The organism is Vibrio tetraodonis, assembly GCF_003350295.1.
GTDB classification, from domain to species: Bacteria; Pseudomonadota; Gammaproteobacteria; order Enterobacterales; family Vibrionaceae; genus Vibrio; species Vibrio tetraodonis.
In genome coordinates, this window is sequence record NZ_QLYY01000013.1 from 115,344 (window position 1) to 173,014 (window position 57,671).

At 43.7% G+C, this 57,671-nt stretch carries 39 protein-coding genes (2 of these 39 cut by a window edge); 15 read left to right on the plus strand and 24 right to left on the minus strand.

Annotated elements, in window-relative coordinates:
- The 10 genes from DPF90_RS10255 to DPF90_RS10300 all read right to left on the minus strand — a co-directional run.
- Positions 1 to 111, minus strand: partial view of an ABC transporter ATP-binding protein gene (locus DPF90_RS10255; RefSeq protein WP_114786243.1) — the 5' end (the start) only. 657 nt of this gene lie to the left of the window's left edge; only the first 111 of its 768 coding nucleotides appear in the window; it begins with the start codon at positions 109 to 111; its stop codon lies off the left edge, out of view.
- Positions 112 to 241: 130 nt separating this feature from the next.
- A complete protein-coding gene (locus DPF90_RS10260; RefSeq protein WP_114786244.1) occupies positions 242 to 967 on the minus strand; it encodes a siderophore ferric iron reductase in 726 nt (241 codons plus the stop codon).
- A 129-nt stretch (positions 968 to 1,096) separates the two neighbouring features.
- Positions 1,097 to 2,395 carry a BatD family protein gene (locus tag DPF90_RS10265; protein ID WP_114786245.1) on the minus strand — a complete coding sequence of 433 codons (1,299 nt, stop codon included), beginning with the start codon at positions 2,393 to 2,395 and terminating at the stop codon, positions 1,097 to 1,099.
- A complete protein-coding gene (locus DPF90_RS10270; protein WP_114786246.1) occupies positions 2,395 to 4,110 on the minus strand; it encodes a VWA domain-containing protein in 1,716 nt (571 codons plus the stop codon). Before DPF90_RS10270 ends, DPF90_RS10265 begins: the two co-directional genes overlap by 1 nt.
- Positions 4,103 to 5,194: a vWA domain-containing protein gene (locus DPF90_RS10275; protein ID WP_114786247.1), complete on the minus strand. Its 1,092-nt coding sequence runs from the start codon at positions 5,192 to 5,194 to the stop codon at positions 4,103 to 4,105. Before DPF90_RS10275 ends, DPF90_RS10270 begins: the two co-directional genes overlap by 8 nt.
- Positions 5,187 to 5,729: a DUF4381 domain-containing protein gene (locus DPF90_RS10280; protein WP_114786248.1), complete on the minus strand. Its 543-nt coding sequence runs from the start codon at positions 5,727 to 5,729 to the stop codon at positions 5,187 to 5,189. The genes DPF90_RS10275 and DPF90_RS10280 overlap by 8 nt, the downstream gene beginning before the upstream one ends.
- Entirely contained in the window at positions 5,730 to 6,692 is a 963-nt protein-coding gene (locus DPF90_RS10285) for a DUF58 domain-containing protein (protein WP_114786249.1), read from the minus strand.
- Positions 6,693 to 6,704: 12 nt separating this feature from the next.
- Positions 6,705 to 7,688 (minus strand): AAA family ATPase, encoded by a 984-nt coding sequence (locus DPF90_RS10290; protein ID WP_114786250.1) that lies wholly within the window; start codon positions 7,686 to 7,688, stop codon positions 6,705 to 6,707.
- A 113-nt stretch (positions 7,689 to 7,801) separates the two neighbouring features.
- Positions 7,802 to 10,120: a multiheme c-type cytochrome gene (locus DPF90_RS10295; protein WP_114786251.1), complete on the minus strand. Its 2,319-nt coding sequence runs from the start codon at positions 10,118 to 10,120 to the stop codon at positions 7,802 to 7,804.
- A 153-nt stretch (positions 10,121 to 10,273) separates the two neighbouring features.
- Positions 10,274 to 11,821, minus strand: a complete 1,548-nt coding sequence (locus tag DPF90_RS10300) for an arylsulfatase (protein WP_114786252.1) — start codon at positions 11,819 to 11,821, stop codon at positions 10,274 to 10,276.
- Positions 11,822 to 12,164: 343 nt separating this feature from the next.
- Here DPF90_RS10300 and DPF90_RS10305 point away from each other — a divergent pair, with 343 nt between their 5' ends.
- The 3 genes from DPF90_RS10305 (at position 12,165) to DPF90_RS10315 (ending at position 15,898) form a co-directional block, all read left to right on the plus strand.
- On the plus strand, positions 12,165 to 13,715 hold the full coding sequence (locus DPF90_RS10305; protein WP_114786292.1) for an arylsulfatase: 1,551 nt from the start codon (positions 12,165 to 12,167) through the stop codon (positions 13,713 to 13,715).
- Positions 13,716 to 13,847: 132 nt separating this feature from the next.
- A complete protein-coding gene (locus DPF90_RS10310) occupies positions 13,848 to 14,960 on the plus strand; it encodes an OmpP1/FadL family transporter (RefSeq protein WP_114786293.1) in 1,113 nt (370 codons plus the stop codon).
- Positions 14,961 to 15,100: 140 nt separating this feature from the next.
- Positions 15,101 to 15,898: a substrate-binding periplasmic protein gene (locus tag DPF90_RS10315; RefSeq protein ID WP_114786253.1), complete on the plus strand. Its 798-nt coding sequence runs from the start codon at positions 15,101 to 15,103 to the stop codon at positions 15,896 to 15,898.
- A gap of 52 nt (positions 15,899 to 15,950) precedes the next feature.
- On the opposite strand, the gene DPF90_RS10320 is transcribed toward DPF90_RS10315, so the two are convergent.
- The 10 genes from DPF90_RS10320 to DPF90_RS10365 form a co-directional block, all read right to left on the minus strand.
- Positions 15,951 to 16,880: an HNH endonuclease gene (locus DPF90_RS10320; protein ID WP_114786254.1), complete on the minus strand. Its 930-nt coding sequence runs from the start codon at positions 16,878 to 16,880 to the stop codon at positions 15,951 to 15,953.
- A 379-nt stretch (positions 16,881 to 17,259) separates the two neighbouring features.
- The gene (locus DPF90_RS10325; RefSeq protein ID WP_114786255.1) at positions 17,260 to 17,931 is read right to left on the minus strand and encodes a hypothetical protein; all 672 of its coding nucleotides are present in this window, start codon (positions 17,929 to 17,931) and stop codon (positions 17,260 to 17,262) included.
- A 653-nt stretch (positions 17,932 to 18,584) separates the two neighbouring features.
- On the minus strand, positions 18,585 to 24,908 hold the full coding sequence (locus DPF90_RS10330) for a DEAD/DEAH box helicase (protein ID WP_114786256.1): 6,324 nt from the start codon (positions 24,906 to 24,908) through the stop codon (positions 18,585 to 18,587).
- Positions 24,909 to 28,211: an STY4851/ECs_5259 family protein gene (locus tag DPF90_RS10335; RefSeq protein WP_114786257.1), complete on the minus strand. Its 3,303-nt coding sequence runs from the start codon at positions 28,209 to 28,211 to the stop codon at positions 24,909 to 24,911.
- A gap of 315 nt (positions 28,212 to 28,526) precedes the next feature.
- Positions 28,527 to 28,712: a hypothetical protein gene (locus tag DPF90_RS10340; protein WP_205395185.1), complete on the minus strand. Its 186-nt coding sequence runs from the start codon at positions 28,710 to 28,712 to the stop codon at positions 28,527 to 28,529.
- A 301-nt stretch (positions 28,713 to 29,013) separates the two neighbouring features.
- Positions 29,014 to 29,964 carry a hypothetical protein gene (locus DPF90_RS10345; RefSeq protein WP_114786258.1) on the minus strand — a complete coding sequence of 317 codons (951 nt, stop codon included), beginning with the start codon at positions 29,962 to 29,964 and terminating at the stop codon, positions 29,014 to 29,016.
- Between the two features lie 166 nt (positions 29,965 to 30,130).
- The gene (locus DPF90_RS10350; RefSeq protein ID WP_114786259.1) at positions 30,131 to 31,087 is read right to left on the minus strand and encodes a hypothetical protein; all 957 of its coding nucleotides are present in this window, start codon (positions 31,085 to 31,087) and stop codon (positions 30,131 to 30,133) included.
- A gap of 11 nt (positions 31,088 to 31,098) precedes the next feature.
- Entirely contained in the window at positions 31,099 to 35,520 is a 4,422-nt protein-coding gene (locus tag DPF90_RS10355) for a PAAR-like domain-containing protein (RefSeq protein WP_114786260.1), read from the minus strand.
- 59 nt (positions 35,521 to 35,579) lie between these two features.
- The gene (locus DPF90_RS10360) at positions 35,580 to 36,050 is read right to left on the minus strand and encodes a hypothetical protein (protein WP_162814019.1); all 471 of its coding nucleotides are present in this window, start codon (positions 36,048 to 36,050) and stop codon (positions 35,580 to 35,582) included.
- Positions 36,051 to 36,859: 809 nt separating this feature from the next.
- The gene (locus DPF90_RS10365; RefSeq protein ID WP_114786262.1) at positions 36,860 to 37,771 is read right to left on the minus strand and encodes a BrxR family helix-turn-helix transcriptional regulator; all 912 of its coding nucleotides are present in this window, start codon (positions 37,769 to 37,771) and stop codon (positions 36,860 to 36,862) included.
- A 411-nt stretch (positions 37,772 to 38,182) separates the two neighbouring features.
- On the opposite strand from DPF90_RS10365, the gene DPF90_RS10370 reads away from it, so the two are divergent.
- From DPF90_RS10370 to cas6f, 8 genes are all read left to right on the plus strand, one after another.
- Positions 38,183 to 39,457, plus strand: a complete 1,275-nt coding sequence (locus tag DPF90_RS10370; RefSeq protein WP_162814020.1) for a hypothetical protein — start codon at positions 38,183 to 38,185, stop codon at positions 39,455 to 39,457.
- Positions 39,454 to 40,233: a chromosome partition protein MukE gene (locus DPF90_RS10375; protein ID WP_162814021.1), complete on the plus strand. Its 780-nt coding sequence runs from the start codon at positions 39,454 to 39,456 to the stop codon at positions 40,231 to 40,233. Before DPF90_RS10370 ends, DPF90_RS10375 begins: the two co-directional genes overlap by 4 nt.
- Entirely contained in the window at positions 40,226 to 44,791 is a 4,566-nt protein-coding gene (gene mukB / locus DPF90_RS10380) for a chromosome partition protein MukB (protein WP_114786265.1), read from the plus strand. Before DPF90_RS10375 ends, mukB begins: the two co-directional genes overlap by 8 nt.
- Before the next feature lies 1 nt (position 44,792).
- On the plus strand, positions 44,793 to 45,743 hold the full coding sequence (locus DPF90_RS10385) for a hypothetical protein (protein WP_114786266.1): 951 nt from the start codon (positions 44,793 to 44,795) through the stop codon (positions 45,741 to 45,743).
- 494 nt (positions 45,744 to 46,237) lie between these two features.
- Positions 46,238 to 47,422, plus strand: a complete 1,185-nt coding sequence (locus tag DPF90_RS10390) for a TniQ family protein (protein ID WP_114786267.1) — start codon at positions 46,238 to 46,240, stop codon at positions 47,420 to 47,422.
- Positions 47,423 to 49,345 carry a type I-F CRISPR-associated protein Csy2 gene (locus DPF90_RS10395; RefSeq protein ID WP_114786268.1) on the plus strand — a complete coding sequence of 641 codons (1,923 nt, stop codon included), beginning with the start codon at positions 47,423 to 47,425 and terminating at the stop codon, positions 49,343 to 49,345.
- Positions 49,317 to 50,375 carry a type I-F CRISPR-associated protein Csy3 gene (gene csy3 / locus DPF90_RS10400; RefSeq protein WP_114786269.1) on the plus strand — a complete coding sequence of 353 codons (1,059 nt, stop codon included), beginning with the start codon at positions 49,317 to 49,319 and terminating at the stop codon, positions 50,373 to 50,375. Before DPF90_RS10395 ends, csy3 begins: the two co-directional genes overlap by 29 nt.
- 2 nt (positions 50,376 to 50,377) lie before the next feature.
- Entirely contained in the window at positions 50,378 to 50,977 is a 600-nt protein-coding gene (cas6f, locus tag DPF90_RS10405) for a type I-F CRISPR-associated endoribonuclease Cas6/Csy4 (protein WP_114786270.1), read from the plus strand.
- Positions 50,978 to 51,354: 377 nt separating this feature from the next.
- Here cas6f and DPF90_RS10410 read toward each other — a convergent pair whose 3' ends face one another.
- Positions 51,355 to 51,561 carry a helix-turn-helix domain-containing protein gene (locus DPF90_RS10410; RefSeq protein ID WP_114786271.1) on the minus strand — a complete coding sequence of 69 codons (207 nt, stop codon included), beginning with the start codon at positions 51,559 to 51,561 and terminating at the stop codon, positions 51,355 to 51,357.
- Between the two features lie 94 nt (positions 51,562 to 51,655).
- Between DPF90_RS10410 and DPF90_RS10415 the strand changes: the two genes are divergently transcribed.
- The 3 genes from DPF90_RS10415 to DPF90_RS10430 all read left to right on the plus strand — a co-directional run bounded on the left by DPF90_RS10415 (position 51,656) and on the right by DPF90_RS10430 (position 54,878).
- Positions 51,656 to 52,213 (plus strand): hypothetical protein, encoded by a 558-nt coding sequence (locus DPF90_RS10415; protein ID WP_114786272.1) that lies wholly within the window; start codon positions 51,656 to 51,658, stop codon positions 52,211 to 52,213.
- Positions 52,207 to 53,589, plus strand: coding sequence for a DEAD/DEAH box helicase (locus tag DPF90_RS10420; protein WP_114786273.1), 1,383 nt, complete (start codon positions 52,207 to 52,209; stop codon positions 53,587 to 53,589). The genes DPF90_RS10415 and DPF90_RS10420 overlap by 7 nt, the downstream gene beginning before the upstream one ends.
- 899 nt (positions 53,590 to 54,488) lie before the next feature.
- Positions 54,489 to 54,878 (plus strand): AbrB/MazE/SpoVT family DNA-binding domain-containing protein, encoded by a 390-nt coding sequence (locus DPF90_RS10430; protein WP_114786274.1) that lies wholly within the window; start codon positions 54,489 to 54,491, stop codon positions 54,876 to 54,878.
- A gap of 199 nt (positions 54,879 to 55,077) precedes the next feature.
- Here DPF90_RS10430 and DPF90_RS20515 read toward each other — a convergent pair whose 3' ends face one another.
- Entirely contained in the window at positions 55,078 to 55,209 is a 132-nt protein-coding gene (locus DPF90_RS20515) for a hypothetical protein (RefSeq protein ID WP_275895328.1), read from the minus strand.
- A gap of 92 nt (positions 55,210 to 55,301) precedes the next feature.
- On the opposite strand from DPF90_RS20515, the gene DPF90_RS10435 reads away from it, so the two are divergent.
- Complete coding sequence (locus DPF90_RS10435) at positions 55,302 to 55,676, plus strand: MbcA/ParS/Xre antitoxin family protein (RefSeq protein ID WP_114786275.1); 375 nt, start codon at positions 55,302 to 55,304, stop codon at positions 55,674 to 55,676.
- Between the two features lie 234 nt (positions 55,677 to 55,910).
- On the opposite strand, the gene parS is transcribed toward DPF90_RS10435, so the two are convergent.
- Both parS and DPF90_RS10445 read right to left on the minus strand, forming a co-directional pair.
- Complete coding sequence (gene parS, locus DPF90_RS10440) at positions 55,911 to 56,336, minus strand: type II RES/Xre toxin-antitoxin system antitoxin (protein WP_114786276.1); 426 nt, start codon at positions 56,334 to 56,336, stop codon at positions 55,911 to 55,913.
- 621 nt (positions 56,337 to 56,957) lie between these two features.
- Positions 56,958 to 57,671, minus strand: partial view of a TniB family NTP-binding protein gene (locus tag DPF90_RS10445; protein WP_114786277.1) — the 3' portion only. It continues 267 nt past the right edge of the window; 714 of the gene's 981 nt are visible here — the last part of the coding sequence; the start codon falls outside the window, past its right edge; the stop codon is at positions 56,958 to 56,960.

Here is a 57,671-nt window from a genome sequence, read left to right on the forward strand (position 1 = left end):
ACCATTATGACCAAGCAAGGTTGTTATCATCCCCTTTTTAAAACCTAGTTTAGTGGGGTGTAAAATGATTTTATCTTCGACTGCAAACGAAGCATCCTGCAATTGAAACATTACAATCAAGAATCTAGTTATTAAACTTCATCTGTAAACTTTACCATAACAAGAATTTCAATGATAACAATTTTAATAATCATTATCATACAAAATGCTCGTCAGAACACATTCATAAACCAAATCTACTTCATTTTCCTGTTTGACGCGGACAATTGGCGCAAAGATCTCGACCATAACATTTGTAAACTAAGCAGCAACTTGTACGTACTAGTACCAGTTGATCACTTTGTTCATCAATAGATAATCTGTTAGCGAGTTTCACCGGTAAACTGCATGCCTCCAACCAATGTTCCGCCTGTTGAAGTAAGTCATCATCGGAAAAGCTAGATGTCCATTGACTTACTTTTACTAAACACCCAAGTAAGCTATCAGCTAATAAATGGTTTGTGAAGCCTGGCCGAATTCGAGTCCAATGACTCATTTCTTGACGAAAAAATGTCGACAACGTTTGCAACTGGAGACCGGCTATTCTGATCAACTCAGTTTCAGTACCGCGTACATATTGTTCTGACTCGAATTGAAAACCTGATACGAATTTGGGCTGAACATATTGCGCTATACGAGTCAAATTTGGCAGTCCTCCTAATTGATAGATCGAGATAAAAGCCAAATAAACAGGCTGCCAACATACTAGGTCCCAAGTTCGTGTCAACCAATATGCAGACCCTGCTTCTGGATGAGCCACTTGTAAGCGGCTGTAAAGATCATGAATATTATCACTGCAAGGATGATCAATATGCAAAATACACTGGTGCGATGCATTCGTCGGAACAGCGGATATCTTACCTTCGAGATAAGGAGTGACCTTTCGAGAACATTCAAAAAGCCGGTCAAAAAAAACATCTGAACCCATGGTTTAAATATCCATAGAAATAAAGCTCAGCTCAAAGGGTAATGATAAAACACTCCAAATGCAATTGATTCTTATTAACTAAAAATACAAATAGGATGATAGTAGTCCGAAGGCTCACTTTCTTTGCGTTTACTTCCTATTAATCAATTTAGGAAGCGCTTTGAAGCTTGCTAACCTAAATCGACTCGTTCTCATTCCTCTTATCACTCTCCATAATGACACAAACACATGTTTGTCTTTGTCTCCACCTTGAAGTCGGCCACTCTTTTCAAGCCAAGTGTCTGAAGTCAACACTTTGCTCATTTCTAATCCATTGGTATTCTTGCGTAGATGTCGATACAAGAAAGTTCGTGCATCACTCCATCGCTCATCTCTTAGCAAGCGATTGAGCACCCACCACGCGGGCATAGGATGATTGCTATAGTATCGTCGAGCAGTCAGTAACATAAGACCAGTGGCTAAAATGATTACAGCAGCGATATAAAACCATAGCGAGTAGGCTCGAAGGAATGACTGAAATGTGTGTTTTGCGATAAAGGTTTTCCCTGCCACTGTGTGTGTTTCAAGTTGTTTGGTTTTGCTGTTCCACCACTGAAATTGGTATTCAGGTAAGCTTAATTCACCACCTTGCTGGATCACGTATACCATTTCTTCCACACGACTTGACTGATAATCACCACGCATGGCCGTATCCGCCAATTTATTGGGCTTGGGATATGCTTGATATTTTGGCGTTGCACGATCAGATAAGATATCCGGCAGTAGGACTGACAGGCTGTCTTTTGCATTAATTACTACAGTTCGCGTAATCGCATCACCCACGTTAAGTTGATCATTAGACGTTGACCAAGTCTGTTTGACATCTACATCGGTCGCAGTAAACCACTGCTCCTCACCGCTTACTAAACCAGAAGGCAATTTAGCTTCAAAACGTATTGGCCTAGTATACAAAGTGCCCGATACGGACTTGCCATTAGGTGCTGACACTTGAACACTCACTGGAATAGGTGGAACCACAAACTTACCCGAAGATTGGGGATAGAGGGTCACTTCCCAACGCTGCCGAGACCAAGTTTTACCTTGTTTTTTCTCAGTGTAATTGGTCGCAAGCTGGTTGCGCTGCTTGGCAATAGCATTGGGTATCTCTATGCGGCCAATGCGAGTACCGCCAGTAAACCAGCGTGGTGTGGCAACCTCAATATTTAGTATGATTTGTTCATTAACGCTGAATGACTGGGGTTTTCGATCGGCTCTCACATCATCTTGCTTGCCAACCCAAGCTCGAAGTTCAACCTTGTTACTGCGCTCAAGGTCTTGAATATTTTGGGCCATTGCTTGATTAGGCGTTGAGATAGCCACCAGCACGATTAACGACAAAACCACTGATGAAAAGTAACGAAATCGGCTTGTTTGAAATACAGTATTCATTATTCTTGCTCCTCTTTTTCAGAGCGACTAACAAGAGCAGATCTCTCACGCAGCTGGATATGAAATTTGGCCTGCAGAAAATATTTTGGATCGGCCTCTACTCGTTTTAACCACTTATCGGCCAATTCTTGGTCGGCAAGAAGTTCGCTGGCACTTAAGGTCTCTTTGATCATCAATTCTGACGACGTTTTCTCATCAGCTCCCTCGGCGGTTTGCGGGTTGTCACCCAGCTCTTTTGAGGCATCATTTTCTGTGCCTGCTTGACTCTCACTCGTTCGATTGATTTCTTTAACAATACCTTGGATAACCTTGAGGTTATGAGCCACATCTGACTTTAGTGGTTCACTTAACGTATCGCTATCAGCCAAAGATTGTAGAATATCACGCGCAGCTAGGTATTCTCGCTGACGAGCAAGCGCACTTGCCGCATTATATAGCCCTAGGTCTTTTGTTGTTTGTGATGAGCTACTCTGCGTTTCAAGAAAAGCACTGTGGGCAAGCTTATACTCGCCAGCATAGTAATACGCCGTCCCTTTCTTCAACGGTTCGGTAAAGTGCTTGGCAGCCTCTAGATAATCTTTGCGATTAAACCAACGCTGACCCTGCTGATTGGGTGTCAGCCACAAGTCCCACCACCATTGATACATTCGGTCTATTGTCGTTCGCTCCTCGAGCACCTCGGTTGTCTCGGCTTTCAATGATACGGGTTGCGCCAAAACCTTGTGAGGCAGAAATGCGGTAATAGAAATAGTTGCCAATAAACACCATTGCACCAACCAGCCTTTACGAAACCACAGCAACATAATCAAAGCGATGGGGATCAGCAATGGATAACCCATATCTTGCCATGGCATAGCCGAATCACCATTAAGCTGCATATTGCGCACTACATAGCGATTTAATGCCTCAATATCGGCATTATCCACCGTCACTTCCACGAGATACCCAGACGTCTCGCTAGCAAGCTGCTTGAGCGAATTTATATCCAGCGGACGATCCGAGATCAGATCCGAATTACCAGTGGCTAAAATTAACAACTGATAGGGCTTGTTGGAAAAATAGGTTTTATAAGCTTTTATCGTGGCTGGATTAACACCATCGGTCACCAGAAGCACAGTTGCGCCGAGTTGACCTTGCAATTGTTGATCGATAAGAGGCAATGCTTCTTCTGCCATTTTCCCTTTTTGGGGCATAATGTCAGGTGAAATAGCCGCTAAAAATGGCGCAAATACTTCGCTGTCTTGGGTGATGGGCATAGCTACATGGGCAGAGCCAGCATACACAATTAATCCCGTTTGCCCTCCCTTTCTTGCTAACAACAAATCACGTATTTTGTGTTTTGCACGCTCTAAACGGCTGGGGGGCAGATCTTTCTGTAGCATCGAATCGCTGGTATCCATGACAACTAGCATAGACGCCTTATCTTCACCAAAAGGTGAGGCTTGGCGCTGCCAAGTGGGCCCAGCACAAGCGATTATCGCAAGCCCAATGATCACGACTAAAAGCTTTAAAGGTAATTGCTTGCGCCAGCCCTGTTCACCCAAAGTGAGAGCTTGGCGTAAATGCTCGGGCAATACATCCTTCCAGCTCGGCTTACTCTCTTCTCGCCATCGCAACCACAAAAGCAACAACATAGGGATGAAGGCCAATAGCCAAAGTGGACGGATAAAGTGAAACTGAGTCACAAACTGTTCGATGTCTAAGCTGTTAACCATGTTTATCTCCAGACATCTCAGCCCCAATCGAAGATGATAGACTGCGGCTCAACAGCCGTTTGCGTTTAATAGTCGCAAGCAAGAATGCGGTTAAATACATCAGCACAACCCAAACTATCAAATAATGGTGAAGACTTTGTTTTGGTCGATAGGTCGTGCTGTTATATAACTTTGGTTCTAATTCACTGATTCGCGCATAGGCCCTTTCAAGCTCATCACGATTGAGCGCTTCAAAGGCTTCACCACCTGAATCCTTTGCAATTCGCATTATGGTGTCTTTATCCAGTGCATTTTCTCCCACTGTTTTCGGGTTGCCCATAGCAATAACATGAATACGTACCCCTTTTGCCTTCGCCACTTTCGCCGCGTCTATCGGCTCTACAAAGCTGCCCGTATCATTACCATCGGTCAAAGCGATAGCGACTTTTTCTCTCTTTCTGTCAGGTACTTGTTCGTTTTTAGCGCTTTGCTCAAACACTTTTATCGCAAGACCAATAGCGTCACCCAGATGCGTGCTTTGCCCCGCCATTGCCACATCAGTTTGCTGGAGCAGCTCGAGCCATACTTGTTGGTCGGCGGTAAAAGGGGTTTGAACAAAAGCAGCGTCACCAAAAAGAATTAATCCGAGCCGATCACCTTGTCTGGTTTTGACAAAATCTGCCAGAACTTCTTTTACAGCGTCTAAACGTGTCACTGACTTACCTTGCTTAGATACAAAGTCTTGTTCTGCCATCGAGCCCGATAAGTCAACAAGCACCATTACGTCACGGCCCAAACTTTCACGCACTTGCGGCGCGCCAAGAATGCTAGGTTTAGCGAGCGCTGTCACTACCAACACCCAAGACAAAGCGAGTGTTGCACGTTGCCACCAGGTTGGCGTTAATTGGCTCGCACCTTCTGAAGGTGTTTCTCCGATGGCTTTAACTAACAAGTTGAAAAAAGGCACTTTTATCGCCACTTGCTTAGTGCGATAAGCAGGAACCAAATAATAGATAACTATTGGCAGTGGCAGCATTAAAAACCAAATGGGATGATCAAATTCAACACGGGATAGTTGGCTGATCAGGGAAAGAAAATCATTCATACTTTCCCCCTACCAATCGATGCAAGCATGTTTTAAATAGAGGTTTGGTCTTTCGATGATTATGACTTTTCATCCAAGCCAGTGCGCGTTGTTTCAATAAAGCGCATTCTGAAGCATCAAGCGAGATATTTGGGTCAAAGACACTTTTAACCCAGCGCTTGCTAAGATCATCGGTAAATTGGACACCCTTAGGATTTAATTCATCAAGCTTATGCAGAAACTTTTCGTCAAATAAAGGCGCGTCACTATTGTCGAGGTAGATAAGAACAATTTTCATAATTGAAAATAACTCTTTTGCATCGCTATCCTGATTGGATTGCAGTTGTGATATTGCCTGAGCGGCTTCACTCCGATAGCGGTTATGCCACCAGTGAAAGGCGATACGATATAACCAGTAGAGAAATAAGACAAAACAGACAGCCGCTAAAATTGTCCAACCTAGGGTCTGAGGCAGCCAGCTAACGCTCTCTGGTACTGCGACATCATGGAGATCACGCAGAATATAGGTACTTGGAGGTGTATGAATTTGAGCCATTTATCGTCTCCCCACCTGCTTTTTAAATTGAGCGATATGGTTACCTGAAGTATCCAGCTCGATATGAGGCAATCTTTTCATCGCCATCAATTCTGCTACAGACTGCCTCTGCTTAGTGGTTTGTTCTGCCAACCCAGCGCTTGCAGCTGCTACTTTTGTTTGGTTGTCGAGGTTTAGCTGATAACGGCCATCTCCAATCACCCATTTCATTTTCACTAAGTCTTTGGGTAATGCTTGCTCAAAGGGATCGCTAATGGTGACGGCCAATACATCGTTGTGCTGCTGAAGCTGCTTTAAATGATCGAGATGATGATCTTCACAATCTCGCCAGTCACTGATAATGATGAAAGTCGATTGTTTAAGCTTCATTCGTTTCAAGAGCGAAACCCAATGCCCAAAATCGACTTTATCTGAATTGAGTGACTGTACGTTTAAGCGTTGATTTGCCTTAGATAGTTGTTTTAGTTGGGCCAATAAGTCATGCTGAGAACGCTTTGCTTTGCTGTGATACAATTCGTTATCTGCTGCAATCACAAACCCAACCCGGTCACCATCTTTTAATACTCGCCATCCACACATCGCACCTAATTCGGCAGCCACGACCGATTTCATTACTTGGGTTGAAGAGAAAAACATCCCGCTTCGCTGATCAACACAAATCATCACGTTACGATCTTTTTCTTCTGTGTAGCTGCGCACATGTGGTTTTCCGGTACGCATGGTCACCTTCCAGTCGAGATTACGAATATCGTCGCCTGTTTGGTAATGGCGCAATTCCTCAAAGTTCAAACCACGGCCACGAAAAAGGGAGTGATGTCTGCCCGACAACACGCTACCTGAGTTTAGATGAGGCAGTAAGCTGAATGATTCGACTTGAGCTTGCAGACGAACCAAACCTGCGTACTCACAATACAAACGAGGATCAAGCCCCTGATTTTTTGGAGCAATTTTCGGCCGAGCCATAATGGTTCCCGCCTATCCGATTTCTACGTGATCAAGCAGCTCTATCACTACCCGTTTGTGATCGACACCGTCTGCAAGGGCATCATGGGACAGGGAAAAACGATGGCCAAGTACTGAGAGAGCCATAGCACGCACATCGTCTGGCGTTACGTGGTCACGCCCCTGTAACCATGCATAAGCCCTTGAGCATTTATCCAAAGCAATTGAAGCGCGCGGGCTGGCTCCTATTTCCAGCCATTTTGTTAACTGAGAATCGGGGTAGCGCTCTGGCTTGCGCGTTGCCATTACCAACGCAACAATGTAGTTTTCAACCAAGTCAGAAACTGTCATTTCAGGCAACTGACGACGCGCCTCCATCACCAAATCTGAGTCTATATGCCATGAGTTTTCCGGCTTCACTGAGATTTTAGCACCCTGCTCTTCACTTCGTACCAGACGAATGATGTCACGCTCTGCCTCATCTTCAGGGTATTCAACGGTGACCTTCATAATGAACCTATCCATTTGCGCTTCAGGCAATGGATAGGTTCCTTCTTGTTCAACAGGGTTTTGAGTAGCGAGCACCATAAAAAGCTCAGGGAGCACGTGAGTTTTATCACCGACTGTGATGGTGCTTTCTGCCATCGCTTCAAGCAGCGCCGCTTGAACCTTGGCTGGCGCACGGTTTACTTCATCGGCTAATACGATACTGTTAAAAATTGGCCCTGCTTGAAACATGAGCTGAGGTTTCCCTTCTAGCTCCTGATAAACTTCTGTCCCTGTCACATCAGAGGGCAACAAATCTGGGGTGAACTGAATACGGCCAAAACTTGTGTTTAGCCTTTGCGCGAGTGACTTTACAGAGCGAGTCTTTGCTGTACCTGGAAGACCTTCAAGTAACACATGTCCATTGGTGAGCAAACTGATAACCAAGGCTTGAACCACATGACTCTGTCCAATAACACTTTCTTCGGTGCGTTTTATCAACTCGTTTATGGCTTGCTGTACGTGATTCATCCTATTCCCTCAATATGCATTGTGTCTGCTGTGTATATCCTACTCATAAGCGCTATAATTATTGGTTATAAACTTAATAGCTACCCAATCGTAAAATCTTACTTCATCGAATTTTATCCACCCGCTCCGACGACCTTAGCCCTCAGTTGCTCAACCACTTGGGGAGGCACCTGCTTACTCAATCGATTTACGCACTGCTCAAAAGCGAAGGCGATACCACCAGCTTTATAATTACGAGCCAAAACATCACACTCAGCGTAGAGGTGTTGAGGATCGCCACCCACCTCATAAGCCCTATTGAGCGCTTGACTAGCCGCCAGAACATTGGTTTTTTCTAGTGCTAATCCATAAACATACCAATAATGTGGGTTACGCTTGGCAGTTTCGGCAGCCTGCTTTAGAAGCTCAATCGCTTTGTTATCGTCACCGAACCTTAACCATGCTAGGCCAGCACTGTAGGGCAATGCGCTCGATTTAGGCTGAGCTTTCATTCCAGCGCTGAGCACCTCTATCGCTTTGGTTTCCTTATTTTGCGCGCGATACAAATCAGCTAAATTCGCGTAGCTATTTTCAAAATAGGGCTCTATCTCTATTGCTTTGTTGTAAGCGTCAATCGCCTTATCGGTTTCTCCGAGATCGCGATAGAGATTACCAAGATTGGTTCTGCCAAAGCCCCTATCCGAGTTAAATATCTGAATGCGCTTATAATCATCAAGCGCAGGTTGGAGCTTCTCTTTTTGAAGTGGGTTCATTTCAGAATAAGAGCGAACCAAAGCACCTGCGGCCTCCGCTCGCACAGACAAAACAGGATCACTCAATAAAGGTTCAAGTATTTGCCACCTGTCGCTGAAGGCGTAACCCGAAGACCCAGCAATGGCGCCAAGGCGGATCATTTCATCATCATGTTTTACCGAACGAGCCAGTGAAACTAGGGTATTTTGCCCAGTATTGCCCCCCATTCGTTCAAGTGCCGACGCACGGATAATATTACTTAGCGAAGAGTCCTGAGCCGAGAATGCCAGAGCATCGGGAGCACCACGGTGGTCAATGGCATCAGCGTAGAAAGCAAGCGAGAAATGGCGTTGGTTACGATAGGTCGAGTTCGGATACAACTTACCGATTTGTGCATCGGCCCATTGCGCCGTTTTGTCCTCGTGACAAGATGTGCAGACATTCGGCGTGTTGATATGCTGACTAAGATCTGGACGTGGCACATGCCAACTATGGTCGCGACGAGGATCAACTTGCATATACGTCGTTTCAGGCATGTGGCAAGTGGTGCATTTTGATGCTTTTGTGCCCGCCGTATGAAACGTATGCTTTTCTGGGCTGTACTCAGATGCCGAATGGCACTGCAAGCATACCGCTTCTTCCGCTATTTTGAGCTGTGCATTATGCGGGTCATGACAGTTAGTGCAGGTCACGCCTTTCTTCGCCATCTCAGATTGTAAAAATGAGCCATAAACATAGACTTCATCGTATATTTGCCCGTCGTGAAGATAGAGCTCTGGCGTAATTAAACTCAGACGATATTTGTCAAAAAATGAGTCATTAACATGATCGCCCGTTTCATTGAGCTGTGTCCGTCGACTATGACACTGCGCACAGGTTTGTACTTGCTGCGTCATGACGATCTCTTTGGGCTGTAACGTGCTGTGACCCTCTTTTTGCACCCAATCTTTCACTGCTTTGGATAAATCGCGGTCAAAACCTAGGTGTCCTATCGCTTGCTGTGAAAGCTTGTCAGATTGCGCCAATTCCATATGCTTACTGGCAGGTCCATGGCATGCCTCACAGCCAACGTTAATCTCAGACCAAGTAGTCGAGTAAGTATTTAATTGGGCATCATAGTTTTTCTGTACATTGGTAGAGTGGCAATCGGCACACATGAAATTCCAGTTTTGTCCGGAATTAGTCCAATAAAACTCATCGGTCGGCATTGTTTCTGGGTAAAGGTGAAACCAGCGCTGTCCGCCTTGTTCTTTGCGTCTTGAGTCCCAAGCAAAAGGCAATAGTTGGACTCTTCCGTCACCAAACTCAACCATGTATTGCTGAAGCGGTTGCCAGCCAAAGGTGTAACTGACTTTATAATCGTGCCAGTTGCCATCCGCGCCTTGAACATTCACCCAGTATTGGTCATTTCTACGATAGAAACGATTCGCTTTGCCGTTAAAAGTGAAAACATAATTATTGAAATCACCCAAAACAGAGTGCGGATCAGCGTGTTTCATGGCCATATCGTGATGGGAGCCTTTCCATGCAGTAAACTGTTTTTGGTGACAATCAACACAGGCTTGAGTACCGACAAAATCAGCCGTTAAAGACTTGGTTGATTGAGAAGTTTCTGAAAACGCGCTTTGTATCCACACCAGAAAAATGACGAGCACAAATAGACGTTGTTTCGCCTGATTACGACTTGCCCACTGAGTCATGACTGCCCTTATAAGAGTTGTTTTTATTTTTTCTCAGCAAAGATAGAAGATATTTCCTTTCAAATACAACAAATTGCACATCATTAAAGGGAGAACTCATACCAAGATCAAAAAAGGGCCACTGAAGGGCCCTTATAGATTCTATTTACCAATTTACTTGTTATGGCTTTCCTGCAGTTTCTCCATAACTTGATCGAGCGAGAAACTGGCCGCTTTTTGTCTTGGTGGGAATTCTACAAACGTTTCTAAGAATTTACCCACATACGCTTGCGCCGGTACCAGCATATACGCACGATCTAACATCCAATCGTAATAAGTATTAGACGTAATATCTGCAACTTCATAAGGATCCATTCTCAGGTTGAAGATCTTAGGTAAGCGAAGCGCCACGAAGGGTTCAGCCCAGATACGCAAAGTACCTTCTACTCTTTGCTCCATAAAAACGATCTTCCAGTTGTTATAGCGAAGTGCGGTAAGATCGCCGTCGTCAGAGAAATAGAACACTTCTTCACGCGGCCCTTTTCTCTCCTCACCGGTCAGATAAGGCAAGAAGTTATAGCCATCAAGGTGAACTTTATAATTAGTTCCACCAACGGACTCGCCTTTGACCAACTTTTCTTTGACATCACTTTGTCCAGCGGCGGCTAAGAAAGTTGGCATCCAATCCATATGATGCATAATTTCATTAGACACACTGCCCGCCTTGATTTTGCCTGGCCAGCGAACCATGGCCGGAACACGGAAGGCTCCTTCCCAGTTGGTATTTTTTTCGCCGCGGAACGGTGTAATACCGGCATCAGGCCAAGTATTCATGTGAGGGCCATTGTCTGTTGAATAAAAGACGATGGTATTGTCTTTGATGCCAAGCTCGTCGACTTTTTTCAGCAACTGACCAACATGATTATCGTGTTCTACCATGGCATCTGCATAATAGCTGATCCCTGTTTTACCCAAATGCTCTTCTTTAACATGAGTGCGGAAATGCATTCGAGTCGCATTCCACCACACAAAGAAAGGTTTGTTGGCTTTTACCGAACGATCCATAAAATCGAGCGCTGCATCCAGAGTCTCTTCATCGACCGTTTCCATGCGCTTACGAGTTAATGGACCTGTATCTTCTATCTTTCCGTCCGCATAAGACTTAATCACCCCACGTGGACCAAATTTCTTACGAAACTCAGGATCTTTCGGATAATCTACGTTTTCAGGTTCTTCCTCTGCATTGAGGTGGTAAAGATTACCAAAAAACTCATCAAATCCATGATTGGTGGGAAGATGCTCGTCTTTATCCCCCAAGTGATTTTTACCAAATTGCCCTGTCATGTAGCCCAGAGGTTTCAAAAGTTCAGCAATGGTGACGTCTTCGGCTTGTAAACCTAGATCAGCGCCTGGCAGACCGACTTTACTTAAGCCTGTTCTCAATACTGTTTGACCAGTGATAAAGGTTGCACGCCCAGCAGTACAAGATTGTTCACCATAATAATCGGTGAACATCATGCCCTCTTTAGCAATGCTATCTATATTGGGTGTTTTGTAGCCCACCAAGCCAAATGTGTAGGCACTGACGTTGGTTTGTCCGATATCGTCACCCCAAACAACCAGAATGTTGGGTTTGTCTGCGGCGATACTGCTTGTCGTCACGCCAAGTAAAGCCGCGGCAAGAATCGCTAGCCGGCGTTTAACGCCATATTTCACTGTCATATAAACCTCTGTTTGTAATAGAAAATGCTTTGCGCACACAAACTTATAGTCGACAAAACAGATCAATGCGAACCTAGTAGCATAAAAATATCTGAACTCAAACCCAGATCTTATAATCATGATGTCTAAGTGAAGTAACGTGATATAAGTCTAGAACCACACACTCTGTCTTTTAGTAAAAATTCATTTAATACCATTTATAAACAAGTGCTTATGAATGTCTATAACCTATGGTTATATGCAGTATAAAGCGACGCCTAGCAAGTACCGCATTATGTTAGTCAGCGACGAAGTGTTAGCACTCAACACTCGTTTTCAACTTACTAACCAATTTGGAGTTTTTATGGCTAACCAAATGAGCAAGCTTGCTATTGGTATCGGCATACTCGCGACCTCAAGCGCAGCAGTGGCCGCAGATAAACCCAATATTCTCGCGATCTTTGGCGATGATGTGGGTTATTGGAATATCAGTGCGTACAATCAAGGCATGATGGGATATGAAACCCCGAATATCGATCGTATTGCCAATGAAGGCGCACTCTTTACTGATCACTACGGACAACAGTCTTGTACCGCCGGGCGCGCTGCCTTTATCACGGGGGAAGAGCCGTTTCGTACCGGATTGCTCACTATTGGTATGCCAGGGTCCTCACATGGAATACCGGATTGGGCACCGACTATCGCCGATCTCCTAAAAGAACAAGGTTATATGACGGCCCAATTTGGTAAAAACCACTTAGGCGATCAAGACCAACACTTGCCTACCAATCATGGGTTTGATGAGTTCTTCGGTAATCTCTACCACCTCAATGCAGAAGAAGAGCCAGAGACTTACTACTATCCTAAAGATCCAGAATTTCGCAAAAACTATGGGCCACGCGGGGTGATTAAATCCTTTGCTGACGGCAAAATTGAAGACACCGGCCCTATGACGCGAAAGCGTATGGAACATGCTGACGAAGAGTTCCTTGAAACCTCACTCGCCTTTATGGAGAAAGCGGTCAAAGCAGACAAACCTTTCTTTATCTGGCATAACACCACACGAATGCATGTGTGGACGCGTTTACAAGAGAAGTATCGCGGCAAATCTGGAGTCAGTATCTATGCTGATGGCATGTTAGAGCATGATGACCAAGTTGGCATCTTACTCGATAAGCTCGATGAACTCGGCGTAGCTGACAATACCATTGTCATCTATTCAACCGATAACGGGGCAGAAACCGTGACTTGGCCAGACGGTGGCGCGACTCCATTCCATGGAGAGAAAGGCACCACATGGGAAGGTGGAATGCGAGTCCCTCAGCTGGTTCGTTGGCCAGGCGTGATCAAACCAGGGTCCAAATATAACGATATGATGGCTCATCAAGACTGGTTGCCTACCCTGCTTGCCGCCGCTGGCGTCCCAGATGTCAAAGAGAAATTGGCTAAGGGTTATAAAGCAAATGGCAAGGATTGGCGCGTTCATATTGATGGTTACAACTTCATGCCTTATTTCCAAGGCAAGCAAGAAAAAGGTCCACGCGAATCTCTGATGTATTTCTCATCTAATGGTGAGCTTAATGCCGTGCGATGGAATGATTGGAAACTCAACTTTGCCACTATGGAAGGGAATATTTCTGACGCAACCCGAGCCACGCCGAACTGGCCTCAGATCATTCACTTGCGCGCCGACCCGTTTGAGAAAGCGCCGAAGGAATCAGGGATGTATCTGAGATGGATGGCAGACAATATGTGGCTATTTGTTCCAATCCAAGATGTGGTTGGCAAATTCACCAGCACGCTTCAAGACTATCCGCTGCAACAAGGTGAAACCATGAATCCGGCTGATATGAGCTATCGCTCGCTCTCTTTGCAGCAAAAGCTTAAGCAGCTTGATGAGTTAAAAAAGCAGTAATCCAAGAATAGGTCCTAAGCGCAGGGACGCGCTACCTTAAGGCTTAACTTAAGGCCAACAATGACGCCGCTTAATCAGCAGGCGTCATCCAACACAGTCTCCATTGATGGTATAGAAATTTGCAGGTTTACCATGAAAACAATCCATAAATTCATTGCTGTAGCGCCAATAATGCTTATCAGCAGCGCCCATGCTGGCGGGCTCTATCTTTACGAAACCTCAACCACGGATATCGGGTTAGCCTCTGCTGGTATGGCAGCTAGGGCCCAAGATTCATCGGTTATCGCGGCCAACCCCGCAGGCCTTGCCAATGTAGAAGGACGGTCTTTTTCCGGTAACTTTATCAATCTCTACGGCGATGCCACTCTTGATACGATAGACGGTGGTGATGCAGGCAATACGATTCGATATGTGCCTTTAGGCTCAGCTTTCTACAGCCAGCAAATCAACGACAAATGGACAATCGGCGCAGGATTTTACGGTAACTACGGCTTAGGTCTGCAATATGAGCATTTATTTTCTAGAGTCGAGGTACCCAGTGCAACCACTCAAGCACTGACATTCCAGCCGTCGGCATCATACCGAATCAATGATCAATTATCAGTTGGGGCCTCTTTAGGCATTCACTATGGTATTTATGACCTAGAGATGCATTCAACGAATTACGAGGCTCTGAACGCAGACCAACACGACTCCGACGTCCAAATTAATGGCAAACTGGGTTTACTATACGAGTTTAGTTCTGACACTCGAATTGGTTTAGCTTACACCAATGAAGCTGAATTTAAGTTTGATACCAGTGACGCACTAGCACCTCAACAGGTCATCTTCAGCGCCTTCCACAATATCAACGATAAACTTGCTGTAATGGGTAACCTAAACTGGCAAGACTGGAGTGATTACCAAACAATAATGGGCGCAGACACCCAAGATACCTATCAAGTCGCCCTTGGCACTCAATACAAAATTAATCAGCGTTTAACATGGAACGCAGGCTTTGCTTATGATTCCAGCATGTACGCCGACCAATCCCATGGCGATATCACCATTCCTGCTGGTAAAGCTTATCGCATAGGCTCAGGCATAGACTACCGTTTAGATAATACCGATACCCTTTCTATTGCACTCGAAGCGACCTTGATTGATTCTTCAGAATTTCAAGGGCCAAATGGTAATACCATCGCGCAATTTAATGACCCAGCGCTGTACTTTCTCAGCTTAGGTTACAGTTGGAACAGTCACTAGTTGTTGGCCCCTTACTAACCGCTTTATTCACCAGTAATTAACCCTAGCTGGTGAATAAGGCCGCCATTTCGCGCTATTACCAACGACATCAATTGCTTTGTCTATACTTCACTCTAGTTACGAATTAATTTGGTGCTGTCATGACAAGGATATACTTGGTTCTAATCTGCGCACTCATTACTCTTTCTTTTAAATCCTATGCAAGCAATCACCTTCAGCAGGTGAAGATATGTATGGGAGACGGCAGCCCTTGGGTGCCTTATACAATATGGGACGAAAGTCTTACCAAAGTTAAAGCAACCGATATCACGGGAATTTTGCCCGACCTAGTCAAAGAGATTTTCAGTAAAACCCGCTACGAATACGTCATCTCTCCCATGCCTTGGTCGAGGGTGATGCGCAACATGCAGTCCAAAGAGTCAGAATGTGATGTCGCGTTATCAGCAAGCTTTAAGCCCGAGCGAGTCGAGCTCATGTACTACTCCTTCCCTTTGTACAAGTTCAGAATTGGCTATTTCTATACGGGCAGTGACAGTGTCTGGGTGGACTTATCGAATATCAACAAGAATAAGGCATGTGGCATAGTGGGTTACAACTACGATAACTTTAACTATAAAAATGATATAAAACTTGTCGATAATGCATCTAAAGCATTGAGTCTATTAAGCAAAAATCGTTGCCAGATATTCTTAAGTGAAATTGACCCTATTTTGTATGGAATGGAAAAAGGTCTGTATCAAATCGATCAAGAGATATATGACTCACAGGATAACCTGCTGTACAAGGTCATTAATGAAAAGGTGTATCACTTGGTCGTGAACAAACAAAGTAAAAATGCCGAAGCCTTATTAGCCGAACTTAATCAAAGACTGGTCGAAATGCATTACGATGGCACGTCCGATGCAATTAAATCCAAGTATTTGAAGAAGTTTGAATAAGCGATAAGTCCATGGCGCAACGTTTACAATCAGAGCACAACTACTTAAACATCTAGCCAGTGAAACAATACAACCTATGATAAGAAAGATATCTTTCCTGCTCCTCGGTAAAGCTTCCAACATTGAGTGGGTATTTAACGCCCCATACATGCAGCACTGACACCACCTTTTCGCTCGCAACTAACAAATCCCCATTTTGGGCAAACGAAATCCATCCTTTATCAAATAGCTTATCTATATGGGGAGATAGCAAAAGACCATTATTACCATCTAAACGTTCTTGATTATTACAATCTCTCCATGGTTTACAATGGCTTGCAATTAGAAACGACTTTTGTTCTAAACCGGTCACTCGGCAACAAGATTCAATACGCTCGAGGTTTTTCCTATATCTACCTTGGCCCTTTCTTGCAGTGATTAGCTGTTCCTTTTCAGTTCCGGTAATACTAGGATCCAAGCGAATGGCATCTGCAACATTCGCTTCGCGGACTTCACATTCAGGATCACTATCTAAGCAATATGATGTGTTGTCATATTCGAAACTAGCGAGTTCGAAAAGAGTATGTGCTAAGTCTTCACTAATACTTGCTAAATAACAGCCCTGATTTCCATTTCCTGATTTCTGAATGGGAGAGTATTTTTCTGGAAGGTATGGTCTAATTTGTTCAATATGATCTTTCGGCCGAAAGGGTTTATCAAAAACCATCCAATCTACTTTGACTAACCAACCCTCATTATCCCAATAACTTCCTTTATCACCAAAATCATCTGGTTTAGTCGCAGAAATGAATGACTCTATAACTTCGCCGGCCGCTCTTATTTCAGCAAATGCAAAAGAAAATACAATATCCCCGACTCGAGTCTGGGGCATGTTTTCGTAACTTTGGTTTCTGGCGCCATTAGCGTTTGTCTTTGGCGACCAAATGTAACCACCTGTAATTTCTTCTTTGTAAGTCTGCTTATGATTTACCCACCAGTACATACTTCACTCTAGTTGCATATCAAACTTAATGCCGAGTGTTGCACATCACTTTTATAAATCCTACATATTATCTCTTAAATCATTGGAATTATTTAAAAATAAGATATTCATCCACTGTTAGATTGAACTATAGATAGTTGATACCAGGCTCTAATGTCAGGAAAGATATTTCGTTTTCATCCGCACTCTGACATCAACTAATTCATTGCGTTTATGAACATTAAGCATTATTACTAAGCTAAAAAGGCTGCTTGAAAATCTCAAGCATGGCTAAAAGTGCCTACATCGCTTTTCATAATATTTTACGAAATAGTATGCCCCTACTTGGAAATTTAGGCGCTGCAATTATTTTCAAAATAATATTAACACCAATGCAATATTAATTATGACACTTACCACACCCTTTACTGCTACCTCCCCCACTATTAAAAGGTCGAGGCACAAAATTGGAACCCGAGTTTAGACCTGAAGTAGTACTCATAATCGTCAAAGGAGGCCGCGGCTTGCCTTGATTACTAATAATGTTTTGTGTCAATGCACCAGCGACTAGCGGACCCACAACGGGTGCTAGAGGACCTGTTGCAGCACCTACACCAGTACCAATCACAGTACCTACAATTGTCGGAGCAACCTGCACATTAGACCCTCCAGCCAAAGAGGTTCCAGCAGAACTACTTAAATTAGATATAACTGCTGTTGCTATATTAGCCGCAGACCGTTTTTTACGGACTTTTGGGGCAGCATATATATGTATGTAACCGTCCATAACCACAAGATGGGTATCGTCAAAAGTAGTAACCCTAAATTGGTCTGGAACTTTCGCACTTTCCCCTGGATACACTAAACCAAATACATTTCTATCAATATCAGATAGCTCAACAATTTCTGTGCCAAATTCTGAATTATGAATATATACAAATTGATACTCTGACTCTAAACAATAGCTGATACCTGCCGATAATTTATACGTAGTATTTTTGGTTAGCTGATGACAAATAGAAGCATTTGAGGAGAGTGAGAAAAATAATAACAAAAATAACAACCTTGACATTCCATACACCTTTAAATGAGAATAAAAACAAGATTCGATATCATATGGAATTATGCAACAGTGTCAATATACAAAATATGCAAATGCTTTATTATTGTCCTGTTTTCTTTGACCTTGAGCGTTTTAACAAATACATTACTACAAGACATGAAATACTTAGGTTTTATAGAATACAGTGCGGGCATAAATGCCGGTTTTATAAGCTTTTTTTCTTTCACTTCAATAGCACTTGTAAACTATGTTGAAAAAAAGAAAGGTTGGGGTTAAATCATTCGCAGAATTTGAGCTGCTATCTCAGTAAAGTAGATCTATAGTCACAACAAGTTAGATATTTTCAGACAAAAAAGCCGCAAAAATGCGGCTATCATGAATTCGTATTTGTTGAAACAACCATAAGGTGATATTTTTGTCCTTTTATTTTCATATACTTACCTAAAAACAACCATATGTTGATATCGCCAAAAACAACCATACATTGATATTTTTGTGATAAACCGAGCTAATGCTGAGTATTAGTGTAAGAAAGTTTCTTACACTAATACGGTCGTTGTACCAAGCTTGGTTAATACTAAGCGAGCACACATTGAACTGAACTTCAATGTGTGATTAATAACCCAACAGTAATATGTATAGACAATACTGATTGGAAATACCTACAACACGTTAACAGCAATCCAAGTGGACCAATTAGCACTGTTAGACACTTTAGCTAATTTATATACTTCAATTAACCTTTTTATCTGGTCGTGTGTGTTTCTCATAAAATCAAACCGATGCATACCACCTGAGAGATCTAATCGCCAATAGCCAAACCCTTGATCTAGAGTGACTTCAACTATATCACCAGTAGAAAAATGCAACTTTATCGCTCTTCGGTGCGGCACTTCTCTTTTATTGTCAATTATATTTATATCTACTGTTTTAGCGGCCATATGAGTCAACCATGCACCAAATATTGCTTTATAGTCATCCCGATCATCCCAATCATGGTTTACCGTATAAGGATTTCTATTTTGTTCATCAAAGCAACTATTTACTTCTATTTGGCAATCTGATGTTCCTACTAGTGCTTTGAGAACTTCCGCTAACAATAATAAAGAAACTGGGCTTTGGAGATACCGATCCGAATACGAAACACTCTTCAGTTCACCTTCTTTAAGTAGCTTTGTTAGTCGCTCATCTTTACTTTTTAATAACGTCAAAAAACCTCGACCGAAGTTTGAGAGCTGCCCATTTAATTCAGTCGCAATATCAACATGAACAGCTCCTAACAAGTGAGTTGGTTCTTTGGAGTCTAACTCAAAAGGAATTGTCGAGATTTCTGGTTCACTATAAGAAATAATGGAGATGTCTTCTGCTGTAAGCCAATGCTCTCCTGGGGTGGTGGCTCTAACGTCAAGGTTGGCTAATGTTGACCAACCACTACTTGTCAAGCCTTGGAAAACGATCGCCCCACACTCTTCCCCATATCTTAGATGAACTCCAATTTGTTGTATGTCCCTTAAGAAACTCACAATTTCTTCAGTAAATTCAATTTTAGGTACAACGACGGAAACCGCTATATTCCTTGCTAATAGTTCATGCAATTTAGTTTTCATCAAGACGAGAGATGTATCCCACCCTTCTACTTCAGAAGAAAGAACAAACAAACATTCCAATACCTTTTCATTGAGTACATCGTTCAACTGCGCTTCGATAGTTTGGGGGCAGTACCTCCCATCCTTGATAAGATTTTGGTGCTTAGGCGATAGTGATACGTAATGCTTAAAATCCTTTCCTAACCATTCTATTGCTAACATGCGATCGAGTTTATCGGTATCGTGTTTCGAATCCGCTTCTAAGAGGCACTCAGGGCAAAACGCATCACACTGCTTCCTACAATCAAGCTTTACAAGCAACCCATTCAATATTTCAGATATATGACATGGTGCTTTTGTCGCAAATCCAGCGCCTCCCCCAACACTGTCGAATAATTGAAGCACCAACGCATGTTGATTGTCACCAATGACTGTTGGTCGAACGCTATACTGGACCTCATTTGTCGAGACACCGAGTTGCTCTACTAAGCACTTCCGTAACGCTACAGCCAAAGTGGTAGCTATTTTTCGACCCTGCTCATTATCAGGTATGTATTCACCCGTTTTGGGATTCTTAATCACCAGTTCAAATACGTCTGTTCGAGAGTTAATACCCAAATGAATCGAAGACATTATCTTGGCAGCCCCGTCACAGTCCGCATGTCGACCTACTTCATCTTTATCGAACTTACTAGGGCGCGGTGGTTTATGTGTCTTTTCAAAGTTAAGTGCGTTTGGCAACTCACCTTTCGCTGTCATTGACTCTGCACGACCACAAGCCATACATAACGCATATCCTTTACCCGACAAACCAGAACTATGATGGAAGACCTTACCGTTATTATCAGAGACCATATATCCAAGTGCAGGCATTGGTAATGGAGTCGCTGTACCTGATGCAATAACCCAGGAAGGTTGAACGGGAACATAAACATTATTAGAAATATTATTCATTGGCTCTCGATAATAATCAGTGACAAACCCTGTAGGCTGAATTACTTTTTTGCGGCATTCCGTGTTATCAGGAATTGCTTGCCCACAAGCGATATTAGTACACACGAGATTACTCGAATCAGATTGTACTTCTAAATCAGTTTCGTAACCTGTCTGACCACACCTTGGACAACGCCAGGCTAGGTCAAACTTCTGAGAATCTTTCGCGCCATCAACGTGAATTTTTTGCCAATTCAGAGAAATACCTGCCGCTCGATGTACTCGACCATCAAGCACTATTTCAGAACCAGGAGCATACTCGCGAATTGCAACAGCTAAATTTCGACTTGGCAATCCTCGATTTATAGAAACATTATCTTCTCGATCGAGTTTACTTAGATTCCTAAATTGAAGCTGCCTTCTAAAATCGACGATATTATCAGTATCCAAGTTTACGATATCCGTAGGGAACCCATATCCCGGGAGGAACGCCCTTGTTGCTAAATCCCGCAGCAAATATTCTCGACATAAACGGGACTTCTCACTATTTAGCTTAAAAGCATATGGACCATCAGGATCAACACCGACCAATTCATTTTCTATGTATTGATATTCATTTACCCACCGAGTGGTTATTTCCTCTATTTTCTTTGCTGAGATCTTACAAATTCGTGCCAAAGGAGCATTTCTCAACGCTGTACCTTTAACTAAAGTATACAAGGCTGATTGAAACTTCTTATCACACGTTTTCACCCAATTGATATAACGTTCTGCGATAGATTTTTCGTCATTTACCTTTGCATTAAACCACTCGAGATCTAAGTTAAATTTTTCTTTACTTGTTAAGCCAACTTCTTCGATTAAAAAACGCCCCATCAAAAATGAATTTACATGTCTCTGCACCAATTTCTCAGATGAAAATTCAACGTGTGGAGCAGGTATAACGGTGGTGAATGGCCATTTCGGGTTGTTAAAAACCAACGAGTCATGAGGATTGCTTTTGCATAGCGTATAACTTATCGCTCTAGACTCTTTAGATCGGCCTGCCCGACCTGCGCGTTGAAGGTAGTTAGCAGGGTGTGGCGGTACATTATTCATCACTACCACAGTAATCCCCCCTATATCAACGCCCATTTCCATTGTTGTAGAGCAATTGAGGACATTTTTCCTACCAACTTTAAACTCATCCTCATATATTTTAAGTCGCTCAGCGGATTGTTGCGCAGAGTGTTCTGCAGAAGAGTAGTAAAAACCACCCTCTACTGTTCTGTCATTAATATCCGTCCACAAGTTTTGCTCTCTTAGTGCTTTCACTTCCGATGAGTTCGCAATAGCTTTGCGCGTTAAAATCAGTGAAAGCAAGAAGTCATCACTTCCTTCAAAAGCCCATACAGCCGGAAGTTTCACTTCTTCACATAGATTATCATCTAACTGACCTTTAAAGGGAATATACGGAGTGATTCCTTTGAACGTAGTATCCAACAGCTTGTTCGTAACTGGGCATATGTAAGCCGAATTCATCAATGAAAAGCTGACATTAGTCAAGTTCAAACTATATTGTTTGTCTGCTGTTGAATCTTGCAAGATTTTCGAACCAGTTAACGCATTCCAAGCAGAAATCAACCAGCCATTAATAGTGTCTTCTCCTGACGTACTCGTTATATCAATACCTGTGGCAATAGTGAGCAAATTGATTATACGCTGTTGACGTTTACTGCCTTTTCTTACTAGCGGCCAACTCTTTGCTCTGTTTTCATCGACATCACTCGCGTCAGGCCCTAATAAGGTTTTGGGAGAAAAGTGCATGCCGATCCAACGAATCCATTCACGATCAATGGTTATATAGGAGTTTTCGCGTACAAAGAAATCCAGACATACTTTAAGGTAATCGCGCCAATCTGTTACTATTAAGCCGTAATTTTCCCAAAGCTCCGGTACAACATCAATTTTATCCAATCCTGGGTAGACTATCTTAACCAAGCCCTGAGTTTCTAGACTGTTTCTATTTTTGGGTCGTCTAGCAAATTCTCTTGTCAGTAGCATTTGAGTCAGTCGTATAGGCCCAGTCGAATCATCAAATATTTCCGGCGACAACCTCTTGTTCTCTTTTAACATCGACTCTTTTAAATCATTATCTTGCTTAATAACATCAACAAGATCAGACCAAGGGACCGTTTGAGGCACCGGTATAGCAACCGAACTACTAGCAATATTAATATATTCTTTTAGTGCTTTTGCGTCTTCAGGCATGGATTGTTCGATGGATGGCAACATAACTCGTAGTTTTTCGATCGGCATACTCAAGTAGTCTTTCACCTGGTTAAGTAACGCCCCATCTATAACAACTTTGTCTTCAACATGCCTACGAAGCTCCTTAAATACTAGACCTCGCAACCGAGACCGCTCAGCTTCTTGTTGCATCCGAATTGACATTTTTGCGGTTCCTTGTCGGCTATCGGTAAAGGTAATTAACCGACGTCCTCTCCCTGGAACGGAATTAGGACCTATCCTGGATTCTTTATCCACCTCAATATCTGAGCAGTACTCGAGTACTGTTGGTACCGCATTCGCCGTATAGAATGGCGCGCCTAATAGACCTCTTCGCAACGCTTTATTGTACTGACCTCTTCCTGAGTAACCACATTCACAACACTGTTGCGATTCACTCATCGACTTAGTCAACCTGATTGGACTCTTATCTAGAAAGCGTTCATGTCCAGCAATATCAAAACCCGTTAATAGGTAATCATCGCTCTGTTTTGAGCCAATAACGACTTGAGTATCACTTGCCGTTGCATTTTTAGAAAACTGATCTGAGCGCTCTTCATCCATCTCTTTTTCAGCTTCATCAAGTAGCGAAAACTCATCATTAATTTTTCCCGTCCACTGTTGCAAATGTCCATTGTGATCGGCTGCCAATAAATGAGGTTCGTTACAATCATTGCAAAACGCAAGTTCAAGCACTACCGCACCACAATGACATTTCTGACGATGTTCACTATACACATACCCAAATGGCCATGCGCCATTCAGTTTAGATTGTTTTTTATTCGGGCAGTTGGGGTCAATACAGCACCACAAGCCATGCAATGTTCGCTGAAAATAATGAGCTCTGAGTTTTAAAAATGCCTCACTATTATGGGAACTTTTAGTTCCTGTGCAAATATCTAACCATCGAGTTAACTCTGCTTCATCTAACTCATAAGGTTTTAATTTATCTATTAATTCAGCGTAATGTACTGGACCTATATTGTCTCCAGATAACAATTCTCGTATTTTCACAGCTAATGCTGAACTCGCTAAAGCAGAGTATCGACGTTCTGATACTTCCGAGTTTTGACTCCGCTTCTTCTCTTTGGGTTGTTCACCTTCTGGATCTATCGCTTCTATTTCACTGAGGGTTAAATTTGCTGGCGTTACTTTGGGCAACTTAGGAACAACACGTTTCCCCCCAATGACAACTACCTGCTGTAGATCAACATTAGCTAACCTAGCAAGATATTGTTTTAGTTGCGTTTCAGCTTCTGCGCCCGCAATCGTTGCGGAAGTCGCAATAAAGCGAATATCTTCAGGCTTAACATCAAAAGCTTGCATGACACGTCTTAATTGCAGAGCAAGCTCAGCGGCCTGGGAACCAACATACGTATGCGCTTCATCTAGTACGATCCAACGCAACTTACCCTGCGACTTTTGGATAATGGGAGCATCAGCTTGCCTCACCAACATATACTCCAGCATGGTTCCGTTAGTTACCAAAATGGGTGCTGGATCGTCTCGCATCAACTTTCTAGAAAGAACTTCCTGAGGCTGCTTTCTTTGCCTTTGCCTATCTTGGGCTTTAAGGTCATTTGGGGTATTCCCGTTATACAAACAAAAACGAATATCTCCGTTAAAGTGCCTCGTCCAAGCATTTAGTCGTTCTTTCTGAGAATTTATTAACGCATTCAAAGGATAAAGAAATAACGCTCTCACTCCAGTTAGCGAATTGTTTATCTGTTGCGTTTCTCTATACAAATCTTCGAGTACTGGCACCATGAAGCACTCAGTTTTACCAGAGCCGGTACCACTGGTGATAATTTGAGATTGGGGTTGAAGATCAAGTAAGCCCCTCCATGCTTCTAATTGGTGTTTATATGGTCTTATCTCACGATTCAACACATACTTACACTTGCAACTGCTGTCTTTTTTACACCCTTCTTTATGCGGTGCGACATCTAGCGCGTCTAGTAGTTCTGGGCTGAGTAGGTTGTTATGTTTAGGGTTAGAGAGGTCTTCTATCGTTATTTCGTCTGCTTCCCAAGCAAACATTTGCTCAAACACAGGACCATGAACAAACTTTTCATCCGTCTCCATCAACTCACTTAAATGGTTTCTAAGAGCGGGATTATTAATACCCAAAATACTCAAAGTTGACTCTTTTGCTCGGCTATTAGCTTGTTGTTTTAGGGTGGAAAAATATTGCTTCATTTAAGCTTCCTCTTGAGCAAATACATATAATGCACTTTGAAATACGGGGTTAAACCAATGACGATCAAACTCGACAATCTGTCGCAAATGGAAATAATGAATGGGATAAAGTGTCGACGATAGTTCTTCCAATTGAACTTTTCCACACGCCACTGCCGCTGCAAAGATAGGAAAATAAAGGACGCTCTTGTGGAACCCACGAATGACTTCGAAATGAATAAGCGATTCACAGTGTTTTTTGCACCATGTTTCTAACTCAAAACTAAATGCTGTCGGCCACTCACGGTCAGACAAATGAACTCGCACCAAGTCTTGACTCCATTCAGGCAGACAATGTTGAAAAACAGCTGACAAATTCGGTTCTGATTGGATAAATTGATCGGAGAACAATGCTCGACACTGTTCTTCAAACAATGGGGTAAATTCTGAAAGTGTTTCTAGTCTACTGTTTACTTTGTTATCCACCACTTTGTCAGGCAGTCCTATGCTTAACAACATCTGACGATATTTATCAATATTCGACTGCCAAATATGCAGCGGTATAAGCTCCCAAATAACATTAAATTCCACTTTCAAACGTTCCATTAACTGAACGGGGTTATCAGCTTTAAACGCAAGTGCTGATAGGCAAGCGGTGTGTTTCACTATTGCTTTCCATACTTCAAACGTAGCCATTGGGAGGTGAGAATAATTGGCAAACAAGTCATTAATAAATCGCCAACTACTGTGATTAAAATCATTAGCTAACATTGGAAATACATCGGCTATCGCATTTGGATTAGTTATTGGGTGGAATAAGGCAACAGCCTTGTTTAAGGTATGGATATCACTAATACAATCAATAGCCTCACTACCAGGAATAAATTTTGCGCGAAATGCCAGCTCAGTCTTGCTTGAAGGAACGATTAACGCTGGCTGATATAACCTTTTATTCAGTTCGAATACACCTGTCGCTGCGCCATTGGAATATCTTTGTTGAAGAGCATGCGGTTTTTCTGCTGGGTCTGCCAAATTAATCACTTCTGGCTGAATGATGAAATCTTTCCCCAGCTTCACGTCAAAACTTACCGTCTCATTAACCAACTGGGCTTCGGTTGCATATCGACCAATAATTATTTGTTGCTCTCTACAACCCGCCCCCCCAATTACCATTCGAACTTCATCATCAAGTTCACCAGATGCCGCCAGTAGCTCCTGAATTCTATGACGGAACTCATATAGACTTACTTCAAGGACCTTATTTGTAACCTTGTACTCCCAATAATAATAAGCATCACGAGACTTCATAGGTCCTTTCAATTCAATATGATAACTCGCCGCAACATCCACGCGCGGGAAAAACTGAATACGCGCGCCTAATAAATCATCGATGGTGATACGTTTAGCTAGACCCTTACCATCTTTGTCAAAGATTAATGCACTAGACGCTGGAAAAGGTACCCGTACTTTTATCGGGTCAGCCATCAAGTTAGCACTTATGGAAAGAATAATATCTGCTGGCGGTGCCCCTTCGGCTGTCACCTTGATCCTTTTACCGCTTTCTATATTTATTTTCTTATAAGAGATTTGCTCTCCTTCTATCGATACAAATAAGTTGCGTTCACAATGAAGATCAACGTAGCCACTATTAGCTTGTTTAGACGGCTTAAGCTCAAGCTGGAATGACTGCGGAAGAATAGCAAGCCGTTTACGAAGTATTGTGCGATTACCACTCCCCTTTAAACGTACTGATTGGATACCAAACAAACCAGATTGATGAGCTTCTCCTAATGGCTTACTACCTAACCACAATTCTGTATTCGATTCTTGACTGGTAATGGTTGGCAAACCCAAATAGATTGGTTGTCCCGTACTAGAGTAATACTGTAATTTAGCTCCTCGCACACTCACTTGCTCAGCCAACACTGCTGACTGACGAGTCGATATTACATAGGTGTCGCCTTCTTCAGTACGGTAATCAATCTTAATTTCCCCACTAAACTCTACTAATTGGTAGCGTTCAGTCGTTACTGACTTGCACAAGTCTGGAAACTCGGCTGTGTACGTTGAACCTTTTAGCAAAAGAGCTTTAAGTTGGTCTGCTTTGACATTTACGCTTCCTTGCCCAATGACCCAATCATGTTCACCGTCTGACTTAAGTACAATCGGCATCTCATTGATAGAGATGTCACAGTTCGGAATTTCTTCTCGATGGAGCTCAATACCAGCTTGTAACACGACTAGGTACAAGTCTTGCTCTATGGATTGGCGACGAAACTCACAAGCAGGGGTTCGCAAAATAACCTGAGTCATTTCACCTTCAAAGGTTGTATGCCCAACACCCAACTCGGCAATTACTCGATTACCTTCTTGTATAAATAACTCAACTCGACTATTTATCAATGCTTCGCGTTTAAAAGGCATTGATATCGCCTTCATCAATTTAATTTGAGTAACAAAGCCCAAGTCTTCATTGTTCGAAACCCTTTGCCAGCAAATAATTCGTTTTGGTTGTTGTGATTTGCTTTGTCGCTGAACTGAAGCTGACGTCAGTAAACTGGAGAGAAATTCACTGCCAGTGTCTGTATCAAGTGGGATTGGAAATAGATCTCGCCAATTTGGCAATTGAGCGTCTAAATGGTTGGCTGGTTGTTCTTGTTGTTGCAAATTGTATTCATCGGTTAAACGCAACAATAGCTCCGCCATATTAGTAATAAGATCAACGGTCGTTTCTTGTCTAAATGCCTCAGGTAAGTGTTCAAGCCCCTCTAACACCAACTCAAAAGGCGACTGACCGAGTGCTTGAGCATCATCAAAAACCCTAAGAATACGCTTAAAAATTAGTAAGAACCTGCCACCTTCACTAGCTAGCAGACCATAAGGTAGACCCCCCTCTCGAAACACTGAACCAAGAAAACTATGCCTATCATCGTTATATTGACTAACGGTTCGCTGCCAATATTTAAAACCTGTTTTTATTACCTTACTACGTTGATTTGCATCTAACTCAAACCCTAAACTGCTTGATATACCACTCCAACTCCATCCTCCTTGATATTTACGTCGGTACCATTCAGCACTAAAAAGACAAAAAGCCGCACACCAGCTACTATCCCGATGCAACTTTGTTGGCAATTTTTGGCTTTTTAAACTGATTTGCAAATGACGATATTCGGGCTCTGATAGTTGATAGGTAAATAGCGGCTGACCCGTGGGCTGAGATAGTTCTCGTTTCGTCAAAATGGCCCTTAGACAGCTATTAACAGAAGTAGAGTCGAATATCATACTTGCAGATCCAAGTTTGCTACGGGGCGTAGTATCCATTGATAACCCCTCCTTAGTGCCTAGCCTCAAATTTTATTTTGCTAAATACTCCGTACTTAGCAGCCCTCAAATACAATCACACACATTGCAACAAATATCATAACAGGTAACAAGTTGATTTTATATGGGATAAGTAGGCAGTCACACTTTGATTTAGTAAATAAAATTACCGAGGTGTGACTAGTTTTACATAATTTGCGAGCATTGCTCTTAGACGTGAGACCTTGGAGCCCCTAGGTATATAAATCTAAAACCTGACTATTCAGTAATTATCCTCGTAACTAAAAAGATACTCTAGTCTATCACCTTCCCTTGCTACTCTACGACTGTGAACGCTATACCACATGCACCGACTATTTTTAGTTTTGTATGTTTGTTGACAAAGCCCCATACAATGGCGATTACTCCGAATAAAACACCAATTAATGGAATAAATGGCATCCCACCAATAACATAGCCTAGACAGCCAGCTTCTATATTATTTTCTTGTTTATTTTCCATACTACTTCGATACTTCTTGTGGTTTATAACGCTGAATTAAGGTGTGATCAACGCTACCACGAAATTTAACCATACTAACGTAAACACAAAACCCAACGATAGAATAAAAAACCATGACTGTTTTTTCTTTTCACCGTTATATATCACTTATGACTATATTGCATACCACTTGGCTTTAAGCGCGCTAACGAGTTGCTCAAGGTTGTCTAAATTTCGAACCACGCGCCAGAGTTTGATAGAAAGATATGACAGAGACTGGGCATTTTATCAGACATTCATCCAACCTCTGTCTGCGCAGATATCAATTGGGCACTTTTATTCGGCCGTACATAAGAGGAAGTTCATGCTCTAGCTCAAGAATGGTTTTTAATCTCTCTTCAAATGATTCTGGGCGCTTGTCTATGCGAAAATAGGTCCTTGGGCGCTCTCTAAAAAAGTGCTCTCCTGTGATTAACGCGCTTTTGCCTTTATCCATATAATTGAATAGTTGAGCAAAGAAATAGTCGTTATCTTTCTCTCCATTGAGTGTCACCTTACCCGTAGGCTGGATAAGGATGGGCTGAGTACAGTAGCCAATTTTACCTTTTTTGTTTTCGCAATATAGGTACAGTTGCAGGCCTGTTCTGTGTTCCAAAAAACCTAAATTTTCAAACCGACAAGCAGCGACACGGCCAAAAAACCAAGTATAAACAATCCCTCTTTTGCGATCGAAATAGATATCAGCAGGTCTTGGAGTATTAATAAAGAAAATGCTAAAGAAAATTGCCAAGCATAGGGAAACACCAGAAACAACAAAGTCTTTTATCAGAAATTTTTGCTGGGTTTCTGTTCCGTAAGAAAACACAGCTTGGCTGTAACTCCAAAGAGTATAATTACCATCCGTATCAAGCATGGTTTTATAATAGGAATAACGGTTACTGTGAAATTCATTAAATTCATACCCCATTGATTCTTTGACTTGATAGCTACTCAGAACTTCCCTAGCATGAGCCAGCGAACTGGGACCTAAATCACTTGAAAAAGTGTATACTAAAAACCAAAGCGCGATAACTAGCGGTACTAGAAACGGTAATCGCAAATTATCTCTTGCGCTGCGCACGGCAAGCACATCATCTGTGACCTCCATAAAAGGCTCAAGTGGATCATCTTCAGGTTTGATTGAAGTGATCTTGGCAAACTCTTGTCGCCATTTCACTAGCTTTTGTGGGTAATGATACCTAAATAAAAAACCGTGGCTGTTTTTTCTTTTCACCGTTATATATCACTTATGACTATATTGCATACCACTTGGCTTTAAGCGCGCTAACGAGTAGCTCAAGGTTGCTAGCTTTCAAAGCACATGCCAGAGTTTGATAGAAAGATATGACAGAGACTGGGCATTTTATCAGACATTCATCCAACCTCTGTCTGCGCAGATATCAATTAGGTACTTTTATTCGGCCGTACATAAGCGGAAGTTCATGCTCTAGCTCAAGAATGGTTTTTAATCGCTCTTCAAATGATTCTGGACGCTTGTCTATGCGAAAATAGGTCTTTGGGCGCTCTCTCAAAAAGTGCTCTCCTGTGATTAACGCGCTTTTGCCTTTATCCATATAATTGAATAGTTGAGCAAAGAAATAGTCGTTATCTTTCTCTCCATTGAGTGTCACCTTACCCGTAGGCTGAATAAGGATAGGCTGGGTACAGTAGCCAATTTTACCTTTTTTATTTTCGCAATAAAGGTACAGTTGCAGCCCTGTTCTATGCTCCAAAAAACCTAAATTCTCAAACCGACAAGCAGCGACACGGCCAAAAAACCAAGTGTAAACAATCCCTCTTTTGCGATCGAAATAGATATCAGCGGGCCTTGGAGTATTAATAAAGAAAATACTAAAGAAAATTGCCAAGCTTAGGGAAACACCAGAAAGAACGAGGAATACTACAAAAGACTCTTGCTCATATTCTGTTCCGTAGGTAAATACAGCTTGACTGTAACCCCAAAGGGAGTATTCACCATTTTTATCAAACATCGTTTTATAATATGCGTAGTTTTCCTTATCGTAATCGTCAAAGTAGCCACCTCTGGCTTCTTTGATTTGGTATTCAACAATTCTCTCTTTCCCTGTATTAATAGATGCAGTATTCAGCCCCAACTCTCCGACAAAGGTATAAACCATAAACCATAGTCCTATAACTAAAGGAACTAGAAATGGTAATCGCAAATTATCTCTTGCGCTGCGCACGGCAAGCACATCATCTGTGACCTCCATAAAAGGCTCAAGTGGATCATCTTCAGGTTTGATTGAAGTGATCTTGGCAAACTCTTGTCGCCATTTCACTAGCTTTTGTGGGTATTGATACCTAAATAAAAAGCCATGACTGTTTTTTCTTTTCATTCTAATCTCTGCTAAATATTGCTTGGTTTATCATCAATCATTCCATAATACGTTTTTTCAAGAACGCCGTCTGACGTTAGCATACGTTTGGGCACAATAATATCTGGGCTTTGTTGGTAGTACCAATGCAAGTGCAGCTCTTCATCTGGCTTATTGTCCATCTCAACCGAAAAATTCAAATATAAGGTTCCATTAATCATTTCAGATTGGAGGAAATCTTCACTGTTGGCCGCCGCGCTAAGCGCCTGTTTAAATGCTTTTGTTGCCACTTCATCTTCAACCCATTTACGATTGACTGGCTGAATATAATCCACAATTTTTTTGCTGCATACCATACCAATAAGATTGGATTGCCCCTTTATATAACTGGGCAATGCAATGCGATAACCATAGACTTTTTTGGTCCGTGATAAATCCTCCTCAACCCAGACTTTTAGCTCAGGGCGCAATAATAAGTTCATAAACTCTTGCTGTTCTATCTCAAATGCCAAACTAAATTTTGATTCATGGTGTCTTTTAGCTGCGACATCCAACCTTTGCTGCATATTAAACTTACCACCCTGTTCAAAATACCAGAAAGAGTAATTTTTACTGTTACCCCAAAAGCATCGAACCAGCAAATTTTCCAGTTCAGTCTTGCCATACTTTAGTTTCATTGACTCAGCTACAATCAAAAGGGAGAAACCTATCAAAGCAAAATACCCAGAGCTAATGGTCGCTGAGGAGATATTTCTCAACGCCAAAAGGGGCCCTGTAGCAAACATGGAATAAGCTATCATAGAGTTGATGTTGGCATACATCAGTCCTGTATTTCCCGTCTCATACGCATCTACAGCATCTACCGCTGAGGAGGCAACAAGTGCTAAATTCGACGCACCAATCAAGCCTGACATAATCTTAGATTGCACTAGCAATGAAAGCTGCTCTAACCGACGGTCAATTACCCGAGTGGCCGCGTGTGCGCCTCCTTTTGTTATCGCGCCAAGCAGCCCAGGCAAGCCAGCGTATACGGCTTGATAGAATTTCTCGGAGTTCAGGGCTTTTTTGGCTAATAGCAGTTGCGCTCTTTGGGCCGCACTATGGTCAACAATCGCGGCCGATAACGCGGCAACTGCCAACGCATAATCTTGACTGGCAGACAACCAATCGTGACTTTTTGTCGGGTCGGCCTGTTCAAATTGATTGGATTGAGTCAACTGCACTAGCATATCGATATTGGCTCTTAAAGACAGCATAGAGATGGCTCCATCGGCTGTTTTACCCAGCAAATTAGCCGTAGTGTCTGCGTCAAAATTAGCAAAACGGTGTCCGTATTTAGGCAGCTTTAAATACGAGACCGCTTTATTATCTGCTTCTGTCTCTAGCCGAGGGAGCGTGGTTGTTTTTTCCACACTAGCCCATTTGATTAATTTGGTGGCGGCTGGCATTACCGATTGCGTTCTGGTCATTTTGAAATGACGTTTCCCTACCGAATCTATGTGCTCGGCGAGTATTTTTCCGAGTTCCTCCAGAGTAATTCTAACGTTCCCGCCTTGCTCAACAATACCAAAGCCTTTTTCAAAGAAATCGGGGATAAAGTTGAGTAGCCCAGAATAGGCCGCTGGTTTTAAATTTAAGGCGGTCTTAGCCACCGTATCTGAGCCATAGGTGGCGAGCGCTGACACCCAGCTCCAGAAGAATTTTAGGAGATTAGGCGTTGTATCGGCGAGTGTCGCAGCCAGTTCAGCCCAATCAACTGTGCTTTGGCATTGAAGAAGGATCAGCTTGAGCTTTTCTTCGTAAGTCAGGTAAATATTGTTTGCACCTTGCTCATAAGCCAAGTTCATCATATTAATGGCCGTATCATGACCTTCCTGAGTGCCCTCAAGACCATCCATAACACTCGACATAATGTGGTTGAGCTTCTGAACTTCTTTAAACGGCTCGATAGACTCCTCGGAGAAATACATATCGAAATAAGCATCAAGGGCACCCAATGAACCGTCTGCTAAATCTTCAAACGCGAACATTGAAAACAGCTTGAGTATTTCAACTCTTCGCGTCTTAAAGTCTGAAAACAGTGCTTCTCTCTCATCATAGAAACTGGTCATTGCCTCAACATTGATGTTTTCTTGCACTGCTTTTCGGATCTCAGGATCTTTGTCGGGTTTCATTAGCTCACGAATTATGTCACCGATAACTCTAGGGTAAGTATCCGTGTTATCAGCCGCTTTTTCTGTCGTAACCAACAGTGATAGCACAAAGGACATTTCCGCTTGCCGCCCGACAGGATCAAACAAGGCGATAAGAGTACCGTCTTTTTGTTCACTGTGACTTTTTTGCATGGTTTCAACCAGCTCATCGGCGGCAAGGTAGTAGTTTTTCGCCGTGGTGAACACATCCAAGCCGTATTTGCTGGGCTTGTCTTTGCTTTTATCCGCTAGCCATTTCACATCATGGCTGCGGTAATCTTCCACCAAACTACTTAAGGTATCTTGGGTGGCGGTGTCGCTAAAGTCATCGCTGGCGGCCATGTCAACTTGCTGCATGGCTTTGGTGCGCCATTCTTGGTCGCTGTTCATCTTATCTATGATGTCGGCGGCCCATTCGTGCTCTGAGTAAGCAATCGAGATTTTTTGTGTGCCATTGGTGACAAAGGCAAACGGGTAGAAAGTCGCGCCGGATGATATATCGAGCGTTAAGCCATCTTGGGCGTTTTCTTCGTTGGTGAAATAGTACTTCTCAAACTTTTCAATCACGCCGGTGGCGGTTTCGGTTTGCGCGTAGCGGAAGATATGGATCTGCTGATTATCGGCTTTACCTTCTTCCTCTTTGATGTAAATCCAACCTTCACGCAACAGGCGCAAGATATAACCGCCAGTTTCATTAAGGCCGGAAGCGCTGGCCATTTCTGGCAGAGTGGGCGGCGCTTGGGCAGGCATAATGGTGTCAAAGAAGTTGGCATAGCCATAGCGCACTGGATAAATTGGCAACACGTCGGCTATTTTACCTGGCACTTCGTTCATAAAGGGTTCGACCAAGTCGATGGTTTGTGTGGTGTTGACTACGGTTTCAATTACCCCAGCTTCAGCAGAATAGACGTTGTCAGCAGCTTTAATCACCTTAACGTTGGCGGTATTGCTCATTAGCGTAGACACCCTAAGCTGCATTTTGGCAAATACGCCTGCGATAAGCTCAGTTAACCCCTTGCCGTAGGTCTTAATGGTGTTGATGTGCTTGTTAAATAGCTCATCGGATAAATAGGCGTATTTAAGTTTGCTGGCTTGATCGCGCAAAAACTCCAGCCGTGATTGAAGCTTTTTCAGCAAGCTATCGAAGCTTTCATTCACGGCTTTTTTCGCTGCTGCCCAATCATAATCGTTAAGGTAAGATTGCGGGTTCCCCTCACCACGGGCGCGAATGAAAGCCAGCAAACGATCTGTGGTTTCATACGGCGCAAGACGAAGTATGGCCGAGAGTATTTCACCCTCTTCCAGTATCATCGGCATGGTATAGGCGAGCAAAGCTTCTGTGGTGTGTGGCAGTGGCATATTTAGATTGCCAACCAAGGTCTCACAAGATTTTTCTAAGCTAAACTCGGTTGCTGGGTGCACGTGGGTAAAATGCAGGCGCGTTTCTAGCCCAACAATATCTTGAAAATAGCGGTCGGTGGTAAGCTCATGGCCAATTGCGCCCCATGGTGCCAATCCCGTTTCTACCCGTGTCGGTTGCCAAAAGCCTTGATTACGTTTTCGCGCCTTATCGAAAAAGTCGTCGTCACTGATTTCTTCAATGCAATGCGGATTGGTGCGCCGAACTGGAGAGAGACAAAAATCATCTTGGCTCTCTTGCATCACCAGTTTGACTTTACCCGGCATTAAACTAGAAACAGAAGACTTACCTGAACCATCTAACGCACCAGCACCAAGTGGCGTAATCCCTTCATCGGTTAATGCGTAAGGGGCATTAGTCAGACGCTTGCCGTTGGGGTAACGTACACATACTTCAACACTGCAAGGAATATCCAACATAGGATCAACCGTCACACAGGGGTTCTGCACTCCAGCCATGCAAGTTGTGTTACCCTTGTTCATGGTCATTTGATCGCTCAGGCGCGCCACGCCTTTACCCTCGATGAACACATTGGCTGAGGCAGAAATAAACTCGGCTTCATCTTCAATCGTCCCAGACGAAATGCCTTTTTGGTCACCATCAGCATCACCAGTACTGACCGCAAATTTACTGCCTTTGATAGCAATGCTGTTGCCACCATCGGCGCTCACTGTAGTGGTACCCTCAACAAGATCGGCCGATTTCGCATTATTACCATAAGGAATCGGCACAACCGCAGGGCCGACTGTCGTTAAACATACATCAGGAGAGGTCGCATTGGCTTCACCGCCTGACCCTTTGTGAACGATACTTAATCCATTGGCGTTGATAGTAACTGGCATACTCTATTCTCGTATTTGGAAGCGATTGATAATGAAAGTGTGTTAACTATTGAGCGAGGTTAATTTAAGTTGATTTTTCTGGCTTTAATCTTGTGACTTTTTACCGCTTCTGTGGTGATCGTCTCTGCTTGAGTCGTCACTCTGCCACTGCGCCCATTGTAGTGGGTCGAGGTATCTTGGCTTTTTACCGTGACTTCCTTTGTCCCTTCTAAAACAATTGTCTCTGCCTTGAGCGTCAGCGACCTTCTGTCAAGACAGGACACAAGAATGTCCTTTAATATGGGGAGCGAAGGGTCCATGTTCATAAACTCAATTTTGCAATCAAGCTGATTATCAATGGCAAGCTCAAACTGCTCAGACGTAAAATCACCACTCGTGCTTGCCCATATAGGCACGCCCGAGGGATTTCCCTCAAAATCAATCAGAACTTGTTTGTTATCAGAATGTACCTGTTTAATTTGCCCAACACGCGCACAACGAAATACGTTGTTAGGTCCCTGCTCTGTGGTGCTCATTGCAATGATGCTCATATAATAGTTACAGATAATGGCGAATCTACCATTGCTTGAGAAGAAAGAAAAATGTCGAAATAACAGCAACAAATGTTAAAATCACCAGAGAAAGACACGTTTTACCATGTTAATTTAGGGCATTTGAGTAATGTCAATTAAATCCACCTGTTAAAAAGCCTATCCAAGGAAGAAAATTAATTTAAAAGGCAGCAGAAGTTCACAGTTTTTAATAGCTTAAGTATGCGATTTAGAGATGATAAGTACGAATCGCAACGATATCTAGGTTTACTTCATTTGGACAAGGTTTTGTAGGGGAAACATCTGACCTTTAGCAGTGTAGAGTATTTATTCTAACTATTTTGGGACATTTTCATGTTTCATCCACAGTCAGTACTTCTCTGGACAAAAATGTTTCACTGGCTGTACTAAATTAGTAAAATACGGATCATCTTGCTTTATAGCAACAACTTCTGTACTAAAACATGACGTTATACTGACCAAAATATTCCATTCTTGTTTAGTGTGAGCCAGCCATATACACAACCAGCTTAGTCCGCGACCTATCTGGCAAAGAATACAGCTAACCCCCCTGATGTTTAGCACTGCAATTTGTAAGAGGTTGTCGTATTTGGTTCGTAGGTGAAACGTTCTGGATCCGCTAGCTAAAGTAACTCGCGTTTTTTACTATACGGTGCGCACGACAAGGCCTTACAATTCCACAATCAAATTTTCTTACAGGCAGTCGCAGTTCAGACATTCAGTGCCGAATTTGGTAAAGCGACTCCCTCCGTTTTCTCCATCAAATGGTTCGTGTGACACGATGAACGCTAAGCGTTTTCCATTTGCTCGATGGTCGCTAAATTCGCCAGCTTAAACTTATAAAACCGCCGTATGCCTTTTTGGTTATCCTCATCTATCTGAGCCTGCGATCGAGCATCGATGTACCACTTTTTCTCAAGGATCCACCGAAACGCCGCGCGCTCAGTAACGTAAAGTTCCTCTTCGCCTTCGTCAATCCCAAAATCCGTGATCACCCGCATGCGCTGAGTTTGAGATAAACTCTCATGCAGGGTCAGTACGAGAGGGAGCCTAAGGTTCCACAGCGTATCTTGAGATAGAACCTCCCCACTTTTTTGTTTGGCTTCATTGGACTCTAATTCTTCCTTGACGGCTCGCACTCGCGCAAAATGAAAGTTCTTAAATGCCAGCTTTGAACTTTCTGATCGATCAAAGGCGCGAAACAACCAGCTAGTCCCATCGTGCATAATCGCCAAAGGGACTAAGATTCGTGTGTCATGGTTATCACTATTTTCGGAAAGGTAGTTGCACGAAATGGCATAGTGCCCCGATATGGCTCGGGTGATCTTGGCCACATTCTCCAGATTAAGTTGATTAGGAATTCTCCCGATCAGCTCAGACGTCACATCGGACTCGACAGGACGAGAGTATCGGTTAAACCCATTCGCCAACATTCCTAGAGCCTCATCAGGGTCAAAGGCGCACAGAGGCACAAATGTCTCTCTAAGAATGGTGTTGGTTTTTTGTGTTTTGTTGTTGGGCCTTATTGTCGCGTACTGCGTCAACACTCGTGATGCCGCCGCCTCAGCGATCCCAAACACCGCGTTTAAGTCGGCTCGACTTACCCGACCGGTAAAGAACAACTTGAAATCAATATACTCAAGGCGTGGGGTTATCTGCGCGCTCACATCCCCATCCTTACCTACAGCATGTAACGTCATAACTCATCTCTAACCACTTATTCATTGCTTAGACTACCAGAACTATACACCATGAGTCGCTTTAAAACGAATGAAATACTAAAATTACATTTTTAATATATCATTTTGATATAATATCTTGACCAGTTCCATATGCAGATCTACACTTAATGCAAATAAGTGCGGATAAAATGTCTCGAATACATCACCTTAGAATGCGCTTTAGCTCACACCGTGCAAATTACTTCAGAGTAGAAATAGACCATGACACAAAGCCAGACACTCTACGAGGGTGCGCAAACCATCGGTGACGCATTCTCGGAGACAAACGCCAGGGAAGCCGATAATGCGCCATCTTCTCTTAACCAATTACTAAATAACTTATTGGTTTCTGGTGCTCGGCTTGATATTGATCCGGATCAGTATCTGTACTTGGCCGCCATGCACGCTTGGGAAAGGGACATCGATGATAGCCTCAACCTCGTACAACAAAGCTTTGATGAAGAGACTGTGCAAGCGGTCGTGCGCTATGTCGATGCCTATGCTGGACGCAACGAAGGCCACACTGAGTCCAGGGTCAGCAACTTTTTAAAATGGGGCGTCGAACAACGTATCATGACGTTTGCAGGGACATCAATACGCGATGACAACCCGCAATATCGCCTCACCCAGTTGGCGCAAGATCTGCTAAAACCGTACTTTAAAAATGATAACTTCGATCAACAAGAGAGCCTCAGTCAACGATATAAACGCATTGAGGTGCTACTCAGTGAAGTCAATACCATAGACATCGAAGAGCCCGAAGCTTGGTATGAGGCGGTGCACTCGTACCTGCCCACCCTCCAGGATTTGCTTGGCGGGATTTCTAAGAACCAAGAATTACTCATCGCTCAGTTCTCTAACGAGCAGCAAATCATCAAACAGCAGATCAATACCTCCATTGTTGATGATATGTCTGCACTCTTGAATGTCGCCGATGAACTGATGCACCAAATCAATGATTTGAAAACCATAATCTTTACGGGTGTGGATCAGGTAATAATGAACCTCGCCACGCTACAGCAAACCGCAGTGCTTCGCTCTGCGCCCATTCGATTAAGAAATAGCCTCGAAGAGATCGAGGTATTTTTAGAGCGCACATCCGAATTTGCCAACATGTCACTGATTGACCTTATCGCATTTCTCGATAGGGTAATGCAAAGTATCCGGCTGCGCCTCACCATCGATCCGAATGCGAACCTCGCGCACCTTATTGATTCTGCCATTGAGTCTACCAAAGGCCACTCTTGGGCCTTGGCACTGCCGTATCAAGAGCCATGCCTTCTCATGCGTGAGTGGTCACCACCCCCACCGCCGGTCGATGAAAGTCTGCCAGTACTGGAAATGGAAAAAGAGCGGGTAGTGAGACAAAACCCAACACACTTGTTGGTTGATTTGGCCAACCAAATTGCCGAGCAAGCTCTGAAAAAACATCACCGAGTAGATCTCGCCGACCTTCTCAGCCGGATCTTAAAACCCCAAGACAATGGCTTTGACGAAACGGATCGCCATCGATTGGCCGTGCTGACTCTTAAAGCCATCACCACAATTGCACCGATGCCAAGCGAACTGATCCACCCAGGTTGGGTGCCTATCGATGAAGACAACCACATTTTTATTGAAAATATATGGGTTCAAGGCCGAGCCCCATCGGAGAGCGACACATGAATGAAGAAACCAAAACGTACGAATCGATCCTCGATGTCATGGCAGACCCCTTATTTTCACAGGTAGACACCATGCTGCGTGCAGGCATTAATATCGTCCCAGAAGACGACACACTCCACAGCTTTGTTAACGCGGCTTACGAGCCATTGAAAGCGTATTTGTCAAGCGTCTACATCACACTGCGCTGCTCACCTGAACAGGTCTATTACAGTCACATGCAGCGCCGAACTGGCGTGCCTCACCGCACCATGAGTGAGCTGTCCATGGTCGTTGGCCTTACCATGGTGTCGATGCAGTTGGATTTACGTCAATCGCTTGAAAGCTCAGACTGGGTCGCTGTCGATCATTTGATTGACCGACTAATAGAAAAGCTGCCAGAAGAGCGAATTAAAGATCTCTTTGGTAGCCGTCGATCTACCACCGTCAGCACCCAATTTGACCAAGTCAAAATTCGGGATGAGGTGATGAAATGCATTCGAGACCTCAATCGTAAAAGCTTCATCCGTATGGATACCGCCACAAATCAGTACATGACCACTGCCGCCATCTATCGCTTTATCGACCCGCTAAGAGGCATTGTCACCGCCGACGAGATCCCCAACAAACTGATTGAACTGAGCAGAGCTGGGTATTTGGTGTCGAGCACAGTACAAGCCGACACCGAGGATGATCTTATGATTGAGCGTCCGCACTGGACTAGCCGCGTGGAAGACGATTCGCCCGATAACCTAGACCTTTTTGATTTAGACAATAACGAGGACGATACCGATGAGTAAGGCATTTCCAATATTGCGTTCTTTAAGCCTTGTGAACCTGAATGGCATTACAGTGAGAACGCTCGATCTCGTTGAGTTGCAAGAGTTGTTGTCTCCAAGCGCTTATTCAAGCTTTGGCAACACAGTCAGCCTGCTTGGCGAAAATGGCGCGGGCAAGACCACCATACTAGGTGCCTACCAATTGGCCCTGATGGGGGACATTCGCTTTGTTTCTCTTGGTACATCAGATACATTTCAAAAGACTCAGAAACTGGCTGATAGTGAGATGTTTCATCGTCTGGGGAACCCTTCGATGGTGGCACTGGAGGTGCAAACCCGCAGTCAGCAAAGGCACCTTTATTTGATCCACGCAAAAAAATCCAGTGGCATCAACATTGAGATGACCCGTATGCGCTTGGTTCTACCCAAAGGCGTTGAGCCTATGTCTTGTCTTGCCCTGCAAGAAGGCCATAGCTGGCGGCCTCTAACTCCTCACATGGTTCGGGATACCGCTGCATCTCTTGGCTGTGAGTTAACTACTTACGAGAGCGTAGAGGGGTACTTGCTCGATCTCTTTAATGACGGGATCTTGCCCAAGCCATTGCAAAAGGACAAGGACAAGGCCAATTATGCGCAGGTGTTCCACAGCGCAATGAGCGGCCGGCTTGATTCCAATATCGAGCGCAATTTGAGCAGCTACTTGATGTCGCATAGCCGAGGTAACATAAAAGGGGTTGTGGATGTTCTGCAAGACTCCATGCGAGTGGTGCGTCAAACGCGCATTGAGCTCTCGAAAAATTCAAAGGATTACACCTTTTTTAAGCAGCTTTTAGAGCATGCTACAAAGGCCTCATCCTTCGGCTGGGCAGTGGCGGAAAAACAACTGATTTTGGCCGATGAGCAGCTCGAATCAGCACAAGGAGCGCGCATTGCAGCCAATGAGGCACTCGACAAGGCGCAAGCGACAGTAAAAAAATTAGGCGCTGAGCTAGAGCAACTGCGACAAACCCGCGATACACTCGAACAAAAGCGCAACAAAACCGAAGAGCGATTGCGATTAGCTATGGTTGCGGCTGATGAGTTCGCACGTCGCGAACGATTCAAAGAAGATCTCAACACCCTTACACCGGAAGCTGAGCTGGCAAAAAACGCGCATCAAAATGCGCAGCAAGACTACCAACGTGCGTCCGAGGCACTCAGCCAAGCCCAGCAAGATCTTGCAGAAACGCAACAGCAATTAGCCGATGCGGTCAAAGCGTTTGAGATCACATCAGAGCGCGCTGGAAAATATGAGTTTGCGTGCCGCCAACTCAAAGCTGTTGAAGCCTTTCATGGCCATGTAGACCCAGACAACTTACAAGACCCTATGCAGGCCTTGGCCGCAACTAAAACCCAATGCGGACAAAACCTCAACGAGCTTGAGCGTCAACTGCAACAGATGAACGAGATCCGTGAGACCTATCATCAGTTCAGTAAGCAGCTTTCAATTATTGGAGAAACGGTTGATCCTAATAACCTTCAAGACTGGGTGCAGGCGAAAAAACGCCACCTCCAAGAGAGCCAACTGATCGCAGCCAACGAGCCGTATGAAAAAGAGAAACTTCAAGCCTTAAATATCGAGCTTGAAACCCAACAAAAATATCGGACTTTACTCACATCTACTGAACTGGAAAACCAACCCGATAGCGTCCCTACCTTCATGCAGGCCGTTACGCTGTATCGCCAGAAAGTCGACGACGCCGGTCAGAACGTAGTCGCAGCCAAAACCCAATGCGACGAGCTGCTAAAGCAGCAACAACGACTGAACATTGAGCTGGTGCAGACCGAAGCCAAGCACGAAACCTGGTCACAACTGCAGCCTCAAGTTCGTCTTTTGACCCAAGCTTACCCTGATCAAGCAAGTTGGACAGGCAACGATTGTCTCGAACTACAAAAAACTCTTCGAATAGAAAACGATGCCCTAACCGAAACTATCACCGAGCACAGCGCCGCTATTTTGAAATTCAGTGCTGATCTTCAGATCTTAAGAGACCGCGACTCGAGTCACCTTGAACTGCTTCGAACCCTAGCCTCAGACGTTGATGGGCTCCCTATTTGCGATCTGTTTAACGACATCGACCCTGAAGATGCGCGCTACATGGAAGCCGCCCTTGGGAGCCTGATGAGCGGCATTTTGGTGGAAGATCCTCACGCAGCCTCGCGTACCTTACTAGCGACCTATGGTGATGATTGGCCGTTGGAAGACTTGGTACTTATCCCAAGCGGACGCCCGATTTCTCAATGGAATGAATCCTTTGAAGACAAAGAACTGTTTGAAGATATCACCGCGACGTTTATTGGCGCTGATGAAAGCACCGAAGCGCCTTGGTGCGTATTAACGTCAGGCGAGGGTCTTCGCATCAGTCAACTTCGTGATGCTCCAGTGCTGGGAGATAAAGCGCGAGAAGCGCTCATCACCCGCCTAGAGTCTCAGATTGAACGCCACGAATCCGATCGCAGTGATGCTACCGATGCGCACGCCACCCTGACGCAACACATTGAAGCGTTGCGAATGGCTCTACCGAAAGCCACTGTCGCTTTTGCTGACGAACCCGATCTAGACGCAGCAAAAACGAAGATCAAAGACATCGAGCGCGCCCTTTCACAAGCCAAAATGGAATATCAGTCGCTTTGCAATACAGAGGATGCGGTCAAACATAGCCTATCAATATTGACGCAGTGTGAGCCGTTTGCCCACAGCCTGTATCGCGACATCGTAGCAGACATTACCGTGTGTGAAGCGGCTATCGCACGTTGCACGGAAGCGCAGCTAGAGATCAACCAGTTTTCACCCTTGTTTAAAAACATTGATACCGAATGGAAACTCCTACAACAGCCCTATCCTAACGATCCTGTATCACTTGAGAAACAAGTACTCGATGAGCAAGCGCGCTATGAAGCCGCCAGCGACCAACTCAGAAGCATGGAGGCACTCCATGAGGTGCGATTCCACCTTGGTAAAACGTACTCCCAAGCAAAAGCCTTACTGGGAGACACCAGCCATAAACAGGACGCCTTGAAAGAGCAAGCCAAGCAGATCGCAAGCCAAGCCATGCAGCTTGAGTGCAACAAAGGCGCGGCGGAAACTGCACGCGATAGCGCGCAGAAGCGCAGTATCGAAGTGAGCGCCAAACTTAATCACCTTGAGTCTGAGTTAGGGCGCGTTGAGGTCGCTCTAAAGGACGTTGGCATTGACTACTCACCTGGTCTCGAAAAGCGCTTGCAAGAAAAGAAGTCCTGGCTTGAGGATGAGTATAAATCAGCGCAGCGCAGCGCCGATACGCACAGTGAATCGCTCTCCAAAGCCAAGGAGCACCATCAACAAAAACGCAGTGACGCTGACCTAAACCTACAAAAAGAAGCGCAAGCGAGAGCCCATCACGAGAAAGCTGTAACCGAGCGCCAATCGGTAATGGGCGTGATCTCAGATGATGGAACCACCGCCGTCCTAAAAGACACAATGACTTCCATGCTCGAACTTGACGCCATCAACCAAAGAGACACCGCATTTCAGAAAGCACGCAGCTTCATCAGCAAAGTCAACGGCTGTGCGCAAGACTACGGAATACCTGTTACCGATCCCATGCTGGCATTTGGACAAACACTCACCGGCACTGATCTTGTCGCGCTATCGCATCTTTACTGCGAAGCCGTTAGCCTACTTAAGCGACGCATACGTCAAGACCTTATCCAGAGCGGCGATCCTCAGGAAATGCTTATGGATCTGGACAAGGCGTGCCGAATGGCCCGAAAATCTCTTGATAACGCAGAGGAGATGTTCCAAACCAAGCGTAGCGAACTGGGGGATGCCATTGCGAAACGCATAACCGATGAGCAGCGCGCGGTTCGCAAGCTCAGCGCTCAATTGAATGGCATCGGTTTTGGCCAAGTTGCGGAAGTACGTCTTGTCACCGACTATGTGCCGAAATTCGATAAAGTGCTCGAAGCGCTTCAACAAGGCTCGCAACTCATGGACGACCTATTTGCCGACGCCAGCACAGTCGAAGAAGCGTTGTCCGACCTTTTCCACCGAGCCACAGCCGGTGAAATCAAGGGCGAGAAGCTGCTCGATCACCGTAATTACTTAAGGGTTAAGACGCAGATCCGCCGACGTGGGCGCAATGAATATGAAGATCTTGAGGGCTCTCAATTATCGACTGGCGAACGTCTTGGATCAGGCCTCGTTGTTTTGATCAGCATCATCAAGCACTGGGGAAGCGCAGGTCATGGAAAGAAGCCATTTGCAATCCCTTTAGTCATGGATGAGGTGAGCCGCCTCGATGCGCAAAGCCAAGCCACGGTTTCCGAGCTCTGCCGCCGCTGCGGGGTTCAACTTTTGATGGCCGCGCCTGAAACACTGGGTAAAATCACCGGATTGGGGTATCAGTTGGTGCGCGTTTGGCCTAATGGCGTCAATCTTGAAAATCCAAGTCAAGACTATGAAGCCCGCTCTTGGGTACAGATCACCGGGCTGCAAGACAGCACTGAGCTCACCGTCGACAGTGAGCACGTGCTAAACGGCATCCTGGGTAAGTCTTAGTATGAGTAGCGATTTATTGCAAAAGTTGGGTCTGCCGCGCACGCAAGTAGCCGAAGTACTGACCCGACTTGCCACCAATAAAAAAGTCATTGAACGGCAAAAAGATGGGCCACTTCTCGCCCATCTCGAGTCGCTGCGCATCGCCCATTGCGCAGGACGACTGTGGCACTTAGACAACCCAGAGAGACTTGACCAATTGCGCCAACAAATCGGCCTAGAGGAGGGTCATGCAACTAAGGCGCGCGGTGCTATCGTACGTAATACTGAACTCGTTCATCACAAATGTGCTGCGGCCTGGCGAGGAGACAGCAAGTCTGGCCGAAGCGAACCGCTTCTTCCGACGCAAGCCGTGACAAGCGATGAAGTGATCAGAGTGCGAAGCAGCAAGACTGGATTGACCGTCACCTACCCAAGTTGGCAACAATCGGTCGATGAAGAAACAGAGGCACGCTCAGAGTGCACTATCCCTGAGCGCTTGTGGCGTGGAAAGCACAGGCTCTCTTTTGCGGACATCAAACTCATCATGACAGTTGAAAATCTTGGCGCTTTTGTCGATCTGCCTTTGGTTGAGGGGCTTGTTCTGCTGTATGTACCTGGCCTTAATCTTACCCACACAGAGCTATTGGCATCCCTACCCGCCACCGTACCTTGGGTGGCCTTTCCTGATTATGATCCGAATGGCCTATCGATTGTCCAAACAATGGCGAACAAGCTGGGACGTCCTGCACGCATTTGGCTTCCCAATTACTGGCAGGATCAGGCGGCGCAGCGCAGTCGTGAGATGATTGGCGCGAGTAAGCGTGGCTGGCTTGACGCCCCATCCTTAAGCCTACCGGGACTTCGTGATGTGCAGCGCTGGCTTGAGCAAGAAGTCCTTGTCTTAGATCACCGATGCGATGCAGCGCTAAATGACTTGGTCAGCGACGAGCTGGGTATTGTGACACTCAACTAACTAACGCTACCACCAGACTGACTCTGGTGGCGCATCCCAACTTTTCGCTCGGAAACGGTCGAATGTGAGATCACCGCTCTCAAACTGAACGCACCAGAGTGGCACTTATTATGATCCTATGTATCACTTATCTTTTTTAACTTCACTTCGACTCGTGACGTCCAGAACGAGAGACTAAAGACTGTTCGATCTCTAAGAAGCTTCTGGGGCAAAGGCATGTTACGGCTATATTGTACGTCCTGGCTGTAACTGCTAGGTAAGCCCCTCCAGTTTACTAGGAATAATTTATTGGTGATGCCTATCGCACACGCTCGATAGTCTCTGAAATCTTAGAACCCCTCTCCCAAGCCAACCGAGGAAAGTTGCCATTTTGACGTCTTAAAATGCTATGCGCGATTATTCAATTTCAAAAACTGTGTCAGGCATCTCAATCCCAAACAAAACTCTGTTAATCATACTGTTAGCTCCTATATTGAACTCAAGGGGGGAGCTGTATGTTTTTGCAAAGGCCAACGCCACACAATGATGAAAGCTTAGATAGCTTCTTTATCCGAGTTGCCAACAAGAATGGTTATGATGATATCCATCGCTTCCTAGAATCCACCAAACGCTTCTTACAAGGCATTGACGATCACGGCTATCAGACCTTTCCAACGGATATAACCCGCATAAACCCATGCTCGGCCAGTAGTAGTTCCAGTTCCCGAACAGCTTCACTCCTTAAGCTCGCTCAATTAACGTTTAATGAGCCACCCGAGTTGCTAGGGTTGGCAATTAACAGAACAAACATGAAATACTCGCCGTCAACTAGCGCGGTTGTTAGAGGTGCAGAAGTCTTTCCTCGCGGTTTGCTTCGGACTAACTCCACACCCTGCTGTCCTTCGTGCCTACAAGAAAATGGCTACGCCAACTACCTTTGGCATTTTAAGGGATACGATTACTGCCACATTCATGATGTTTCTCTGACCCTCTCCTGCGTCTGTGGAACAGAATATGACTACCGAAAATCTGGTTTAAAAGGAATTTGTAGCAATTGCAAAGAACCTATCATCGTAAAGAGTCGAGAGAACAATAACGAGGCAAAATCCACTGTTGCAAACTGGCTTGCAGGCAATGAATCTAAAGATCTACCAGACGTCCCTCGAAGCTATCGCTGGGGCTTAATTCATTGGTGGACACACCTTAATGGCGACAAGTTTGACCATTGTTCATTCACCCAGTTTTTCTCAAACTGGCCAACATCGTTCCATTCAATGATCGATGATGAAATCGAATTCAATCTTGAGCATGCTATTGTCAGCACATCTGAATTGCGATTAAAAGATCTTCTTGGTCGGTTGTTTTTCGGTTCAATTCGGTTACCTGAACGGAATCTTCAAAACAATATCGTCCTAGGTGAGCTTCTCAGCCACTTAGAAAAGCGTTTATGGCAAAACAAGGGATTAATCGCGAACCTCAAAATGAACGCGTTAGAAGCGACTGTATTGTTAAATTGTAGCCTAGATCAGATAGAATCCATGGTTGAACAGCGCATCTTGATGCCAAATCGTAAAACTAAACCCAATATGCCTCTGGAGGTTCACGATTACCTATTTCATTTCGGCGATATTTTCTGTCTTTGGTTAGCTGAATTCCAAACTGATGAGTTTAACCGTTCGTTCTATGTATCGAGGTGGTAAATGCAAACTCTGAAAGAGCTAATCGTATCCAATCCTGACGACTTAACGACTGAGCTTAAGCGAGCATTTCGTCCACTAACACCGCATATTGCAATTGATGGTAATGAGCTTGATGCACTGACGATATTAGTCAATTTAACCGATAAGACTGATGTTCAGAAAGACCTGCTCGATCGAGCCAAATGCAAGCACAAACTTCGAGATGAAAAATGGTGGGCTAGCTGCGTAAATTGCGTTAACTATCGACATAGCCATAACCCAAAATTTCCTGATATACGTTCTGAAGGCATTATTCGAACCCAAGCGCTAGGTGAGTTACCGAGCTTTCTACTCTCCTCTTCAAAAATCTCACCATATCATTGGTCATATAGCCATGATTCAAAATACGTAAATAAGAGCGCATTCCTCACCAATGAGTTTTGTTGGAACGGGGTGATATCATGCTTGGCTGAGCTTCTTAAAGATGTTGATCATCCTCTTTGGAAAACTTTAACGAAATTGGGTTGCTATCAAAAAACTCGAAAAGAAATGGCAAAAAAATTAGCGTCAATTGCTCACACGACCATCAATGTCACACTAGCACCAAATCACCTGACGCAAATCTCTCTACCCGACAACGAAGGGTCCTATATTTCACTATCACCTGTTGCATCTCAGACTATGCAAAGCCACTTTCATCAAGGGCTCCAAGATGAATATCGGCATAGCGCGATAACGCGGTTTAGTCGAACCACCAACATGGGTGTCACGTCAATGACATGTGGCGGAGCATTTAGAATGTTAAGGTCTAGAGCTAAGTTTTCAAGTACCTCTCATCACCGATTAAACAGTAAGCGAAGTTGGTTAACATCAGAACATGTTCAATCATTGAAACAGTACCAGCGACTTAATCAACGCCTCATACCTGAAAATGCACGAAAGGCGCTCCGTAAAAAATACAAAATTGAGATTCAAAAGATGGTCAGCGCTTGGCTTGCGCTGCAAGACCGTACCCTTGATTCGAACATACTTATCCAACATTTGAATCATAACTTATCTTGCCTAAGAGCCACCAAGCATTTTGCCTACGATCCAGCGATGACCAAACTCTTTATTGAGCTTTTGAAACGAGAGTTCTCTCATTCAATCAATAATGGCATGCAGCATGCCAGTGGATCGTTTTTAGTTCTACCGAATATCAGGGTTTGTGGCGCAACAGCTTTAAGCTCTCCGGTAACGGTGGGGATTCCGCCACTTACCGCTTTCTTTGGCTTCGTTCACGCATTCGAGCGGAATATAAATCGCGCTACGTCAATCTTTCGTGTCGAATCCTTTGCGATATGCGTCCACCAATTACATGTCGAAAAGCGAGGTTTGACAGCAGAGTTTGTGGAAAAAGGCAACGGAACTATATCCGCTCCCGCAACCCGTGATGACTGGCAGTGTGATGTCGTATTTAGTCTTATTTTAAACACCAACTTTGCTCACCGTATTGACCAATCTACGTTAGTTACATCACTACCAAAGCGATTGGCTCGAGGTTCAGCAAAAATTGCAATAGATGACCTTAAACATATCAATTCATTCTCCACATTAAAAGCAGCTATCGAATCTCTGCCAATGGAAGCTGGTAGGTGGTTATCACTTTACGTACAGCCAAGCAATAACCTCGGTGATCTATTGACGGCGATAAAAAAAGACCATCACCTTATGGCAAGCTGTGTCGGTTACCACTTGTTAGAAGAGCCCAAAGATAAACCAAACTCTCTCAGAGGTTACAAACACGCTTTCGCCGAGTGCATTATTGGGCTCATTAATTCAATCACCTTTAGCTCAGAGACCGATGCCAAAACAATCTTTTGGTCGCTAAATAACCATCAAAACTACCTAATAGTACAGCCAAGGATTATCAACGATGAAACTACCGACGAATCTTGCCTATGAGCGCTCTATTGACCCATCAGATGTCTGCTTTTTCGTCGTCTGGCCCAATAATAAAAAAACACCTTTGACTTACACATCTCGAACTCTGCTCGGGCAAATGGAAACGGCGTCGTTGGCCTATGATTCATCTGGTAACCCCAAAGAAAGCGCTACAGCTGAGGCTTTGGCTCAAGGGAATCCTCATCAGGTCGATTTCTGCCACGTTCCATATGGTGGTAGTCATATCGAATGCAGTTTCTCCGTCTCATTTTGCTCTGAACTACGCAAACCGTATAAATGCAGTTCAAGCTCTGTCAAACAAACATTGGTACAACTGATCGAGCTCTACGAAACGAAAATCGGCTGGACTGAGCTAGCAACCCGATATTTGATGAATATTTGCAACGGTAAATGGCTGTGGAAAAATACTCGCAAAGCTTATTGCTGGAACATTGAACTTACTCCTTGGCCATGGAACGAGGAAAAGGTTAAATTTGAGGATATCCGTAATAACTACATGTCACGGCAAGACTTTGAAAATAATAAAGATTGGCCTGCTATAGTTGAAATAATCAAAACCGCATTTTCTAGTACTAATGGGCTGGCGATATTTGAAATCAAAGCCACCTTGCACTTGCCAACCAATGCTATGTTGCGGCCAAGCCAAGTTTTCACAGAAAAAGAAAGTGGCAGTAAAAGTAAATCTAAATCTCAAAACAGTCGAGTTTTTCAGAGTACAACTATTGATGGTGAACGAACGCCAATACTAGGTGCCTTTAAAACGGGAGCAGCTATTGCAACCATTGACGACTGGTATCCTGAAGCAACAGAGCCACTCCGGGTCGGACGGTTTGGCGTTCATAGTGAAGATGTTACTTGCTACCGTCATCCGTCTACAGGAAAGGATTTTTTCTCGATACTTCAACAAGCAGAGCACTATATTCAAGTGTTGAGCGCTAACAAAGCTGCCGATCAAGACACTATCAACGATATGCACTTCTTAATAGCAAACTTGATTAAGGGCGGGATGTTCCAGCACAAAGGGGACTAAACATGAAATGGTATTACAGAACAATCACCTTTCTTCCAGAGCGATGCAACAACGAGACACTGGCTGCAAAGTGCCTTCACGTTTTACATGGATTTAACTATCAGTATGAGACACGAAATATCGGTGTTTCATTTCCTCTTTGGTGTGATGTGACGGTTGGAAAGAAGATTTCATTTGTCAGCAAGAACAAGATAGAACTCGACTTACTGCTTAAACAGCACTATTTCGTCCAAATGGAACAACTTCAATATTTTCATATATCAAACACTGACCTCATCCCAGAAGATTGTACGTACGTTTCATTTAGGCGCTGCCAATCCATAGATAAAGTCACACCAGCTGGGCAGGCAAGGAAAATCAGACGCCTGGAGAAGCGGGCTCTATCTAGAGGCGAATCGTTTGACCCATCATCTTTTGCTCAAAAAGAGCATAATGTAACAGCGCACTACCACTCACTTGGGGAGTCAAGCAAGCAGACGAACCGCAACTTTCGACTCAATATCAGGATGCTCTCGGAGCAACACCGTGAGGGGAATTCGGTTTTTAGTAGCTATGGCTTATCAAATTCAGAAAACTCGTTTCAACCTGTGCCCTTAATCTGACCCTTATTTTCTAGGTCGCTACAACCATTTGAAACTATTAGTGTTTTAATATACTGTAAGAAAAAGGGTAAAAAGCACTTCTTAGCATCTAATTAGTTGAAAATAATGAGCTAAACTTTAATTGATAACGGTGAACTGCCGAGTAGGTAGCTGATAATTCGTAATCCTGAGTGATACGTGTGAATGAAGTGTGAACTGCCGAATAGGTAGAGTGCACCCACAACATCAACACCGTTACTTCCCAAACAGCCGCTCTGCTGTTTGCTTTAGCCCAAAAAGAGGACTATAATCCCCAATCACTACTGAGAAGTAGCTGATAATAAACGAACCACCTTCATTCGAGTACAAGAACAATTTACTGCTGAATAAGTAGATAACTACGGAAGAAGTTCTCTAACATCACACTCGAGTACCTTCGCCAACTGATAGGCTTTCTCAAGTGTGATGTTTACCTCCCCTCGTTCAATTCTCCCAACGTAACTTCTATCAATGTTTGCTCGCAAAGCTAGTTGATCTTGGGGCACACCTTGATCTCGGCGTTTATTGCGTAGGTTGATTCCAAACCGTTTCGCTAAGTCTTTCATTTAAATCGATTCACAAAATGAAAAACTATCTACGCTTGATGCAAACATTGCCACGGACTATAATCCGCAAAATAATCCAATCTGAACGTTTCCAATGAACATAAAGCATCGAATTAACAGCGATATCTATCAAACACTATCTTTACCTTCCTTAAATCACTTCAGTGTGATCGAAGTCAGGAACAGCATTCAATCAAATTCTAGTAAATACGGGAACAATAATAATGCTCGCCTGTTCGTTGCAAGACAGCTTCAATCTCTTGTTGAGGCAGGCTTAATTGTCTGCAAGGGGACTGGGCGCAAAAAAGTTTTTACAAAAACCGACCTCTTCCATGAAGCCGATTTTGAGCTTATCGATAAACGTAATTCAGGCAGCACTTTGGTTAAGAAAGCGCAACAAAATGACAACTGCTATTCTTCAATATCTGCCGAGCTAGAAAAAGAAAGAACAGATATTGAAGCCGAACTCACTGTCACGTTAGCTGAGATAGAAGAATACAAGGATCTGATGCGAAGATCTGCTGAATTAAACTCTCTTCTGCGCCCATCATATTCCGAAACAGCTCAAAAGGCAGCAACACTCATGGCTAAACTGAATGTACGAAGTGGCGTGTTAGCTCTCCTTAGAAGTAAAGAGGCACCAACATGTTAAGGCCTTGGCAAAATGATTGTATAGAAACCGCAGTAAAGAAGTTTTCCATCGGTAACAAACATTTTCTCACGCAAGCGACACCTGGGGCCGGAAAAACGCTCATGGCCGCCACTCTTACGAGGAGACTATTCGAATCAAATTCAATCGATATCGTTGTCTGTTTTTCACCATCAAAGGAAATTTCAGATAATATCAAAGACTCTTTTTCATCGGTCCTAGCCTGTGAGTTTGATGGAAAAATAGGTTCCGTTGGATGTTCAATAACGTATCAATCAATGCGATTCTTGCCGCCTACGTTTTGGTCGACACTAGCGAAGCATCGTGTTTTTTGTGTTTTTGACGAAATACACCATTGCGGCGGAGACAACCAAGAGAACAGCAACTCTTGGGGACAAAGCCTACTCACAGAGGTTCAGGCCGCGGCCAAATATACTCTAGCATTAACAGGGACACCATGGAGATCTAATCTCACACCAGTTACCTTAGCCTCATATACTGATCCTGAAGGCCAGATAGTCTGCGACTATCAATACTCACTCGCCCAGGCCGTACAGGATAAGGTATGCCGCAAACCCAAAATTGTCCTAGTTGACTGTCATCACTCAGTAGTTTCAGGTTCAGAAACTCGCGATAGCTATCGATCAATGAGCGAACTAATCGAGAAAGGGAAAGTCAGTTATTCGTTGATAATACAAAATGTTGACGCCCTTACTCACATTTTGAGTCAAGCAGTTAATCGCTTACAAAAAATCAGAAGAACCAACAAAAATGCCGGTGGCCTCATTGTTGCCTCTTCTGTAGAGCACGCAAAATACATAGATAAAATCCTGAGAGAAGATTTTAATCAGTCGACAAGTTTAGTCACCTACAGAGAGCAAAATGCTCAAGATTTAATAAACCAATTTCGAAAAAGTAATACTGAATGGATTGTGAGTGTTGGGATGGTAAGCGAAGGCACTGATATACCACGTCTTCAGGTATGTTGCCATCTAAGTAACGTGAAAACGGAACTTTACTTCAGGCAAATTCTAGGGCGTATCCTTCGAACGACCCCATGTGCAAATCAAGAGGCGTGGTTCTATACATTTGCAGAACCAAACTTGAACCGATTTGCAGAGGAAATAGAAAATGACATTCCTGAAACTTGTATGTATATCAAGGTTAAACAAGATCTTTCTGACTATACCGACGTTCTAGCGAATGAGGTAAATGCCCCTTTTTCAAGTCAGGGTATACCCACAGTCTCCAAGCAAAATCTACTCTGGAAAAGCGATCGCTCCGAACTCTCGACTCACAATTTAAATACTTACGATAGCACCGAGGTCATATTAAACCGTTTCAAACAAAGGGTGATTGAGGCATTTAGGTATGTATAAATCGTCTAGGTGCTGCCTGCTAGAGTACCGCTTTATTAGCAGAGCTGTTTCGAATTATAGTCTCAACTAATGACAATTTAGCCTGCTAATTTCAATAGGATCCAAACTTTAGATTGCTATACTAATTCTCATATGACCAGCTGTAACATAGGAATGTAATGAACTATTATGCTGAGGATCTCTTCTAGGTAATGTTAACCTGGAGGGTATATGAAAAAGCTAAAACAACAGTACCGACGTCGCAATACGGCGCATGGAAGCTTATCTATGGGATGTGTATCCCAGCGTACGTAGTGGAACCCACAAACATTTTTCAACCAAGCAGGAGAAGAGCTATTTTTTTCTCCACAAGGTTGAATACAGTGAGTACCCGCTTAAATTACGACCTGCTAAAGGAAAATCACTAGCTACCCCTTGGGATGACCATCCAGCATATGTATATGATGTTGCTAAGTGCTGGAAGCACAATTCTAAAAGGCGTCACCAGTACTACAAATAAACATCATCGAGCCTCGCTAATGCGGGGCTTATTACTATCAATCTACATGTTGGCTGCCGACTAGCAGGTAATCTTTCACTGTTATTACGCAGCTTGCGAAACGCAAGTTGCGTAATGAATGAACTCAAAACTGTACCAAGCCGTTTCAAAGTGCGTGCTTTTGGCTATAGAACATAATTAATGTGCAAAATATGCACATTAATTATCAAGTAACTATCGAGTATTCCTCGGTAGTTGAACTGTTGTAATAATTTCCTGAACAACGATAAAGCTCAGTTATTGCAGGTTCTGCAACAACTTATATCTGCCCTAAGTTTGTTTCCACGCATTCACACTAACGGCAGTCTAGCTGATTTTGCTATACTGCAACTAATCTAATTACCCTGTCAGGCTGTATGCGATGAGCAAGAAAAAGTTGACCGAAAAAGAGCTGTTAGAAGGAATAACTCCTTATAATGCCCACACTGATTTGATTGCCAAGAGTGAAACAAAGCTTGATTGGGTATCTTTCGCCGACGGCGTCGAACGGGTTACCGATGATTTTATGGCTGACCGAAATGAGGTTTTCGGTGAGCCCGGTTCAAATTTGGTGAATCGACACACTTTCGTTTCAGACCTCACCTTAGCTCTCGATAGTCTTCCTGATGGGGATATTGAGCTTTGCGATTTAGCTAATGAAATTGGTCGAGTCATTGCTAATTTAAACTCATCACATAAGAGTGATTTGCGTGAAGCAATTCGTGGCCTTGAGCACGGATATGACTCGATAGCCCTTAAAAAAAGGTACTAGTGATGAGTAAATGCACTAATAAGTGTCACAGCAATAATGTAGATAAGCTCAAAAGGGATGTTTCTGGATTAAGGCAGTCAACCAAACAGCTACAGCTTTTAACCTGGTGTGTATTTGTCCCCGTTACTGCCATTTCAATCATTTACCTCTTAATTTCTTAACAATCATTTGAAACTTTGGTTCTAAGGGTTAATCAGTCCTAGCTTGGTTTTGGCCCAAACCTTTTGAGAGTCTGCTCACTTTTAGATAACAAAGAGTAATGTTCTTGGTTGCCATCCAATTGGGCAACAGCCTGTTGGACAACGCTAGCCCATAATTGTGCAAGTTGCATGTTCGTTCCAATTAGTGGCAATCTCTTTTTGGTATACTAGGCTAAGCGTGTCATAAAATCACCATGTGAATAGAATAAGGTTCTAAGCAGCAATGAAAGTTAAAATTGAGAAGACCTGTGATGGTGAAGCTTTCTTCAACATTCCAGAAATACTGCAAGAAGAATTGCAATGGGAAGAAGGCGATCAAATCGAATGGCTCGACAATAACGATGGCTCATGGACTTTACGCAAAGTTGAGCTTGAGGATGATACCCAGTCGAAGTCTATAGAGTACATTCTTTCACAACATCCTACTTTAAAAGAGCAAATGGAGGATGTGTTTGAGGACTCTGGTTTGAGAGCAGAATGGTTAACTTCCGCAATTCCAGCGCTATCTGGGCTAACTCCGCTAGAAGTTGTACTTAACGGTGATTTAAAACGCGTTTTAGATGCATTAAATCGTATCAAGTATGGTGATTTTTCTTGAGATGCTTTTATCTCAAAAAAATCAGGTTGATATGTTGAGCCATTAGTCAAATCTTTCCAGATGAAGCCTACTTTGCAAGGCAAAGATACGCTACATGGGCTGGAACTAACTAACACTAACACGCCGCTTGTACCCAATCATAGTCTGTCTAAGAACCTATGTCGTAGAACCAAACAGACCAACTTTCCCTGCGGTGTCAGAAAAGTTGCTTTGTGACAATCGGTAGGTTTCTATTTAAGCCGTATATCCGTACGTCAACTTATTGATCTCTTCTGTCACCAGAATGATACCGGTTTTTGTGTCACAGAGTGAAAGTGGAGTTTCGTTTTCAAACACCAAACTGGGTTTATTTAACCAGCGTAATGTCACATCACGATCACCAAAATACTCATCTGCTTCTTTGACCATACCTGCAAGCATAAGAGCATGTTCACTGGCCGTTGGGCTTAGCGTTGCGTTCGGCTCTTTCATTTTTCGCTGGAGAGTACGCAGATTAACGCCAATAATTTTCGCGTAATCTTTCTTAGTCAAACCAAGAGTTAACATTCCTCTATCCAGCGTTTTAACAGGAAGCCCTTGACGAATAATTTTTAGACTATCAATTACGCTCTGAGCTTTACGCTTCTCACCTCCGAGCATTTCATAAGCTGCACTGAACATTAAAGTACCTCCGAATCTAACTACATTTACACAATAGGTGACATATGACGTAGCCTGATAACTTTAACACGGAAATGTTTCGACGTTTGCTAGTTGCATAATCTTTTCAATTAATAGCAAGCTGGCTTTGCTCACTAGAACTAATCCAAGCACGAATTGTTGTAAATGATATAAACGAGCAGTGGTTCATGGAACACAGCTATAATAGAGGAACTGATAGGATTGTTCGCTAGTAATAATTAGCGCGTCTATATAAACCATCAGAGGACTGATCTGCTCTAGTCAGACTGGAGCAGATCAGTCCTCTTTCCGGAGAATTGGCTAGAACACTTAGAGATAAGAAAATAGGCTGGATTAGAATCACTAATACCGACCCCAATTCCATTAACTCAAAAGAACAATTAGATAATTTTTCAGATCTTGCTAGGAAAGCTATAATGTAGTGAATAAGGGAATTTGGCCTGCCACATGTAGGCTGGTCGCTTGGTTACAATACCAGAAATAATCGGAAAAATCAGGGCTCTGTATGGTTCATAACTCAGAAATGTCCAAAAACGAGGTATTAGTGGCATAGGTTTTTTGTGGCATCGGCTTTTCCTGACACTGGATCAACAAAGCACTTCAAAATATGTCTCTAGGGGAGATGTCCTGTTCTTGCTGGTTAAGATAGTTCTCCCATCCGATGTCTTTAGGCGGCTGGTTAATCTTTAGCTCGTTCACGCTTACCCGAAAAGGGTTTTGTTTTTCGCATGCAGCCTTACTAACTTTTGGAGCCGCGTTGGCAAAATGCTCGAGTAAAATCTTATTTGATTTATCTCGTAATGCGAGGCGGCTTGACCTATTAATTAGCTTTCTTATGCGTCGTAAATTACCTTGAGAGAAGGCGTATATACGTTTCATCATCTCAGGGGATGCAAGAGCTGAGGATTCATGAAACGGAAGCGCTTCATCAAGCATTGTAAGAAAAGTTTTATAAAGAGTGCGATTTTCTTTATTGTTCAATCGAAAAGGCTCTAGTGTATGTTGTAACTCAAAGCGCCCCGCTAATTGGTTATTTGCCTCCAAAATCAGCACTGAGTAAGGCATCCCAAACAGCACCACTGGAATCTTCGAACGAACGATTAGCATTTTCAACCAATCAGCAGCGCTATGTAAGATTTGTTTATTTTTCCTGTCAATCATGTGCTGAAATTCATCAATAATGATTAACTCCACTCCACACAATTTCATTAAATCACTCATTTCTTTCGCTATTTTGACCGGATCATTCCCTCTTGAGAAAGCTAGCGGGTCTCCAAGATCAGATAACAATTGTTCAGAAGCTGTTATTGGGGT

Coding starts and splice junctions, on each gene's coding strand:
- DPF90_RS10420 (WP_114786273.1), top strand. CDS start 52,207: ATGTTAAGGCCTTGGCAAAATGATTGTATAGAAACCGCAGTAAAGAAG.
- DPF90_RS10360 (WP_162814019.1), bottom strand. CDS start 36,050: ATGAGCATCATTGCAATGAGCACCACAGAGCAGGGACCTAACAACGTA.
- DPF90_RS10315 (WP_114786253.1), top strand. CDS start 15,101: ATGACAAGGATATACTTGGTTCTAATCTGCGCACTCATTACTCTTTCT.
- DPF90_RS10435 (WP_114786275.1), top strand. CDS start 55,302: ATGAAAGTTAAAATTGAGAAGACCTGTGATGGTGAAGCTTTCTTCAAC.
- csy3 (WP_114786269.1), top strand. CDS start 49,317: ATGAAACTACCGACGAATCTTGCCTATGAGCGCTCTATTGACCCATCA.
- DPF90_RS10280 (WP_114786248.1), bottom strand. CDS start 5,729: ATGGCTCAAATTCATACACCTCCAAGTACCTATATTCTGCGTGATCTC.
- DPF90_RS10330 (WP_114786256.1), bottom strand. CDS start 24,908: ATGAAGCAATATTTTTCCACCCTAAAACAACAAGCTAATAGCCGAGCA.
- DPF90_RS10270 (WP_114786246.1), bottom strand. CDS start 4,110: ATGGTTAACAGCTTAGACATCGAACAGTTTGTGACTCAGTTTCACTTT.
- DPF90_RS10290 (WP_114786250.1), bottom strand. CDS start 7,688: ATGAATCACGTACAGCAAGCCATAAACGAGTTGATAAAACGCACCGAA.
- DPF90_RS10335 (WP_114786257.1), bottom strand. CDS start 28,211: ATGGATACTACGCCCCGTAGCAAACTTGGATCTGCAAGTATGATATTC.
- DPF90_RS10375 (WP_162814021.1), top strand. CDS start 39,454: ATGAATGAAGAAACCAAAACGTACGAATCGATCCTCGATGTCATGGCA.
- parS (WP_114786276.1), bottom strand. CDS start 56,336: ATGTTCAGTGCAGCTTATGAAATGCTCGGAGGTGAGAAGCGTAAAGCT.
- DPF90_RS10410 (WP_114786271.1), bottom strand. CDS start 51,561: ATGAAAGACTTAGCGAAACGGTTTGGAATCAACCTACGCAATAAACGC.
- DPF90_RS10300 (WP_114786252.1), bottom strand. CDS start 11,821: ATGACAGTGAAATATGGCGTTAAACGCCGGCTAGCGATTCTTGCCGCG.
- DPF90_RS10395 (WP_114786268.1), top strand. CDS start 47,423: ATGCAAACTCTGAAAGAGCTAATCGTATCCAATCCTGACGACTTAACG.
- DPF90_RS10325 (WP_114786255.1), bottom strand. CDS start 17,931: ATGTCAAGGTTGTTATTTTTGTTATTATTTTTCTCACTCTCCTCAAAT.
- DPF90_RS10415 (WP_114786272.1), top strand. CDS start 51,656: ATGAACATAAAGCATCGAATTAACAGCGATATCTATCAAACACTATCT.
- DPF90_RS10260 (WP_114786244.1), bottom strand. CDS start 967: ATGGGTTCAGATGTTTTTTTTGACCGGCTTTTTGAATGTTCTCGAAAG.
- DPF90_RS10355 (WP_114786260.1), bottom strand. CDS start 35,520: ATGCCAGTTACTATCAACGCCAATGGATTAAGTATCGTTCACAAAGGG.
- DPF90_RS10385 (WP_114786266.1), top strand. CDS start 44,793: ATGAGTAGCGATTTATTGCAAAAGTTGGGTCTGCCGCGCACGCAAGTA.
- DPF90_RS10340 (WP_205395185.1), bottom strand. CDS start 28,712: ATGGAAAATAAACAAGAAAATAATATAGAAGCTGGCTGTCTAGGCTAT.
- DPF90_RS10305 (WP_114786292.1), top strand. CDS start 12,165: ATGGCTAACCAAATGAGCAAGCTTGCTATTGGTATCGGCATACTCGCG.
- DPF90_RS10310 (WP_114786293.1), top strand. CDS start 13,848: ATGAAAACAATCCATAAATTCATTGCTGTAGCGCCAATAATGCTTATC.
- DPF90_RS20515 (WP_275895328.1), bottom strand. CDS start 55,209: ATGCAACTTGCACAATTATGGGCTAGCGTTGTCCAACAGGCTGTTGCC.
- mukB (WP_114786265.1), top strand. CDS start 40,226: ATGAGTAAGGCATTTCCAATATTGCGTTCTTTAAGCCTTGTGAACCTG.
- DPF90_RS10320 (WP_114786254.1), bottom strand. CDS start 16,880: ATGTACTGGTGGGTAAATCATAAGCAGACTTACAAAGAAGAAATTACA.
- DPF90_RS10390 (WP_114786267.1), top strand. CDS start 46,238: ATGTTTTTGCAAAGGCCAACGCCACACAATGATGAAAGCTTAGATAGC.
- DPF90_RS10295 (WP_114786251.1), bottom strand. CDS start 10,120: ATGACTCAGTGGGCAAGTCGTAATCAGGCGAAACAACGTCTATTTGTG.
- DPF90_RS10275 (WP_114786247.1), bottom strand. CDS start 5,194: ATGAATGATTTTCTTTCCCTGATCAGCCAACTATCCCGTGTTGAATTT.
- DPF90_RS10350 (WP_114786259.1), bottom strand. CDS start 31,087: ATGAAAAGAAAAAACAGTCATGGCTTTTTATTTAGGTATCAATACCCA.
- DPF90_RS10285 (WP_114786249.1), bottom strand. CDS start 6,692: ATGGCTCGGCCGAAAATTGCTCCAAAAAATCAGGGGCTTGATCCTCGT.
- DPF90_RS10430 (WP_114786274.1), top strand. CDS start 54,489: ATGAGCAAGAAAAAGTTGACCGAAAAAGAGCTGTTAGAAGGAATAACT.
- DPF90_RS10265 (WP_114786245.1), bottom strand. CDS start 2,395: ATGAATACTGTATTTCAAACAAGCCGATTTCGTTACTTTTCATCAGTG.
- DPF90_RS10365 (WP_114786262.1), bottom strand. CDS start 37,771: ATGACGTTACATGCTGTAGGTAAGGATGGGGATGTGAGCGCGCAGATA.
- cas6f (WP_114786270.1), top strand. CDS start 50,378: ATGAAATGGTATTACAGAACAATCACCTTTCTTCCAGAGCGATGCAAC.